This window comes from Tenacibaculum sp. TB-53 (genome assembly GCF_059716285.2).
Genome location: NZ_CM202790.1, coordinates 2,308,598 through 2,366,268, shown reverse-complemented (window position 1 = coordinate 2,366,268; position 57,671 = coordinate 2,308,598). Strand labels below are relative to the sequence as shown.

At 31.8% G+C, this 57,671-nt stretch carries 59 protein-coding genes and 1 tRNA gene (1 of these 60 cut by a window edge); 27 read left to right on the top strand and 33 right to left on the bottom strand.

Translation table 11 applies throughout. From position 1 onward, the window contains the following. From AC3VJB_RS10900 to AC3VJB_RS10890, 3 genes are all read left to right on the top strand, one after another. Positions 1–876, top strand: partial view of a 2-oxoglutarate dehydrogenase E1 component gene (locus AC3VJB_RS10900; RefSeq protein WP_047789900.1) — the final stretch only. Its footprint begins 1,851 nt before the window's first position; 876 of the gene's 2,727 nt are visible here — the last part of the coding sequence; its start codon lies off the left edge, out of view; its stop codon occupies positions 874–876. Between the two features lie 117 nt (positions 877–993). After that, entirely contained in the window at positions 994–2,202 is a 1,209-nt protein-coding gene (gene odhB, locus AC3VJB_RS10895; RefSeq protein WP_206337263.1) for a 2-oxoglutarate dehydrogenase complex dihydrolipoyllysine-residue succinyltransferase, read from the top strand. 203 nt (positions 2,203–2,405) lie between these two features. Further along, the gene (locus AC3VJB_RS10890) at positions 2,406–2,777 is read left to right on the top strand and encodes a VOC family protein (RefSeq protein WP_047789902.1); all 372 of its coding nucleotides are present in this window, start codon (positions 2,406–2,408) and stop codon (positions 2,775–2,777) included. A 42-nt stretch (positions 2,778–2,819) separates the two neighbouring features. On the opposite strand, the gene AC3VJB_RS10885 is transcribed toward AC3VJB_RS10890, so the two are convergent. Then, on the bottom strand, positions 2,820–3,539 hold the full coding sequence (locus tag AC3VJB_RS10885) for a DUF547 domain-containing protein (RefSeq protein ID WP_173358892.1): 720 nt from the start codon (positions 3,537–3,539) through the stop codon (positions 2,820–2,822). Between the two features lie 563 nt (positions 3,540–4,102). On the opposite strand from AC3VJB_RS10885, the gene AC3VJB_RS10880 reads away from it, so the two are divergent. Together AC3VJB_RS10880 and AC3VJB_RS10875 are read left to right on the top strand one after the other, a co-directional pair. Then, a complete protein-coding gene (locus AC3VJB_RS10880; RefSeq protein WP_497667136.1) occupies positions 4,103–4,849 on the top strand; it encodes an alpha/beta hydrolase in 747 nt (248 codons plus the stop codon). 7 nt (positions 4,850–4,856) lie between these two features. Next, a complete protein-coding gene (locus AC3VJB_RS10875; RefSeq protein WP_437823402.1) occupies positions 4,857–5,459 on the top strand; it encodes a hypothetical protein in 603 nt (200 codons plus the stop codon). Between the two features lie 3 nt (positions 5,460–5,462). Here the strand turns inward: AC3VJB_RS10875 and AC3VJB_RS10870 are convergent, their stop codons facing one another. From AC3VJB_RS10870 to AC3VJB_RS10830, 9 genes are all read right to left on the bottom strand, one after another. Then, positions 5,463–6,128, bottom strand: coding sequence for a LytTR family DNA-binding domain-containing protein (locus AC3VJB_RS10870; RefSeq protein WP_159432114.1), 666 nt, complete (start codon positions 6,126–6,128; stop codon positions 5,463–5,465). Positions 6,129–6,387: 259 nt separating this feature from the next. Next, the gene (gene sufD, locus AC3VJB_RS10865) at positions 6,388–7,701 is read right to left on the bottom strand and encodes a Fe-S cluster assembly protein SufD (protein ID WP_159493467.1); all 1,314 of its coding nucleotides are present in this window, start codon (positions 7,699–7,701) and stop codon (positions 6,388–6,390) included. A gap of 96 nt (positions 7,702–7,797) precedes the next feature. After that, a complete protein-coding gene (gene sufC, locus AC3VJB_RS10860; protein WP_047789907.1) occupies positions 7,798–8,550 on the bottom strand; it encodes a Fe-S cluster assembly ATPase SufC in 753 nt (250 codons plus the stop codon). Between the two features lie 91 nt (positions 8,551–8,641). Further along, entirely contained in the window at positions 8,642–10,090 is a 1,449-nt protein-coding gene (gene sufB, locus AC3VJB_RS10855) for a Fe-S cluster assembly protein SufB (RefSeq protein ID WP_073182171.1), read from the bottom strand. 33 nt (positions 10,091–10,123) lie between these two features. Beyond that, positions 10,124–10,453: a HesB/IscA family protein gene (locus AC3VJB_RS10850; protein WP_047789909.1), complete on the bottom strand. Its 330-nt coding sequence runs from the start codon at positions 10,451–10,453 to the stop codon at positions 10,124–10,126. 136 nt (positions 10,454–10,589) lie between these two features. Then, a complete protein-coding gene (locus AC3VJB_RS10845; protein WP_167712887.1) occupies positions 10,590–11,657 on the bottom strand; it encodes a cytochrome-c peroxidase in 1,068 nt (355 codons plus the stop codon). Between the two features lie 2 nt (positions 11,658–11,659). Beyond that, positions 11,660–12,418, bottom strand: a complete 759-nt coding sequence (locus tag AC3VJB_RS10840) for an MbnP family protein (protein WP_073182169.1) — start codon at positions 12,416–12,418, stop codon at positions 11,660–11,662. A gap of 3 nt (positions 12,419–12,421) precedes the next feature. Beyond that, complete coding sequence (locus AC3VJB_RS10835) at positions 12,422–13,747, bottom strand: hypothetical protein (RefSeq protein WP_437823396.1); 1,326 nt, start codon at positions 13,745–13,747, stop codon at positions 12,422–12,424. Beyond that, on the bottom strand, positions 13,748–14,956 hold the full coding sequence (locus AC3VJB_RS10830) for a choice-of-anchor B family protein (protein ID WP_437823394.1): 1,209 nt from the start codon (positions 14,954–14,956) through the stop codon (positions 13,748–13,750). It lies immediately after the preceding gene. A gap of 139 nt (positions 14,957–15,095) precedes the next feature. On the opposite strand from AC3VJB_RS10830, the gene thiL reads away from it, so the two are divergent. The 9 genes from thiL to AC3VJB_RS10785 all read left to right on the top strand — a co-directional run bounded on the left by thiL (position 15,096) and on the right by AC3VJB_RS10785 (position 22,935). Next, positions 15,096–16,145 (top strand): thiamine-phosphate kinase, encoded by a 1,050-nt coding sequence (thiL, locus tag AC3VJB_RS10825; RefSeq protein ID WP_159493470.1) that lies wholly within the window; start codon positions 15,096–15,098, stop codon positions 16,143–16,145. Positions 16,146–16,302: 157 nt separating this feature from the next. After that, positions 16,303–16,773, top strand: a complete 471-nt coding sequence (gene lysM, locus AC3VJB_RS10820; RefSeq protein ID WP_047789914.1) for a peptidoglycan-binding protein LysM — start codon at positions 16,303–16,305, stop codon at positions 16,771–16,773. 152 nt (positions 16,774–16,925) lie between these two features. Then, positions 16,926–17,825: a DMT family transporter gene (locus tag AC3VJB_RS10815; protein ID WP_159493472.1), complete on the top strand. Its 900-nt coding sequence runs from the start codon at positions 16,926–16,928 to the stop codon at positions 17,823–17,825. 31 nt (positions 17,826–17,856) lie between these two features. Next, complete coding sequence (locus AC3VJB_RS10810) at positions 17,857–18,723, top strand: YicC/YloC family endoribonuclease (RefSeq protein WP_437823391.1); 867 nt, start codon at positions 17,857–17,859, stop codon at positions 18,721–18,723. Between the two features lie 2 nt (positions 18,724–18,725). Further along, on the top strand, positions 18,726–19,328 hold the full coding sequence (gene gmk, locus AC3VJB_RS10805; protein WP_047789917.1) for a guanylate kinase: 603 nt from the start codon (positions 18,726–18,728) through the stop codon (positions 19,326–19,328). Positions 19,329–19,352: 24 nt separating this feature from the next. Further along, complete coding sequence (gene nadD, locus AC3VJB_RS10800) at positions 19,353–19,937, top strand: nicotinate (nicotinamide) nucleotide adenylyltransferase (RefSeq protein WP_159614340.1); 585 nt, start codon at positions 19,353–19,355, stop codon at positions 19,935–19,937. Positions 19,938–19,985: 48 nt separating this feature from the next. Further along, complete coding sequence (locus AC3VJB_RS10795) at positions 19,986–20,849, top strand: M23 family metallopeptidase (protein WP_047789919.1); 864 nt, start codon at positions 19,986–19,988, stop codon at positions 20,847–20,849. A 13-nt stretch (positions 20,850–20,862) separates the two neighbouring features. Then, the gene (locus AC3VJB_RS10790; protein WP_497667135.1) at positions 20,863–22,359 is read left to right on the top strand and encodes a GH3 auxin-responsive promoter family protein; all 1,497 of its coding nucleotides are present in this window, start codon (positions 20,863–20,865) and stop codon (positions 22,357–22,359) included. A gap of 9 nt (positions 22,360–22,368) precedes the next feature. Then, on the top strand, positions 22,369–22,935 hold the full coding sequence (locus tag AC3VJB_RS10785) for an MOSC domain-containing protein (RefSeq protein ID WP_497667134.1): 567 nt from the start codon (positions 22,369–22,371) through the stop codon (positions 22,933–22,935). Here AC3VJB_RS10785 and AC3VJB_RS10780 read toward each other — a convergent pair. The 6 genes from AC3VJB_RS10780 to AC3VJB_RS10755 form a co-directional block, all read right to left on the bottom strand. Then, a complete protein-coding gene (locus AC3VJB_RS10780; RefSeq protein ID WP_497667133.1) occupies positions 22,925–23,680 on the bottom strand; it encodes an HD domain-containing protein in 756 nt (251 codons plus the stop codon). The two genes, AC3VJB_RS10785 and AC3VJB_RS10780, sit on opposite strands and share 11 nt — an antisense overlap. 70 nt (positions 23,681–23,750) lie before the next feature. Beyond that, a complete protein-coding gene (locus tag AC3VJB_RS10775; RefSeq protein WP_349264648.1) occupies positions 23,751–24,341 on the bottom strand; it encodes a TetR/AcrR family transcriptional regulator in 591 nt (196 codons plus the stop codon). A gap of 207 nt (positions 24,342–24,548) precedes the next feature. Then, entirely contained in the window at positions 24,549–26,120 is a 1,572-nt protein-coding gene (locus AC3VJB_RS10770; RefSeq protein WP_159493478.1) for a S41 family peptidase, read from the bottom strand. Then, positions 26,107–26,538, bottom strand: coding sequence for a deoxycytidylate deaminase (locus AC3VJB_RS10765; protein ID WP_047789925.1), 432 nt, complete (start codon positions 26,536–26,538; stop codon positions 26,107–26,109). The genes AC3VJB_RS10770 and AC3VJB_RS10765 overlap by 14 nt, the downstream gene beginning before the upstream one ends. A 65-nt stretch (positions 26,539–26,603) precedes the next feature. Continuing rightward, positions 26,604–27,185, bottom strand: a complete 582-nt coding sequence (locus tag AC3VJB_RS10760) for a HupE/UreJ family protein (protein ID WP_047789926.1) — start codon at positions 27,183–27,185, stop codon at positions 26,604–26,606. A 9-nt stretch (positions 27,186–27,194) separates the two neighbouring features. Beyond that, positions 27,195–27,656, bottom strand: a complete 462-nt coding sequence (locus AC3VJB_RS10755; RefSeq protein WP_047789927.1) for an Lrp/AsnC ligand binding domain-containing protein — start codon at positions 27,654–27,656, stop codon at positions 27,195–27,197. Positions 27,657–27,717: 61 nt separating this feature from the next. On the opposite strand from AC3VJB_RS10755, the gene AC3VJB_RS10750 reads away from it, so the two are divergent. Both AC3VJB_RS10750 and AC3VJB_RS10745 read left to right on the top strand, forming a co-directional pair. Next, positions 27,718–28,974 carry a Y-family DNA polymerase gene (locus AC3VJB_RS10750; RefSeq protein WP_437823381.1) on the top strand — a complete coding sequence of 419 codons (1,257 nt, stop codon included), beginning with the start codon at positions 27,718–27,720 and terminating at the stop codon, positions 28,972–28,974. A gap of 25 nt (positions 28,975–28,999) precedes the next feature. Next, entirely contained in the window at positions 29,000–29,458 is a 459-nt protein-coding gene (locus AC3VJB_RS10745) for a LexA family protein (RefSeq protein WP_437823379.1), read from the top strand. Between the two features lie 66 nt (positions 29,459–29,524). On the opposite strand, the gene AC3VJB_RS10740 is transcribed toward AC3VJB_RS10745, so the two are convergent. After that, positions 29,525–29,935 (bottom strand): BrxA/BrxB family bacilliredoxin, encoded by a 411-nt coding sequence (locus AC3VJB_RS10740; protein ID WP_073182156.1) that lies wholly within the window; start codon positions 29,933–29,935, stop codon positions 29,525–29,527. Between the two features lie 117 nt (positions 29,936–30,052). Here AC3VJB_RS10740 and AC3VJB_RS10735 point away from each other — a divergent pair, with 117 nt between their 5' ends. The 9 genes from AC3VJB_RS10735 (at position 30,053) to AC3VJB_RS10695 (ending at position 42,061) form a co-directional block, all read left to right on the top strand. After that, positions 30,053–30,814 (top strand): TerB family tellurite resistance protein, encoded by a 762-nt coding sequence (locus AC3VJB_RS10735; protein ID WP_073182153.1) that lies wholly within the window; start codon positions 30,053–30,055, stop codon positions 30,812–30,814. 52 nt (positions 30,815–30,866) lie between these two features. Further along, complete coding sequence (locus tag AC3VJB_RS10730; protein WP_239178143.1) at positions 30,867–32,780, top strand: OmpA family protein; 1,914 nt, start codon at positions 30,867–30,869, stop codon at positions 32,778–32,780. 118 nt (positions 32,781–32,898) lie between these two features. Beyond that, entirely contained in the window at positions 32,899–36,306 is a 3,408-nt protein-coding gene (gene ileS, locus AC3VJB_RS10725) for an isoleucine--tRNA ligase (protein WP_497667132.1), read from the top strand. A 4-nt stretch (positions 36,307–36,310) separates the two neighbouring features. Then, positions 36,311–36,688 (top strand): TraR/DksA family transcriptional regulator, encoded by a 378-nt coding sequence (locus tag AC3VJB_RS10720; protein ID WP_047790047.1) that lies wholly within the window; start codon positions 36,311–36,313, stop codon positions 36,686–36,688. A 47-nt stretch (positions 36,689–36,735) separates the two neighbouring features. Continuing rightward, a complete protein-coding gene (locus AC3VJB_RS10715; RefSeq protein ID WP_520980975.1) occupies positions 36,736–37,383 on the top strand; it encodes a hypothetical protein in 648 nt (215 codons plus the stop codon). Positions 37,384–37,458: 75 nt separating this feature from the next. Beyond that, positions 37,459–39,354, top strand: a complete 1,896-nt coding sequence (locus AC3VJB_RS10710; protein ID WP_239178140.1) for a M61 family metallopeptidase — start codon at positions 37,459–37,461, stop codon at positions 39,352–39,354. A gap of 124 nt (positions 39,355–39,478) precedes the next feature. Next, complete coding sequence (locus AC3VJB_RS10705) at positions 39,479–40,069, top strand: lipoprotein signal peptidase (RefSeq protein ID WP_047789939.1); 591 nt, start codon at positions 39,479–39,481, stop codon at positions 40,067–40,069. Between the two features lie 44 nt (positions 40,070–40,113). After that, on the top strand, positions 40,114–40,716 hold the full coding sequence (locus AC3VJB_RS10700; protein WP_159493485.1) for a DUF4230 domain-containing protein: 603 nt from the start codon (positions 40,114–40,116) through the stop codon (positions 40,714–40,716). Between the two features lie 40 nt (positions 40,717–40,756). Then, the gene (locus AC3VJB_RS10695; RefSeq protein WP_281980034.1) at positions 40,757–42,061 is read left to right on the top strand and encodes a hypothetical protein; all 1,305 of its coding nucleotides are present in this window, start codon (positions 40,757–40,759) and stop codon (positions 42,059–42,061) included. Positions 42,062–42,100: 39 nt separating this feature from the next. On the opposite strand, the gene AC3VJB_RS10690 is transcribed toward AC3VJB_RS10695, so the two are convergent. The 9 genes from AC3VJB_RS10690 to pdxA form a co-directional block, all read right to left on the bottom strand. After that, positions 42,101–42,514, bottom strand: a complete 414-nt coding sequence (locus tag AC3VJB_RS10690) for a DUF6691 family protein (protein ID WP_167712919.1) — start codon at positions 42,512–42,514, stop codon at positions 42,101–42,103. Between the two features lies 1 nt (position 42,515). Further along, positions 42,516–43,076 (bottom strand): YeeE/YedE family protein, encoded by a 561-nt coding sequence (locus AC3VJB_RS10685; RefSeq protein WP_349264642.1) that lies wholly within the window; start codon positions 43,074–43,076, stop codon positions 42,516–42,518. Then, positions 43,076–44,314 carry a 3-deoxy-D-manno-octulosonic acid transferase gene (locus AC3VJB_RS10680; protein WP_497667131.1) on the bottom strand — a complete coding sequence of 413 codons (1,239 nt, stop codon included), beginning with the start codon at positions 44,312–44,314 and terminating at the stop codon, positions 43,076–43,078. Before AC3VJB_RS10680 ends, AC3VJB_RS10685 begins: the two co-directional genes overlap by 1 nt. A 69-nt stretch (positions 44,315–44,383) precedes the next feature. Then, the gene (gene accC, locus AC3VJB_RS10675) at positions 44,384–45,724 is read right to left on the bottom strand and encodes an acetyl-CoA carboxylase biotin carboxylase subunit (RefSeq protein ID WP_497667130.1); all 1,341 of its coding nucleotides are present in this window, start codon (positions 45,722–45,724) and stop codon (positions 44,384–44,386) included. An 87-nt stretch (positions 45,725–45,811) separates the two neighbouring features. Next, entirely contained in the window at positions 45,812–46,294 is a 483-nt protein-coding gene (gene accB / locus AC3VJB_RS10670; RefSeq protein WP_330489351.1) for an acetyl-CoA carboxylase biotin carboxyl carrier protein, read from the bottom strand. Positions 46,295–46,317: 23 nt separating this feature from the next. Continuing rightward, a complete protein-coding gene (locus AC3VJB_RS10665; protein WP_330489350.1) occupies positions 46,318–47,313 on the bottom strand; it encodes a beta-ketoacyl-ACP synthase III in 996 nt (331 codons plus the stop codon). Between the two features lie 150 nt (positions 47,314–47,463). After that, positions 47,464–47,658 carry a 50S ribosomal protein L32 gene (rpmF, locus tag AC3VJB_RS10660; protein WP_047789948.1) on the bottom strand — a complete coding sequence of 65 codons (195 nt, stop codon included), beginning with the start codon at positions 47,656–47,658 and terminating at the stop codon, positions 47,464–47,466. A gap of 8 nt (positions 47,659–47,666) precedes the next feature. Beyond that, positions 47,667–48,203 carry a YceD family protein gene (locus AC3VJB_RS10655; protein WP_497667129.1) on the bottom strand — a complete coding sequence of 179 codons (537 nt, stop codon included), beginning with the start codon at positions 48,201–48,203 and terminating at the stop codon, positions 47,667–47,669. 74 nt (positions 48,204–48,277) lie between these two features. Next, positions 48,278–49,312, bottom strand: coding sequence for a 4-hydroxythreonine-4-phosphate dehydrogenase PdxA (gene pdxA, locus AC3VJB_RS10650; protein WP_497667128.1), 1,035 nt, complete (start codon positions 49,310–49,312; stop codon positions 48,278–48,280). Positions 49,313–49,375: 63 nt separating this feature from the next. Between pdxA and AC3VJB_RS10645 the strand changes: the two genes are divergently transcribed. Together AC3VJB_RS10645 and AC3VJB_RS10640 are read left to right on the top strand one after the other, a co-directional pair. Continuing rightward, the gene (locus tag AC3VJB_RS10645) at positions 49,376–49,966 is read left to right on the top strand and encodes a riboflavin synthase (RefSeq protein ID WP_047789951.1); all 591 of its coding nucleotides are present in this window, start codon (positions 49,376–49,378) and stop codon (positions 49,964–49,966) included. A 29-nt stretch (positions 49,967–49,995) separates the two neighbouring features. Beyond that, a complete protein-coding gene (locus tag AC3VJB_RS10640) occupies positions 49,996–51,540 on the top strand; it encodes a patatin-like phospholipase family protein (protein WP_497667127.1) in 1,545 nt (514 codons plus the stop codon). Positions 51,541–51,560: 20 nt separating this feature from the next. Here AC3VJB_RS10640 and AC3VJB_RS10635 read toward each other — a convergent pair whose 3' ends face one another. The 7 genes from AC3VJB_RS10635 to AC3VJB_RS10605 all read right to left on the bottom strand — a co-directional run bounded on the left by AC3VJB_RS10635 (position 51,561) and on the right by AC3VJB_RS10605 (position 57,607). Next, positions 51,561–51,884, bottom strand: coding sequence for a hypothetical protein (locus AC3VJB_RS10635; RefSeq protein ID WP_073182128.1), 324 nt, complete (start codon positions 51,882–51,884; stop codon positions 51,561–51,563). Positions 51,885–51,890: 6 nt separating this feature from the next. Next, entirely contained in the window at positions 51,891–52,352 is a 462-nt protein-coding gene (locus AC3VJB_RS10630) for a hypothetical protein (protein ID WP_047789954.1), read from the bottom strand. A 155-nt stretch (positions 52,353–52,507) separates the two neighbouring features. Further along, a complete protein-coding gene (locus tag AC3VJB_RS10625; protein ID WP_053056727.1) occupies positions 52,508–53,377 on the bottom strand; it encodes a universal stress protein in 870 nt (289 codons plus the stop codon). A gap of 3 nt (positions 53,378–53,380) precedes the next feature. Continuing rightward, a complete protein-coding gene (locus AC3VJB_RS10620) occupies positions 53,381–54,997 on the bottom strand; it encodes a BCCT family transporter (RefSeq protein WP_239178130.1) in 1,617 nt (538 codons plus the stop codon). A 19-nt stretch (positions 54,998–55,016) separates the two neighbouring features. Beyond that, positions 55,017–56,174: a hypothetical protein gene (locus AC3VJB_RS10615; RefSeq protein ID WP_497667126.1), complete on the bottom strand. Its 1,158-nt coding sequence runs from the start codon at positions 56,172–56,174 to the stop codon at positions 55,017–55,019. Between the two features lie 334 nt (positions 56,175–56,508). Continuing rightward, positions 56,509–56,582 (bottom strand) — tRNA-Ile (locus tag AC3VJB_RS10610). Positions 56,583–56,635: 53 nt separating this feature from the next. After that, positions 56,636–57,607 (bottom strand): polyprenyl synthetase family protein, encoded by a 972-nt coding sequence (locus tag AC3VJB_RS10605; RefSeq protein WP_497667125.1) that lies wholly within the window; start codon positions 57,605–57,607, stop codon positions 56,636–56,638. Positions 57,608–57,671: the final 64 nt, after the last annotated feature.

Here is a 57,671-nt window from a genome sequence, read left to right as displayed (position 1 = left end):
GAAACCTTAGAGCGTGTAAATTTATTAAACACAAACCCTAAGAATAAAGGAGAGATGACTATTTACAACTCTCACTTATCAGAATATGGAGTGTTAGGTTTTGATTATGGATATGCAATGGCAGCTCCAAATACCCTAACCATTTGGGAAGCTCAGTTTGGTGATTTTGCCAACGGAGCACAAATTATGTTCGACCAGTATATTTCTTCAGCAGAAGATAAATGGAAGTTACAAAACGGATTGGTAATGTTATTGCCTCACGGGTATGAAGGTCAAGGACCAGAGCATTCATCAGGTAGAATTGAACGTTTCTTACAATCGTCATCAACTGATAACTGGACAATAGCAAACTGTTCTACACCAGCAAATATGTATCATATTTTGCGTCGTCAGATGAAGCGTGATTTTAGAAAACCATTAATTGTTTTCACACCAAAAAGTTTATTACGTTTACCTAAAGCAGTAAACCCTATTGAAGATTTAGCAAACGGAACTTTCCAAGAAGTGATTGATGATACTATCGATACATCAAAAGTTAAGAAAATGGTGTTCTGTACAGGTAAATTTTATTATGACTTATTAGCAGAACGTGAAAAGTTAGAAAGAGAAGATGTAGCTTTAGTTCGTATAGAGCAATTGTTCCCATTACATAATGATAAAATTAAAGAAGTAATGGACAAGTATCCAAATGTAGAACGTTATGTTTGGGCGCAAGAAGAACCTAAAAATATGGGAGCTTGGAGTTATATGTTAGAACGTTTTGAATTAGCTAGGTTAGAATGTGCCTCGGAAGAGTACCGTTCGGCGCCAGCAGCAGGTTCAAGTGCACGTTTTAAAAGACGTCATCAAGCTATTATAGATAAGGTTTTTGATTAAAAAATAAATGCGTTAGGGATAGAAGCAAACTACCGTGTAGTGCGAAAAGCCCGACCCGATAGGGAAACGCCCAAATAAAAGAAATAAAATAATTCAGATATATAAAATTTAGAACTGATGGTTTTAGAAATGAAAGTTCCTTCTCCGGGGGAATCAATTACAGAAGTAGAAATCGCAACTTGGTTAGTTGAAGATGGTGATTACGTTGAGAAAGATCAACCAATTGCCGAAGTAGATTCTGACAAAGCAACGTTAGAATTACCTGCGGAAGAAAGCGGAATAATCACTTTAAAAGCTGAAGAGGGTGATGCAGTAGCAGTAGGAGCAGTAGTTTGTCATATTGATATGGATGCTGCAAAGCCAGATGAAGCTGGAGCACCAAAAGCAGCTGCACCAAAAACTGAGGAGAAAAAAGAAGCACCTAAGGCTGAACCAGCAAAAGAAACATATGCAACTGGTACAGCATCTCCAGCAGCTAAGAAAGTATTAGCTGAAAAAGGGATGAATCCATCTGATGTTAAAGGAACTGGTAAAGACGGTCGTGTAACAAAAGAAGATGCTGTAAAAGCAGTGCCTTCAATGGGAACTCCAGGAATGGGATCTCGTGGTACAGAGCGTAAAAAGTTATCAATGTTACGTCGTAAAGTAGCGCAACGTTTAGTTTCTGTAAAGAACGAAACAGCGATGTTAACTACTTTTAATGAGGTTAATATGCAACCAATTTTCGACTTACGTAACGAATATAAAGAAGCGTTTAAAGCAAAACACGGTGTAGGTTTAGGATTTATGTCATTCTTTACTTTAGCAGTAGTAAGAGCTTTAAAAATGTATCCAGATGTAAATTCTATGATTGATGGAGATTACAAAGTAAGTCACGATTTCCAAGATATTTCTATTGCAGTATCAGGTCCTAAAGGATTAATGGTGCCAGTAATAAGAAACGCTGAAAATTTAACGTTTAGAGGAGTTGAGAGCGAAGTAAAGCGTTTAGCATTACGTGCACGTGACGGACAAATTACAGTTGATGAAATGACAGGAGGTACGTTTACTATCACGAATGGTGGTGTATTTGGTTCTATGTTATCTACACCAATTATCAACCCTCCACAAAGTGGGATTTTAGGAATGCATAATATTGTAAATCGCCCAATGGCAGTTAATGGCGAAGTAGTGATTCAACCAATTATGTATGTAGCATTATCATACGATCACAGAATTATTGATGGTCGTGAGTCTGTTGGATTCTTAGTAGCTGTAAAAGAAGCGTTAGAAAATCCTGTAGAGCTATTAATGAATAATAACCCTACCAAAGCTTTAGAAATGTAGTATAAAGTTTATACAGATAAATAAAAAAATCCCACACAACTTGTGTGGGATTTTTTTATTTATTTTTAAAAGGATGAATTGAATAAAATGATTATCTTATACACTCTTCTTACTGTCATAAATTGTTATTAAACAGACTAAAAATTTATTTGTAAAAAGGGAGTATTATATTTTTTGAAGAAAAAAATTAAAGCTATAAAATTATGAAACTAGGAGCCTTTTCAATTAGTTTATCAGTGAAAAATATTAATAAGTCGAAAGAATTTTATGAAACGTTGGGATTCACTGTTTTTGCAGGTCAAATAGAAAGCAATTATTTGATTATGAAAAATGGTAATTCGTTAATTGGGTTGTTTCAAGGTATGTTTGAAAATAATATTCTTACTTTTAATCCAGGTTGGGATGAAAATGCCAATGAGTTAGATGACTTTGACGATGTAAGAACCATTCAACAACATTTAAAAGAAAATCACATCAAATTGAAAAGTGAGGCAGATGAAGAGACTTCGGGCCCTTCTAGCATCGTTTTCTTTGATCCTGATGGAAACATGATTTTAATAGACCAGCATGTTTAAAAGATGAAAAACAAGATGTGTCTTTCATCCTTTAAACGTAATCTATTTGTTGTTTAAGCTCCAATCGTAGTCCAAATATAGCACTTCGGCATTATCATTAGCTTTAATGTGAGAGTACTTATTTATATAATCTACTAAAGTATTACGAGAGGTAAAGTCTTCTTGGTACCATTGAAATATTTTTGAAACTTCAACTTTAGTTAACGTAATCTTATTTTTTGTGGAGTCGTTTATAAAAGCTTTCATTAAGTTTTCCAACGCTTCTTCTATATTCTCTTTAGTAAAAGCAAAATTTACAAATCGAGGTCCAGATTTAGATGCTGCATTTAAGGCAACATGAATTCTAGGGTCATCATGCCATCTACGAAGTATTTTATGCTCAATATAATCTAGGGAGTATAGTTTTTTACCAACAGAAGCAAAAGGAATCTTCCAAGCATTTCTTCCTTTACGTTTAATATCGGTAATTTTTTTTAAAGGATAACTATCTAAAATTAATTTGATTGTATAAGCATTGTAAGCATTAATCCAAAAAGCTTTTGCTTTATTTTGCGACCATCTATTACTAGGTATGGTGTTATCCAAATGCTTTATATATATATCTAAAACCGCCCGATTCTTTCTTAGTCCCTTATAATCCACATTGCCTTGAGAGTCAACATAGGTTTTTAATAAAGCATCATATACATCAGTTTGTGCTTGTGTTTGAATACTCACAAAAATTAGTATGAAGGTAAAAGTGAGAGTAATTGTTTTTCGCATTTTTTTAAATTTTAAGTAAATAAATTAGTTTACAATACTTTTGACGTAGATAAATTTAATTCATTACACAAATATTTTATTGAAGCAAAAAAGACCTTTTGGAGAGGTTTTAAAAAAGAGAAATTGTTATTATTATTTTTTACAATAAAGTGAGCTTAAATAAATAACAATAATCATCATATAAAAAGTAGTGTTGTTTTGCGCTTTGGTTAAGTTTATGTCACTCATAAAAACTTGTGTTTTCGATTGTACAAGAGTGTAAGTTTTCTATACAACATCAGCGATTAGTAATACTTATTTAATAGGCTTCATCAAAATAAAGAAAAATTTTTAATCAGGTTTAAAAAAGTAAGGTTTAAAAGAAAAATCACTATATAAACTATACTATAAAGAGTCCATTTGTCACAAATAAGGAACATTTCATACCATATATCTTTTTACAATATTTAAAGGAAATTGAGAGAGATATTTTTGATGCGGATTAATAAAAAACATAAAAAATGATTACGCATTCTTACACAAAAAGCCCTTTTGTATTTTTAAGTTTTATACTCTTTTTCTTTATGAGTTGCACTGAAGAAGATTTACCCTCTAACATTAAGCAGCAAAAATTCACTCTAAAATCGAACTCAACAAATTTTAAGTATGCTATTAAAATAGGGAGCATTGAAGAAGTTGATGTAACTAAAGATTATCACGTGATTTATTTATTAGATGGTGACGACTATTATAATGAATGTATGCAAATGTTAAGCTTAGAAAAAAAAGAAAATACCGTTATAGTGAGCATAGGTTATGCGGGCGATAATGAAAGAGGTACAGATTATTCTTACCCATATGACAGAGATTTTGATGGAGATTCAGGAGGAGCAAACAAGTTTATTAGCTTTTTAAATTCTGAGTTAATCCCTGTGATTGAAGAAGATTATCAAATAAAGAGTTTAACAAAAACAATTTATGGGCATTCACTTGGAGGTTATTTTGCTTTATATGTTATGCTGCAAGAAGAACAAGAAAACCCTTTTGATAATGCAATTGTGGTAAGCCCTAATTTAATGTGGTATAACTCATTTATTTTCGATTTAGAAGAAAAAGCTAAGAAGTTGAGTTTGTTAGATGGCAAATCTTTTTACATGGCTATGGGAGACCTTGAAGGAGTTGGTATGAACGCATCATTTAAAGCAATGGTTAAGCGACTAAAATTGAATAACTATAATGATTTTAATTTCAGTTATGAAAGATTAGAAAATATTTCTCACAGAAATAGTCCAATCATAGGATTTAAAAATGGATTAAAAATTATTCAATAAGAAAAAAATGAAGAAAATTTTATACATAGTATTGTTAAGTAGTTTTTTTATGAATGCTCAAGAACATGATACTACAAGAAAGTGGAAATTAGAATTGGGCTATACGACTGATATAATTAATACAAGTTTTGGAAAGCATTATGGTTTTGTTTTTAAAGCGAAAAGGAAATTGTTGGAAAGTAAGAAGATTACCTTAATGGTAGGAGCAGCCTATCAAAACAGTTTTATTAATGAAGACGAAAATATGTTTACAGGTTTTGTTGATGGCTACACAAGAGACTTATCTGTTGTTGGTTTGGTAGATTTTAGTTTTTATCCTTTTAATAAAAGAAGATTTTACATGTCAATTCAACCTTTTCTTGGCTATACTAACTTAAAATCAAAAGGAAGTTTATATATAGATCACTTAGGTGTATATGAAAAGTATAAAAACTCACATTCTTACTTTAATTACGGAATGATAAATTCTCTAGGTTATACTTTTAATAGAATAACTATAACCTTTGATGTTTGGAGTTCACTAAAAGGAATTCTTGATAGCGGAAGGTTTAGACCAGGTGATTTTGATTCAAGATTGTTTTTTGGAATGGGAGTAGGATATACATTATAAATTCTATTTATAAAACTTGTCAAACTTCTCTTTAAATAATTTAAATTTATTTCTAGATACAGGAACCTCATGGGAAACATTAGGAAATGAAATTTTATAGTTCCTCGCATTTCCTGAGGTTCTTCTAATATTTTTAATATTAATTATATAAGAACGATGTGTGCTTAAAATAAAGGGGTAATCAGATAAATTATTAAGTAATTTTTGAATAGATATTCTGTATGGTTTAATGTCTACAGAGTTAAGAGTCTTAGTGTATATGTCTACATAATTCCCTTCGGATTTAGCGAATAAAAAAGTAGCCAAATCAAGAATTAATGTCTCATTTATATTATTCGTTTTTATAGATAAAACAATCTCTTTGTTTTTTTGTTTTAATTCTTTCTCGAGCTCTTTATTGTACGCTTTAACACTTCTTAAATTTTCTTTTAAAATAACCACATAGTTTATCCAAATAATAATGAGTATAGGTGTAGTACCGATTAAAATAACATAAGAGAAAGTATTAATAAAACTTAAAAAAAAATTACTATTAACACTATTTTTGATAGGGTACAGAAAACTATTTTGAAAAAGAGCTATTGAAATAAGAATACCAAGAGTAAAGAAAAATTCTCTTAAAGTATTCCAATTTTCTTTAATTTCAGAAGTAAAAAAAATGGTGGGCACCAATTCAGTAAAAAATAAGATGCTCAAAAAAGTAACTATACTAGCCGTTAAACATGGAAAAAAATTGTTTGTAACAGTATTTTGAGAAAAGTAATAGTTAACTAAGAATATTAAAATACTTAGTATACAAGCAATAATAAGGTTTCTTTTGGTATGAAATAAATATGGGTAAGGGGTTGATAAGCTTTTTAAAAACTTATATTTCATAACATTTAAAGAATTAAAAAGGCATTATTAAATATAATGCCTTTTGTTTGTTTTATAGTTCAAAACCAATATTAACCCCTAATTTGTTGGCAATTAATTTGGTAATTCTTTTTTTAACCTCTGGTATTTTAACACTCTCTAAAACAGTATTTGCAAAGGCGTACATAAGTAAAGCTTTTGCTTCTTTCTTTGGAATACCTCTTTGCTGCATATAAAATAAAGCTTGATCGTCTAATTGACCTATGGTACAACCATGAGAGCATTTTACATCATCAGCAAAAATTTCTAATTGAGGTTTAGCATTTATAGTTGCTTTATCACTTATTAAAACATTGTTGTTTTGTTGGTAAGCATTTGTTTTTTGAGCTTCTTTTTCAACAATAACTTTACCATTAAACACACCAGTAGAACGATCGGTATAAATACCTTTATAGTCTTGGTGACTTTCACAGTTAGGCTCTATATGGTTTACCAAAGTATGATGGTCAACGTGTTGTTTCCCCTCAATAATGGTAATTCCTTTTAAAATAGAGTTAATATATTCTCCTTTTTGGTAGAAGTTTAAGTTGTTTCTAGTAATATTGCCACCAAAAGAAAAAGTATGTACAGAGCATGTACTTTCTTTCTGTTGCTCGATATATGTATTATCAACTAAAGAAGCATCATTATTGTCATTCTGAATCTTGTAATAATCTACTGTAGCATGTGTGTCTGTATAAATCTCAGTTACAACATTTGTTAACACAGCATTATTATTAAGGTTTTGGTGACGCTCTATTATTTGAACATGTGCATTTTGCTCTACAATAATTAAATTACGAGGCTGTAACATGGTTGCATGTTCTTTACCTGTAGTAAAATTAATTATCTGAATAGGTTTTTCAACTTCAACATTCTTTGGGATGTGAATGAATGCACCTTCTGTAGCAAAAGCTGTATTTAAAGACGTTAAATTGTCTTGTTTAGCAATTTTGTTAAAATATTTTTCAATAATAGGCTTATACTTTTCTTTAGAAAAAGCAGCAGATAATAAACAAATATCTTTTCCATCATGAGTAGTAGTTGATAAAAAAGAACTGTATTTACCATCCACAAAAACTATTTTATAGCTATCTATTTCATGAATGAAGTATTTTTTTACATCAGCAAACTCTACAGAAGCATCTCTATCAGGAAAAATACTATAATCTTCTTTTAAAACTGAATTTAAAGAAGTGTATTTCCAAGCTTCTAATTTTTTTGTAGGAAAGCCTAATTTTTCAAAATTTTGTAGTGCTTTTGTTCTTATTTCATGTAAATCTGAATTAATATTTACATTGTCTTCAAAAGCTACGTATGATGATAATATTTTTTCTCTCAACTCCATTGTTTTTAGTTGTAAAGTTTATAAAGTATAAAAGTTTGTAAAACTGAAAAGTGGCTTATCTTATGAGCAAATTTTCGCTTTTTACTTTTCAACTTTTTAACTATTTACCTCTGCTTTAATCCAATCGTATCCTTTTTCTTCAAGCTCTAAAGCAAGAGAAGCATCTCCAGTTTTAACAATTTTTCCATCATGTAAAACGTGTACATAATCAGGAACGATATATTCTAATAAACGTTGATAGTGGGTAATAACTACTACAGCGTTATCTTTAGATTTTAACTTATTAACTCCATTAGCCACAATACGTAAAGCATCAATATCTAAACCAGAATCAGTTTCATCTAAAATAGCTAATTTAGGTTCTAACATAGCCATTTGGAAAATCTCATTACGTTTTTTCTCACCTCCTGAAAATCCTTCGTTTAAAGAACGAGATAAGAATTTACGATCGATTTCTAATAATTCTGATTTCTCACGAATCTTTTTAAGCATATCTTTAGCAGGCATTTCTTCTAAACCTTGGGCTTTTCGAGATTCGTTAATGGCTGTTTTAATAAAGTTTGTAACAGTAACACCAGGTATTTCTACAGGGTATTGGAATGATAAGAATACACCAGCATGGGCTCTTTCTTCAGGAGCTAATTCGCTAATATCTTCTCCTTCTAATTCAATAGAACCAGAAGTTACTTCGTAAGTTTCATTACCGGCAATTACAGATGATAAGGTACTTTTACCTGCACCGTTTGGTCCCATAATTGCATGAACCTCTCCTGCTTTTACTTCTAAGTTAATTCCTTTAAGAATATCTTTGTCTTCTACCTGTGCGTGTAAGTTTTCTATTTTTAACATTGTTCTTATACTATTGGCTTTAAGCTGTTGACTATAAGCGTACGTTTAATTTTTAATAATTGTTGTGTTTATAATTAACACATTAGGTTAATTATCCTACAGAACCTTCTAACGAAATTTCTAATAATTTTTGAGCTTCTACAGCAAATTCCATTGGAAGCTTATTTAATACTTCTTTACTAAACCCATTAACAATTAATGCAATAGCTTTTTCAGTATCAATACCACGTTGATTACAGTAAAATAATTGATCTTCACCAATTTTACTAGTAGTAGCTTCGTGTTCTATTTGAGCCGATTTATTTTTAGCTTCGATATAAGGAAAAGTATGAGCACCACACTCATTACCCATTAATAAAGAATCACATTGAGAGAAGTTACGTGCATTTTCTGCTCTTGAATTTATTTGAACTAAACCACGATAACTGTTTTGTGACTTACCTGCTGAAATTCCTTTTGATATAATAGTTGATTTGGTATTCTTTCCTAAGTGAATCATCTTAGTACCCGTATCGGCTTGTTGATGATTGTTTGTTACAGCAATTGAATAAAATTCACCTACAGAATTATTTCCTTTTAAAATACAACTTGGGTACTTCCATGTAATTGCTGATCCTGTTTCAACTTGCGTCCAAGAAATTTTAGCATTGGTTTCGCACAAACCTCTTTTGGTAACAAAGTTATATACTCCTCCTTTACCTTCTGAGTCTCCAGGAAACCAGTTTTGAACTGTTGAATATTTTATTTCAGCATCGTCTAAAGCAATAAGCTCAACAACTGCTGCGTGTAATTGATTTTCATCACGTTGTGGAGCAGTACATCCTTCTAAGTAAGAAACGTAACTACTTTCATCAGCAACTACTAACGTACGCTCAAACTGTCCTGTTCCTCCTTCGTTAATACGGAAGTAAGTAGATAATTCCATTGGACAACGAACTCCTTTTGGAATATAACAAAAAGATCCATCTGAAAATACAGCCGAGTTTAACGCAGCGTAAAAGTTGTCAGTTGGTGGTACAACAGAACCAATATATTTTCGTACTAATTCTGGATGCTCTTGAATAGCTTCAGATATTGGCATGAAAATAATTCCTTTTTCAGCTAAGGTTTCTTTAAAAGTAGTAGCAACAGAAACAGAATCCATTACAATATCAACAGCTACATTTGCTAACCTTTTTTGTTCTTCTAAAGAAATTCCTAATTTTTCAAAAGTTGCTAATAAATCAGGGTCTACCTCATCTAAACTATTTAATTTAGGTTTTTGTTTAGGAGCTGAGTAGTAAGAAATATCTTGAAAACTTGGTTTTTTGTAGGTAACATTAGCCCACTCTGGTTCTTCCATTTGTTCCCAAATTCTAAAAGCTTCTAAACGCCATTCAGTCATCCATTCTGGCTCATTTTTCTTTTTAGAAATGGCACGAACGATATCTTCGTTTATTCCATTAGGAAACTTTTCACTTTCAATATCAGTATAAAAACCATATTCGTACTCTTTGGTTTTTAATTCTTCTCTTAAATCGTCCTCGGTGTATTTACTCATCAGTTTTTTGTATTCTTTTTGTGATGTATAGGTTTATAAAGAGAAACTCTCTCCGCAACCACAAGTTCTGTTAGCATTAGGATTGTTAAATACGAATCCTTTACCGTTTAAACCTCCAGAATATTCTAAAGTTGTTCCAACTAGGTATAAAAAACTCTTTTTATCAACAATAATTTTTACATCGTTGTCTTCAAAAACCTTGTCGTTTTCCTGTTGGGTTTTGTCAAAAGTTAAGTCGTATGATAATCCTGAACAACCGCCACTTTTTACCCCAACACGAACAAAGTCAGTTGTAGTGTCAAATCCGTCATCAGTCATTAGTTCAATGACTTTCTTTTTTGCTGTGTCTGAAACTTTTATCATCGTTTTAAATAGATTAAATCTAAGTGACTGCAAAGATAATGACAAAATATGATTTATATCATTTTTTGAAATGAATATAGTTATTAAGCAATAAAAATTGTTTATACTTTAAATCTACAGGTTGATTGTTAGAAGATTATTGTTTGAAATCAGTATTGTTTACAAAATCATCATCAGAAAGGGTTAGCAAAAAAGCTTTTAAGTCAGCTTTATCTTTATCTGAGAGTTGTACTCCTCCTTGATTGGCTTTCTTCATTAAGGGATCTATTGTAGAAGATAATTTTAAACCTTCAGAATAATGGTTTATAACTTCTTCTAAAGTAGTAAACCGTCCATCGTGCATGTAAGGAGCGGTAAATTTTAAATTTCGTAGAGAGGGACTTCTAAACTTTCCGTTATCATTAGGGTCACCTGTAACGGTGCCTAATCCTAAATCGGTAAAATTTTCATCTAAACCGTTGTTGTGGAATTTGTTATCTGTCCATAAAGGGTTGTTGTCGCTTCCATGACAATGAAAACAGTCTCCTCTAGTTTCGTCCATAAACACATTAAAGCCATTTTGTTCTTCAGGAGTTAACTCTACTTTACCTAAAAGGTGTTGGTCAAATTTTGAATTTCCAGAAATTAGAGTTCTTTCAAACTGAGCGATTGCCTTGGTAACTAATGTTGAGTCTATTTTTGATGCTCCAAAAGCTCGTTGAAAAAGGGTCGGGTATTCAGCGTGTTCTTGTAGTTTTTTAGTTACATTTTTCCAATCACTGTGCATTTCAATTGGATTACGAACAGGAGAGAATACTTGACGTTCAATACTGAGTTCTTTTCCGTCCCACATAAAACGTTCATCAAAATTCCAAGCTAAATTAAATAGCGGCATTGAGTTTCGCGTTCCGAATTTACCATCGACTCCTTCACTAAAACGAGTGTCATCGGTAAAAGCGTTTTTTGGGTCGTGACAACTAGCGCAAGATTGTGTGTTGTCTTTTGATAAAATAGGGTCAAAAAACAATTTTTTACCCAAAGCTATTCCTTCTTTTGTTAGAGGATTGTTAGCTGGAATAACAGGAGCTATTAATTTTTGTTGAAATAATTTAGGGATTTCTAAACTAGTAGGAACAGGAGTATATATACTTTCTTCTTCTCCTTTAGAAGAACAACTAAGTAAAAGAAACAGTAGAAAAGAAAGATATATACTTTTTAGCATCATTATTATTGAGAAATATTTCCTAAACTAAATACACCACTTTTCCCATTTTCAGAAATTTCTTTCTGAGCTTCAAAATCCATCATTAAGTCAACACTTTTTTTGGTTAAATCCCAGTCATTAGGACTTTTAAACCATCCAGCTACATTCATTTTAATTTCTATTGTAGCATTATTTTTTAAGAGGATAGAGCCAGTTTCAATTCCAAAAGAAGTATCTAAAATAGAATCTTTTTCTTTGTCATAAGCTCTTACAGCATGAAAATTATATGGGTTTTCTACCCCTAAGGTGTCTTTGTATTTACCGTCTAATTGCATAAAGTGGTATCCTCCTCCCATCATATCTGGTACATTCCAATCAGCAGAGTTTAAATCTGGATATGTTCCACTTAAATTGTTGCTATTATTAAAACCGAAGGTAAAAAGTAGTTTATAGCTTCCTTCTGATATTTTTTTAGAAAGAGCGTAGGTTAAACTGTCTGGTTTACTTAGGTCAATTAGTTTGTAACTGTCAAATTTAGTTGTATCTCCTGCACCATTAACAAGGCTAATACGTGAGATTAAATAGCGTAATCTGCTTATAGAGAGTTTACTTCCTTTTTTATTAGTGAATTCAGTGCTTTCTAAGTCAGATTTTTCAATTAAAGTACCATCCCAATTTTGACTAAATTTTAGTTTTACTGAAACTTCTTTGATAGGTTCATCATTATCTGAGCTACAAGAAAATAGTAATAGACTAAGGGAAAAAGTTAAAAAGTATTTCATTTATTATTTTAGTTTGATAATTAGTAGGTCTGAAAACCCCTTGTTTGTTGTTATATCTTGGTTATTGCTGCTACTATCGCCTACAGCTATAATACTACCATTTGTTAATTCTACAGCATCGTAACAAAAATCTATTTCTGTTCCTCCAACGGTTTTTTGCCATAATAGATTTCCATCTGTATCAATTTTCATAATCAATGCGTCATTTTGACCTTTATTGATGAAATTGTTGTCAGCGCTTCTTGAACTTCCAGAGATTAAAAAATCTCCGTTCAATGTTTTTTTAATCGATCTGCCAACATCAAAACTCGAACCGCCATAGTTCTTTTGCCAAAGCAATGCTCCTTGACTTGTTATTTTTACACCCCATAAATCGGCACCACCATTATTTTGAGAAATGTCTTGATTAGAGCTACGTGTATCTCCTACTATAATGAAGTTTCCATCATTGGTTTTTGTTATTGCTCTAGCTTCATCAATTTCTGTACCACCAAAAGATTTTTCCCAAAGTAAATTTCCACTTTTATTAATCTTAACAACCCAAAAGTCATAAGAGCCCTTGTTGTTTTTTATATCTACATCATTACTGTCTGAAGAACCAATTAATAAATAGCCGTCAGCTGCTTCTGCTACGTCGTAACAAGTATCAGTATTTGTGCCTCCAAAGTATTTTCTCCATTCAATATCTCCGTTAATATTGAGTTTAACTCCCCAATAGTCTCCACCGGCATGTTTGGCTGCTTGTTTTGAATTACCTAAGCCTCCAGATGCTGTAACATCTAGAATACTTCCAACAAAATAACCTCCGTCAGAAGTCTGAATAATTGAAAAACCTTGGTCAGCTCCAGAAAAACCAGTAGTTTTTTTCCATACTATTGTGCCGTTGTTGTCTAGTTTTAATACCCAAACGTCATCAAACCCTTCGTTTGTATTTACATCTCCATCATCACTTTTTCCGTAACCTACAATAGCAAAACCATTATCTTTTGTTTTAATAATTTTAGATGCTTTGTCATCTTTTGAACCGCCATAGGTTTTTTGCCATATAAGGTTATCATTGGAGTCAAACTTTAAAATCCAAAAGTCGTATTGAATTATATTTTTAGTGGTTTCTATATCTCCATCAATACTTTGAGTATAACCAGCTATAATATAGCCTCCATCAGTAGTGCTAATTACACTTCTACCGCTTTCATTTATAGAACCGCCCAAAGTTTGAACCAAACTAACTTTAGGGATTTTGGTTGTAGAATTAAGTTGTATACCATCATCTTTATTACAGCTGTAAATAATTAATAAGAAAATTAATAATGGGAGTTTTTTAAGCATTTATTGTTTTTTAAGGATAAATAAACCTCTATTAATGTCGCTTACCACAATTTTTCCGCTTTTAAAGTAGGGGTATACGCTCCAAACACCATTAAAATCAGCATTATCATTTTCAGGGTGTGTATCAAAGAAATTTGTTTCGGTAATAGTTTTACTCTCTATATTTGAAATGTCAATAAAACGTACACCAGCATTATAGTTTGCTAAATAAAAAGTACTTCCTTTAATATATCCATTATGATCAATTGCCGAAGTAGGTCCTGTGTATATAAAGTGTTGTTTAGGGTTCTCTAAATCAGAAAAATCAAAAACAATAGTCCTTGTATTGTGACCGAAATTTTGTTCATCTAACTCGTCTCCTAAAATAAAATATTTTTGATTTTCAGTAAACCAACCTTGATGTGTATAACCAACGTTTGCATATGAAACTTTAGAAATGTTTACAGGGTTTGCTTTATCAGTAATGTCAACAATTACGACCTCATTTTCATTACTTCCTATTAGTATTTCTTTACCTATGTAATTTGTGTCTGGTCCATTGTAGGTTACCACTTGTGCATCATGACTATAATTGTCCATTCCCCATCCACCTTCATTTATTGGATTTAGAGGATTTTGTATATTGATAAATAAAGGACCTCCTCTATATGTTCCAGATCTATTTGTACCCACAGGGTATGCGTATCCTGAATTTTCATTAATAACAATGTTGTGTGCGCTACCAAAACCAGTAAAATGCTTGTCAGCTACAAACGTTTTTGGAGGGTTTGTAATATTTCTAAGTTTTGTTAAGTCAAATACTTGCATACCATGATTTGTAGCCTCACTAACAATAAAAGCATGGTTGTTATACACCTTCACATCCCACCAACTTTTACTCGTGGTTGCAGTTGGAAGTTTGCCTAAATAAATAGGGTTTTCTGTATCGGTAATATCAACAAAAGTAGTTCCATTATCTACACACATAATAGCGTATTCTTTGTTGGTTGTTGGATCTGTCCATCCCCAACAGTCACTTCCGCTAACAGCATCAAATGTGCTTAGAGGTATGTTTAATAGTAAATCATAGCCATCACAAGAATAAATTCCTGCTTTTCCATTAGAGCACGTAGTTTTATTGGTTTTTATTGGAGTTTCGCTAGAAGAGGATGTGCAAGAAGCTAAAAACAGCATTCCAACTAAAACGAATAAGGTTTTAAAGTTTTCCATAAATTGGGGTTTAAAATCACTAAATTAAGTAATTAACTATTTATATAACATATAAAAACAGCAAAACCCTATTTTTATTTTGTATAGATTAGCTTAAGCAGAATACTTCTTTTTGTTTGTTAGTCGTTATCTTTGCAGCATGTTAGAAGATAAAAATCAAGAAAGAACTTCGTTAGCTGAGCTAGGAGAGTTTGGGTTAATAAACCATTTAACAAAACATTTTAAAATGTATCATTCTTCAACTGTGAAAGGGGTTGGAGATGATGCAGCTGTGATTAATACATCGGATAAAGAAACTGTAATTACAACTGATTTATTGGTTGAAGGAGTGCATTTTGACTTGAGTTACATGCCTTTAAAGCATTTAGGGTACAAAGCGGTAATGGTTAATTTATCAGATGTTTACGCAATGAATGCTAATGCGGAACAAATAACCGTATCTATCGCTGTATCTAATCGTTTTCCGTTAGAAGCTATTGAGGAATTATATGCAGGAATACAACTAGCATGCGATACATATAAGGTAGACTTAGTGGGAGGAGATACTACATCTTCAACAAGAGGAATATTAATTTCTGTTACAGCTATTGGTGCTGCTAATAAAGAGAAAATTGTTTATAGAAATGGGGCTAAACCTACTGACTTAATTGTAGTTTCGGGAGATTTAGGAGGAGCATATTTAGGCTTACAAGTATTAGAACGTGAAAAACAAGTGTTTCAAGTGAATCCTCAAAATCAGCCAGATTTGGATAAGTATACTTATATAATCGAACGTCAATTAAAACCAGAAGCACGTAAAGACATTCCTAAGTTATTAGAAGAATTAGAGGTAAAGCCAACTTCGATGATTGATATTTCTGATGGATTATCTTCTGAAATTATGCATATCTGTACGCAAAGTAAAACAGGATGTAAAATATATGAAGATAAATTACCATTAGACCCACAGGTTATTTCTACTTCTGAAGAATTTAATATGGATAGTACGATGATAGCTTTAAGTGGAGGAGAAGATTATGAGTTGTTATTTACGGTTTCTATTGCTGATTATGATAAAATAAAAGGAAATCCTAATTTAACAGTTATAGGTCATATTACTGAAGAAAATGAAGGGATAAACTTAGTAACACGTGCAAACCAAGAAATTGAATTAAAAGCACAAGGTTGGAATTCTTTTAATAAAGAGTAGAGGAGAACAAGATATAATAGGTTAAGCATCCATGTTTGGGTGCTTTTTTAGTTTTAAAGAGGCTTTTTTTTAATTATTTTGGAATACGAGTTTTGGTATAAAAATTGTATCTTAGTCAGACAGTAAAAAGAATATTAACAAAAAATCAAAAAAGAGAATGGGAATTTTTTCATTTATTAAAAATGCCGGGGCAAAAGTATTCGGTATCGGGAAAACAACTGAAGAAGAAGCTACAGAGAAAGCTGCAAAATTAGTAGATGCAGTAAATAAATTAGAGCTTTCTGTTGAAAACTTAGCTGTTAATGTGGAAGATGATAAGGCCACAGTAACAGGAGAAGCAGCAGATTTAGCTACTAAAGAAAAAGTAGTTTTAGTAGTGGGTAATACGGAGGGGATTGCTTCTGTAGAAGACAATATGACCGTTAAAGAAGTTGAAGTTATCGAAGAAGCTGCTATGGCACAATTTCACACTGTAGTAAGTGGAGACTCATTAAGTAAAATTGCAAAAGAATTTTATGGAGATGCTATGAAGTATCCAGTAATTTTCGAAGCAAATAAACCAATGTTAACACACCCTGATAAAATTTATCCAGGACAAGTATTAAGAATACCACCTTTAGTGGACTAATCAAAAGTTAATCAGCCAAAGGAAAAGCACTGCATTTGCAGTGCTTTTTTAGTTTAAGTAAAAATGATATTTAAAGATTGGTATGAGGTAAAATAGTAGTAAAAAAGAATAAAATTATCATCATATTTGCACCTGTTTTTAAAACCATAAAAATGAATCAAAGAGCGTTAGCACTTACAGCAGCTTCAATCGCAACACTTATTTACGGGGTTACATTTACAGTAGCTAAAGAAGTGATGGAGGGATATATTCAACCATTTGGTTTTATATTGCTTCGTGTTGGTGGGGCTACTATGATTTTTTGGCTGTTAGGACTTTTTGTAAAAGCACCATCTATTGAGAAAGCAGATTATAAAAAAGTAGCGATGGCAGCTTTTTTTGGCATTGCTTTCAATATGCTTACGTTTTTTAAAGGGTTAAGTTATACCACACCAATCAATGCATCAGTTATGATGGTAACTACTCCTATTTTAGTATTAATTTTTGCTAGTATTCTTTTAAAAGAGAAATTAGTTTTAAGAAAAATAGCAGGAGTTATAGTTGGTATGGTAGGAGCCATAATTTTAATAGCTTACGGGAATCCACTTAAAGGAGATGCAACTAATATGGTGCTAGGAAACTTTTTAGTATTCATTAATGCAGCATCGTATGGTATGTATTTGGTGGTTGTAAAAAAACTAATAGCAAAATACAACCCTATTGTTTTTGTTAAGTGGTTATATCTTTTTGGATTGACAATGGTACTACCTTTTGGTTTTTCTGAACTGTTAGAGGTACAGTGGCAAACAATGCCTGTTTCAATTTTCTTAAAAGTAGGTTTTGTAGTATTATTCACTACTTGTATTACTTACTTGTTTAACTTATTTGCATTATCAAAATTAAAACCAACCACAGTAAGTGTTTTTATGTATTTACAACCTGTGGTAGCAGCTATTTACGCATTGATTGTAGGTAGTGATCATTTAGATTTGGTTAAAATAGGAGCTGCATTATTAATCTTTTTAGGAGTATTTTTGGTAACCAAACGTCCAACAGAAACTCCCAATAAATAAACGTATCTTTGCGGATTATTAAACCGAAGTTATGATACAGTCAATGACGGGTTACGGTAAATCCGTACTACATTTACCCTCTAAAAAAGTAACAATCGAAATTAAATCTTTAAACAGTAAAAACTTAGATTTAAATACTAGAATTCCTTCATATTACAGAGAAAAAGAACTCAATGTTCGAAAAAAACTAGCAAGTAACTTGGTAAGAGGTAAAGTGGATTTTTCTATTTATGTGGAAATGACTGCAGATGAAACTTCAACTACGGTGAATACAGGTGTGGTACGAGAGTACATGCAGCAATTAAGAAATGTAACTCAAGTAGGAACTTCAGATGATGTTGAGTTAATGAAAATGGCTGTTAGAATGCCAGATGCTTTAAAAACAGAGCGTGAAGAGTTAGATGAAGAAGAGTGGAAGCAAATAGATACTCATATTGACGAAGCTTTAAAAGAAATTATTCAATATAGAACTGACGAAGCAAAATCGTTAGAAGAAGATTTTAAAACAAGAATACTAAATATTCAATCTGCTTTAGAAGAAGTTAAAAAGTTAGATGGTGATAGAATAGAGTATGTTAAAGAACGCTTACAAAAAGCATTAACAGATTTAAAAGTTGAGGTTGATGAAAATCGTTTTGAACAAGAGCTGATTTATTATTTAGAAAAGTTAGATATTAACGAAGAAAAAGTACGTTTAGCTAATCACTTAGAGTATTTTTTACAGCAATTAGCAACAGAAGATTCCAATGGAAAAAAATTAGGATTTATCGTACAAGAAATCGGAAGAGAAATCAACACAACAGGATCAAAAGCTAATTTTGCACCAATGCAAAAATTAGTCATCCAAATGAAAGACGAGTTAGAAAAAATAAAAGAACAAATTTTAAACGTTTTATAAAAATGTCGAAAGAGTTTAAAGGGAAATTATTTGTGTTTTCAGCACCATCAGGTTCAGGTAAAACTACTATTGTACGTCATTTGTTGGCAAAAGAACGTTTTAATTTGGAGTTTTCAATCTCAGCTACTTCAAGAGCTCCAAGAGGAGAAGAAGTTGATGGAAAAGATTATTATTTTATCTCTGCAAAAGAATTCAAGCAAAAAATAAAAAATGACGAGTTTTTAGAGTGGGAAGAAGTGTATCGTGATAACTTTTATGGAACGTTAAAAACAGAAGTTGAACGAATTTGGGCGCAAGGAAAACATGTAATTTTTGATATTGATGTTGTTGGAGGTTTACGTATTAAGAAGAAATTTCCAGAAGAAACCTTAGCTGTGTTTGTAAAGCCACCAAGTGTTGATGAGCTAAAAATTCGTTTAAAGAAAAGAAGTACCGAAAGCGAAGACAAGATTAACATGCGTATTGCTAAAGCTTCGGTAGAATTAGCAACAGCACCACAGTTTGATAAAATCATTAAAAACTACGACTTACCTGTAGCATTACAAGAAGCGGAAGATTTAGTAGATGATTTTTTAGGAATAAAAAAGAAAGTGAAAAACGGATAAAGAATAAGTCTAGTATCTATAAATATGAAAAACATCGGATTATACTTCGGAACTTTTAATCCAATTCATATAGGGCATTTAATTATAGCCAATCATATGGTTGAGTATTCTGATTTAGATGAAATTTGGATGGTGGTTACGCCTCATAACCCTTTTAAAAAGAAAAGCTCACTGTTAGATAACCATCATCGTTTAGATATGGTATATTTGGCTACAGAAGAATATGAGAAGATTCAACCATCAGATATAGAGTTTAGGCTTCCTCAACCAAATTATACTATAAATACCTTAGCACATATTTCTGAAAAACACCCTAGTTATAACTTTAGCCTAATTATGGGAGAAGACAACCTAAAAAGTTTGCATAAATGGAAAAACTATGAGGCAATTTTAGAAGATTATAATATTTATGTTTACCCTAGGGTTTCTGAAGGAATTGTTGAAAGCCAGTTTAAAAATCACAAAAAAATTCATAGAGTTGAAGCTCCAATAATAGAAATTTCTTCAACCATGATTCGCAAAGCCATAAAAGAAGAAAAAAACTGTAAACCTTTGTTGTCTCAAAAGGTTTGGAAGTATATTGATGAGATGAATTTTTATAAAAAATAGTTTCGCCGTTTTTTCGTTGTATATTTGAAATCCAAACAAGTATAAAACGTGGCAAAAAATAAAAAAAAACGAAAACTTAAACAGAAACTTACCGATAAGTATCGTCTAGTAATAATTAATGAAGATACGTTTCAAGAACGATTTTCTTTAAAGCTATCACGATTAAATGTTTTTGTATTTGGAGGAGTGTTTTCTATACTTCTTATAGTACTCACCACTTTGTTAATTGCTTTTACGGGTATACGTGAATATATACCAGGGTATTCATCAACAGCCTTAAAAAGAAAAGCTACCAGATTAACATATGAAGCAGATTCTTTAAAAACTAGATTGTCAGTTATTGAAAGTTACACTAAAGCTTTAAAGCCAGTTTTAACAGGTCAAATTGAGCCTGAAAAGATAGACTCTATAACAAAAGAAATGAAAACAATAGCTTTTGATGAAAGTAAATTACAAGCATCAAAGGAGGATTCTTTATTTAGAGAAAAAGTAGAGAGCAAAGACTTATTTCCTTTGCATAACGGAGGGGCAAATAGAGTTAAAAATGTATTCTTTTCACCTTTAACAGGAAACATATCACAACCATTCGACGTTAATGACAAACATTATGCGATCGATATTGTAGCTAAAACTGGCACGCCTGTAAAAGCCGTAGCAGACGGTACAGTTATTTTAGCAGAATGGACAGCAGAAACAGGGTATGTAATAACGATACAACATTCTAACGAATTTATATCAGTATATAAACATAACGGAACTTTGTTAAAACAACAAGGAGACGTCGTAAAGTCTGGAGAAGCAATAGCAAGTGTAGGTTCCACAGGAGAATTAACTACCGGACCTCATTTACATTTTGAGTTGTGGAATAACGGATTTCCTGTTAACCCAACAAACTATATAGATTTTCAGTAAATAGAAAAAGAACATGAGTATAAAATCAATATTAGCAATTCCATTTGCAAAAATTGTCCGTAAACAAGTATATAAATGGGCAAACAACCCACATAAAACACAAGAAAAAGTTTTTCAATATTTGGTTACAGAAGGATGTAAAACAGCATTTGGAAAAGATCATGATTTTGTATCAATCAACAATTACGAAGACTTTAAAAAAAGAGTGCCTATTAACGACTATGAAGGTTTACGTAGTTATGTAGATAGAGTTGTAGCAGGAGAAGAGAATGTTTTGTGGAAAGGAAAGCCCTTATATTTTGCCAAAACTTCAGGAACTACTTCAGGAGCCAAATATATTCCTATAAGTAAAGAATCTATGCCCACACATATTAAAGCAGCTCGAAATGCTTTGTTGTTTTATATCACAGAAACAAACGATGCTAGCTTTGTTGATGGGAAGATGATTTTTTTACAGGGAAGTCCAGTTTTAGAAGATAAAAACGGCGTGAAATTAGGGCGATTAAGTGGAATAGCAGCGCATTATGTTCCAAATTATCTCTTAAAAAATCGTTTACCAAGTTGGGAAACCAACTGTATTGAAGATTGGGATACCAAAGTAGATAAAGTAGTTGAAGAAACCTTGCCAGAAAACATGACGGTAATTAGCGGAATTCCATCATGGGTACAAATGTATTTTGAACGACTGATTGAGAAAACTGGAAAGACAGTTTCTGAAATTTTTCCAAACTTCAATTTCTTTGTGTATGGAGGTGTGAATTTTGAACCATACAAGAACAAGTTTGAAGCGTTAATTGGGAGAAAAATAGACTATGTAGAATTGTATCCAGCATCTGAGGGGTTTATTGCATATCAAGATTCACAAACCGAAAAAGGAATGTTGTTGCAGTTAAACTCAGGAATGTTTTATGAATTTATTCCAGCAAATGAATTTTTTGATGAGAATCCAACAAGAATATCATTAAAAGACGTTCAATTAGGGGTGAATTATGTTATTATTTTAAACACCTCGGCGGGTTTATGGGGGTATAATATTGGCGATACTGTAGAATTTACTTCTTTAAAACCCTACAGAATAAAAGTAACAGGACGTATAAAACACTTTATTTCTGCTTTTGGTGAGCATGTAATAGGGAAAGAGGTAGAAAAAGCGTTGAATGATGCTATAAAAGGAACTGATGTGAATGTAAGCGAGTTTACAGTAGCTCCGCAAGTAAATCCTGAAAGTGGATTACCATATCACGAGTGGTTTATAGAGTTTGAAAACGAACCTGAAAACTTAGATGAACTAGCATCTAAAATAGATACATCGATGCAAGAGCAGAATGTATATTATTTCGATTTAATTGAAGGTAAAATTTTACGTCCTCTTATTATTAGAAAAGTGAAAAAAGGAGGTTTCCATGAATATATGAAATCCATAGGAAAGTTTGGAGGTCAGAATAAGATTCCACAATTATCAGACAACCGAAAAATTGCGGATGTATTGCAGAATTTTTTAATTGAATAAAAAAGTAAAATGAAAATTGTAGCCACTAACATTGGAGAAAGAAAAGAAATCGATTGGAAAGGAAAAACTGTTACTACAGGTATTTTTAAGTTTCCTGTTGAGAAACCTATCTTTTTAGATGTTGAAAAAGTAAAAGATGATGCTATTTGTGATAGAGAACATCATGGAGGAATAGATCAAGCAGTTTATGCCTATTCAGAGAAGCATTATGCATATTGGAAAGAGTTATACCCAAGTTTAGATTGGAAACATGGAATGTTTGGTGAAAATCTGACTGTTTCAGATTTAGAGGAAAGTCAATTGCACGTGGGAGATACTTTTAAAGTAGGAGAGGTTATTATTGAAGTAACTAAACCACGTCAACCATGCATGAAGCTAGGAGTGCGTTTTAATGATATGAAAATCGTAAAACAATTTTGGCAACAAAACATACCAGGAGTTTATTTTAAAATATTGCAAACAGGTTATTTAAAGTCAGGTGATAAGTTTAAGCAAATAAAAAGCTGCCCTCAAAATCCAACCATCGTAGAGGTATATAAGACTAAGAGGGAAGCTAAGTTTACCTCTAAAAAATAAATTTTTTAGAATCTAAAATATTTTTTGAAGCCATAGAGGCAAATCCCATTTTATATAAAATATCGGCTCTAGTATTTTCTTTATGGTTTAATGTTTCCATAGTTTCAATAATATCTTCCTTAAAACCATTTCTATGATATGTTTTATGAACTTCTTTAATAAAAGAAGTTGGAACTTGAAAATAGTGTGAACCAATTACATCCATAGCTGCACCTCTTGAAAGTAGGTAAGCTTCGTTACCAAACTTCTTTTTGTCGACAGTAGGGTATAAGTGCATATCAATAGCAGTTTTAATAGTGGAAGCTTTATCTTCACTATCGTTTTTCGTTGTAAATTCATTTGCGAAAGAGCCTCCATAATTGGCAAAACATTGTTTACTGCACACATGGTTGTGGGTATCTGTTAAACCAATATCATGTAGTATTGAGGAAACAAATAGTAACTCTTCATCATAATGTAGTTTTTCTGAAAGAGCAATACCAGCAGACCAAAAGAAGGTTCTGTAAGAATGGTAAAGTAATATAGGGTTACATAACTCATTTGCTTCTTCTAAAGCTAGTTTAGATAGCTTAGAGTCAGGAATTTTTATAGTATCAAGATCAAACTTTATTTTAGATTTAATACCGATTTTATATAATGTTTTAGTGAAACTCTCTTTTAATTTTGAGGTAATTAAAAGCTTTTTAAACTGTTGGATTTCTTTTCTGTTGAGTACAGATGGACTATAATTATTATGTATTTGCATTGCTTGTTTTTTAGAACAAAGCAAAGATAAAACAAAAACATACTAACTGGTATGTTTTTTAGACTTAAGATTATTTTAAAGTAGTTAAGTAAAGTTTTAATTGATTTAAATGATGGGTATAAGTATCTGTCTTGTTGCTTAATTTTCCTAAAGCTCTAGCTCCCCAATAGCTAGCTATAATAAAATTAGCAACTTCTTCAGCATTAATACTTGAGTTAAAAGTATTATTTTGCTGTTCTTTGGTAATAGAAGTGGCAATAGCATTTGTCCATAATGACTTTGCTTCATCAAGAGCTTCTTTAAAATCATTGTCTAAAGGCGACATTTCTTGAATTAAGTTAGCTAGAGGACAACCATATTCTATGGTTAAAAAAGAATTTTGTAAAAGTAATTTTTCAATCATTGTATATAAAGAATCATGTAAACTGGTAGAAGAAGAAAGAAAACTTACAGAAAAATCAATGGTTTTGGATTGTATTACCTCTTTAATAACAGCAATTCCCATTTGCTTTTTATTTTTAAAATGATAATAAAAAGCACCTTTTGTTACTTTAGTAGTCGCTATAATTTCATCAATACTTGTAGATTGATATCCTTTCTTATAAATAAGTTCAAAAGCTTGTTGTAAAATAGTTGCTCTGGTGTTCGCGGATTTCTTCATTTGTTGTAGCTTGCTCTTTATTAATTTACATACAGCACAAATTTACTATTATGTATATAACAAAGTAGTGTAAAGACTACAATTTAGGTTAAAAAGAAGTTTTAGTTAGGAGCATTCCATCCGTGTATGAAGTTCTCAGTAATAAAACTGAAGAATTTAAAAGTCAACACTATTACAAAAAGCGCTATGATTACTTTAAATATTTTCTTATTCATTTTGCTTTTGTTCTAACTCAAATACTTTTTGCAGCATTTTATCATCTCGCTGATCTACTTTGTATAAACCTTCGTCACTAAAAAGTTCACGAGCTATCAATACTTTTAAGTTATTGCGAAGTTGATTTTTTGTTCTTTCAGGAAGTCTAAAATCTTTGAGTTCTGCTAAGAATTTATTAGAAATCTTATTGTCTTTATCAAAATCATTAATAAAATCCTCAACGGTTAATGAAGCGAGTTTTTTACGATTATCATCTACATATGAAAAAGCGAAATCATTTAAAGGACGAAAGAAAATTGTAGGAATATAAGCTGAGGTATCTACCGCTACAAAATAATCAGGAATAATTCCACCGCCACCATATACTACTTTACCTTTAGGAGTCGTATACTTCAAACTATCAATAGTTTTAATACTGTCTTTGGTAAACAACTCCCCATTTTCTAGTCGATGTTCAAAATCATGACTATATTCTTCAGAATCTGCGTCCTTTTTATAAGGCTTTTGAATAGAACGCCCTGTTGGAGTATAATACCTAGCCGTAGTTAATCGAACCGCAGAACCATCTCCTAAGTCCATTTCTTGCTGTACTAGCCCTTTTCCAAAAGAACGACGTCCAATAATAATACCTTTGTCATTATCTTGCAAGGCACCAGCTACAATTTCAGAAGCAGAAGCGGAGTTTTCATCAATTAGTACATATAACCCACCGTGCTCAAAATCACCTTTATCAGTAGCGAAAGATTTTACAATATCACCTTTGTTATTTTTTGTAAATACAATCAGTTTTTCATCTTCTAAGAATTCGTCAACAATATCATTAGCAATATCAATAAAACCACCACCATTTCCGCGAAGATCTAAGACCAAATCAGTCATTCCTTTTGTAAGTAATTTGTTTAAAGAAGATTTAAACTCAATATAGGTGTTACGTGCAAAACGATCTAGTTTTATATAGCCAATACTATCGTTTAACATGTAAGCAATATCAACACTTTTAATATTTACTTTACCACGATTAATAGTAATGTTAAAAATACTATCATTGGTCTTTCTATAAATTTGCAAATCAACTTTAGTGTTTGGCTTTCCTTTTAAAGCTTTCATTATTTGGGAAGTTTGCAGTTTTTTCCCATAGAGTGTATCCTTGTCTGCAAGTAAAATTCTATCACCTGCTTTAATTCCTGCTTCAATACTTGGTCCTCCTTTAATAGGTTCTATAACGGTAATAGTATCACCAATCATACGAAATTGAACACCTATTCCTACAAAATTACCTTGCATGTTTTCGGTAACCAATTGTAAGTTTTCTTTAGGAATGTATACTGAATGAGGATCTAATTTACCTAACATCTCTGCAATGGCTCCATCTAATAAATCATCTGTGTTAACAGCATCAACATAATCACTTTGAATGTAGTCAATTAAACGCTTTATTTTTCGTTCACTTGATGAGCTTTTTCCAATAAGATTTCTTGATTTTCCGTTGCTAAAAAAGGTCCCAATAAGAATACCGAAAATAACTGCAATAGATAAATATATAGGTAAATTATTCTTGTTCATAAGGTAAATAAGTCAGTTCAACACCCGCTTTCTCTAAAAAATCTAATCCTGATCGGTCTTTGTATGCTTGCGCATATACTACACGTTTTATTCCTGCTTGATGTATTAATTTACTGCATTGTTGGCAAGGAGAAAGTGTAATATATAAAGTAGCACCTTTGCATGATTGTGTAGAAGAAGCTACTTTTAAAATAGCATTGGCTTCGGCATGCAACACATACCATTTGGTGTACCCTTCTTCGTCTTCACAATAATTTTCAAAACCAGAAGGAGTACCATTATAACCATCAGAAATAATCATTCGATCTTTAACAATTAAGGCGCCTACTTTTTTACGAATACAGTGTGAAAGTTGTCCCCATTCATTTGCCATTTTTAAATAGGCAATGTCATATTTTAATTGTTTTTTCTTCAAAATTTTCAGTACGATTTTTCTTAGATAAGCTAAGGTAGTTAGATTTGTGTTAGTTAGGCGTTAATTTTTTACCAAAAAACACGGTCAAACATCATTTGTAAAGCAAAACCAATTACGATTGATGACATGATTAAAATCCAATCACGACGATTTACACTAAAGATTGATTGCACTAGTGCTCCAATTAGTAAAATACCTAATACAATAATAATTTGTGCTACTTCTACACCTAAGGCAAATTCTAATAAAGGTAAAAATTTATCAGAAGTTTTTCCAATCATAATTTTAAAATAGTTAGAAAAACCAAGTCCGTGAATTAACCCGAAAAACAAAGCAAAAAATAAATTTTGGTTTTCTTTTCCTACCGATGCTTTTTTTGCGGTTAATACATTCATTAATCCCGTAATAAAAATAGTTAACGGAATTAAAAACTCAATTAAATCTGCTCGTACATTTAAAATTCCGTATGCTGAAAGCGCTAGAGTTATTGAGTGTCCAATAGTAAACAAGGTGATTAACCACAAAACTTTTGTCCACTGTTTAAATTGATACACAACAGCTAATACAATTAAGAATAAAATATGGTCATAGGCTTTAAAGTCTAATACATGAAACAAGCCCATTTTAAAGTAGAAGATAAAATCGTTCATTAGGGGTTTTTAAATTTTTATTTGTCGATCTATTTGTTGGTCTAAAGATATAAAAGTTTCGGTTCTTGAAACTCCTTTTATGGTTTGAATATCCTTATTTAACAAATGCATTAAGTCTTCGTTGTTTTTACACAGTATTTTAATGAAAATAGCATAGTTACCTGTAGTGTAATGACTTTCTACGATCTCAGGAATTTCTTTTAAACGTTTAATTGCAGAAGAGTATAAGCTAGAAGAATCTAAAAATACACCAACAAAAGCGGTAGTGGTATAGCCTAATGCTTTTGGATTTAATATCATTTTGTAACCATCAATTAAATCCGATTCGTCTAACTTTCGTAATCGTTGATGAATGGCAGCGCCAGATATACCTACTTCTCGGGCAATGCTTAAAATAGGTGTACGAGCATCTTTTACAAGACGTTTGATAATTATTTTATCAATTCCGTCAATTTTTAATTTTCTAACCATGAAACAAAAATAAGGAAAGTTAGTTAGAGTTCATTTTTCAATATTCTGTACCTTTACAACTATGTATGCGTTGGTAGATTGTAATAACTTTTATGCTTCCTGCGAACGGGTTTTTAATCCGAATTTGCAAGGAAAACCTGTGGCTATTTTAAGTAATAACGATGGGTGTGTTATTTCAATGAGTGACGAAGCAAAAGACTTGCAACTTCCATTTGGAGCTCCAATTTTTAAGTGGGATCAGTTTTGTAAAAACAATAATATCTCAGTGCTATCGTCAAATTATCCGTTGTATGGTGATATGAGCGCTAGAGTGATGAAAATTTTAGAACAATTTTCTCCAGATGTGGAAGTATACTCTATTGATGAAGCTTTTTTACAATTCAAAGGTTTTGATAAATATGATTTTAATTCTTACGGAACCGAAATCAGAAGTAGAATTTTACAATGGACAGGCATTCCAACCTGTGTAGGAATTGCACCAACAAAAGCGTTGAGTAAAGTTGCTAATAAAATTGCACGAAAATTCTTGAAAGAAACAGGTGGGGTGTATGTGATTGATTCCGAGGATAAAAGGGTTAAAGCATTAAAGTGGACTCCTATAGAAAGTATTTGGGGAATTGGGAGAGGTATACAGAAGAGACTACTTGCTAAAGGATGTAAAAAGGCGTACGATTTTACACAGTTAAATGATGATTGGGTGTTGAAAAACCTTTCAATAACAGGTTGGAAGTTGAAAAAAGATTTAGAAGGAGAGTCTAAAATACAGCTAGATGAGCCTACTAACAAAAAAGCAATAGCAACAACCCGAAGTTTTGAATATACATTTTCGGACTTAGATAATATTAAAGAAAGAATCTCAACGTTTGCTGTAAGTTGTGCAGAAAAATTACGTAAGCAAAACTCAAGTTGCCATATGGTAATTGTACTATTGCGCAGTGATTATCATAAAAAAGAGACTGAACAACATCGAGCAAGTAAAACGGTTGTGTTTCCGTATCCAACAAGTTCCACACTAACAATAAGTAAAAGTGCAGTACAAGCTGTAACTACTATTTTTAAGGAGGGAATAAAGTATAAAAGAGCAGGAGTAATTGTAACAGGGTTGGTGCCTTCAGATAATTATCAAATAGATATGTTTGCAAGCGAAAATCCGAAGCATGCCTCTTTAATGAGCGCAATTGATAAAATTAATCAGACTTATAAAGCAGATAAGATTAAATTAGCTAATCAAGATTTACAACGTACTTGGAAGATGCGTCAAGAGCGATTATCACCAAAATATACTACAAATATTAACGATATTATTAAAGTAAAATAAGCTTAGTTAAATAACAAATAATAAGATGTTACGAAAATTAAAACCAGTAAAAGCATCAGAAGCATTGACTTTTTTCTTACCAAAAGAGTTAAATGAAAGCGAGGGAACTATCTTTATGGATACAGGTATTTCTGCGGGCTTTCCTTCTCCTGCTGATGATTTCAGGGAAACGCGTATTTCATTAGATGAAGAACTTATTAGAAATAAAGAAGCTACCTTTTTTGCAAGAGTAAGTGGTCAGTCAATGATTGGTGCAGGTTTAGATGATAATGATTTACTGGTAATTGATAGAAGTATTCCGCCAACAAATAATAAGATAGCGGTTTGCTTTTTAGATGGAGAGTTTACGGTAAAACGATTAAAAGTTGAAGGAAATGAGGTGTGGTTACAACCTGAAAATCCAGATTATCCAATTATAAAAATTACCGAAGAAAATAATTTTATCATTTGGGGAGTTGTAACCAATGTAATTAAGAAAGTATAAAAAAATCCAGTAAAATTACTGGATTTTTTAGTTGTTTTTTGTTTTGAAACCTTTTGTTTAAAAAGATTAACAAAATTCGTCATAAGCAGCTGCTAAATTTTGAGCAATAGCTTGTGCAGAGCGCCCCTCGATATGATGACGTTCTAACATGTGCACTAAATTACCATCTTTAAATAAAGCAATTGCAGGAGATGATGGAGGGAAAGGAATCATATATTCTCTTGCCTTTGCTGTAGATTCTTTCTCTACACCTGCAAAAACTGTAGTTAAGTTCGTAGGAGTTTTATCTGCTCCTAAAGAAGCAATAGCACCAGGTCTTGCAGTACCTGCAGCACATCCACAAACAGAGTTTACCATTACTAATGTAGTTCCTTCTTTGGCTAAAGCATTGTCAACATCTTCAGCAGTATATAAAGCTTCAAAACCAGCGTCAATTAATTGATCACGCATTGGTTTTACTAATTCTTCTGGATACATATTTTTGAATTAAAATTTAAGGCAAAGATACTTCTTTTAGTGCCAACAATCAACCCGAAATAAGTATGGTAGATAGATTGGTAATGTTTTATCTTTGTGGCCTCTAAAAAACAAACAATGGGAAAATTTGCAAAATGGCTTGGAGCAGGAGCCGGTTTTACATTAGGAGGTCCAATAGGAGCTATTATAGGGTTTGCTGTAGGAAGTCTTATTGATGGAATTTCTGTAGAAGATTTTGTACAAGAACAGCAAGAATATCAAAAAAAGACAGGGGGACAACCAAGAAGGGGAAGAGCTACATCAGGAGATTTTGAAATAAGCTTGTTAATATTAGCTTCGGTAGTTATTAAATCTGACGGAAAAATAGATAGGCGTGAACTGGACTATGTTCGTATGTATTTTGTGAAAATGTATGGTAAAGAACGAGCAAATCATGCGTTTAAATTATTCAACGGTATTATTAAGAAACAAGTATCTACGCGACAAGTTTGTTTACAAATACGTCAGTATATGTCACATGCTACACGATTACAGTTACTACATTTTTTATTCGGAATAGCAAAAGCAGACGGACAAGTAACTAGTGTAGAGGAAGAAGAGATTAGAAAGATAGCAAGTTACTTGTATATTAACGAATATGATTATTCTTCAATAAAGGCAATGTTTTATGACGAATCTGATAGTGCTTATAAAATGCTTGAAATAACAAAAGAATCCACTAACGATGAGGTAAAGAAAGCATATCGAAGAATGGCAAAAAAATACCATCCAGATAAACTTCAAAATTTAGGAGAAGAACATAAAAAAGGAGCTAAAGAAAAATTCCAAAAAATACAAGCAGCTTATGAACAGATAAAAAAAGAGCGAGGAATAAGCTAAAATAAAAAAAGATAATTATTTTAGTGTTATTTAACTACAAAAGATAAGAGACATGGGGAAACAGTTAGTAGTAATATTTATTTTTCTTAGTGGAATTTGCTTAGGGCAAAGAAAATACACAGCCGACAAATATTTTGAAGTTTTTGCTTATAAAAAGGCAGCAGAACTATATGAGAAAATTTATGATAAAGGAAATAATTCGTACGAAATTGTTAGTCGTTTAGGAGACTCTCATTATTATAACTCAGAGTTTTTAGAAGCAGAGAAATGGTATAAAATTTTAATGGAAAACTATGAGAGTATTACAGAGCCAGAATATTTTTTTAGATATGCACAATCTTTAAAAAGTAATGGAAAAATTAAAGAATCTGATAAATGGCTTTTAAAGTTTAGTGAAATTAAAGAGAATGACTCAAGAGGGCAAGCTTTAGAGAAAAATGAAGGTTATTTTAATAAATATAGTAATGGAAAAAAGAAAACATTTATAAATATAACCAATCTCTCAGTCAATACTCAGTATTCTGATTTTGGTGGGTTTACCTATGATAATAAACTTTATTTTGCCTCTACAAAACCTGTTGGAGAAAATGACAAACTATATAAATGGAACAATCAACCGCATTTAAATATCTACAAAGCAAATGAAGTTTATAATGAAGAAAAACAATTAATAGATTTAGAAAAAGAAGAAATAATTTCATCATTAAGTTCACAATATCACGAATCCAATGCTGTAATTACTTCAGATGGTAAAACAATGTACTTTACCAGAACAAATTTCAATGGAAAGAAATTAGAAGGAGGAGATAATCAAATAGCATATCTTAAAATATATAAAGCAGAGTTTGAAAATGGAGAGTGGAGAAATATAAAGGAACTTCCATTTAATAATGATAATTATTCTGCGGGACATCCAACTTTAAGCGCAGATGAGAAAACATTGTATTTTATTTCAGATATGCCAAATGGTTTTGGGAAAACAGATATATACAAGGTTGCACTTTTAGAAAATAGCACTTACGGAGAACCAGTAAATTTGGGAAAAGAAATAAATACTGAAGGAAGAGAAATGTTTCCTTTCGTCGCTAAAGATAATACCTTGTATTTTGCTTCAGACGGACATCTAGGTTTAGGTGCCCTTGATATTTTTGAATCAAAAAATAATTCAGGTACTTATCAAAAACCAAATAATTTAGGTGCTCCAATAAATGGATCGTATGACGATTTTGCTTTTGTGATAGACGATGAAAAGAACAAAGGTTTCTTCTCTTCTAATAGAAAAGGAGGAAAAGGAGACGATGACATTTATAGCTTTATTTTATATAACTGTAAAGAAGATATAACAGGTGTAGTATCAGAAGAAAAAAGCAATAAACCAATATTAGGAGCAACAGTTAAATTAATTGATTCTAATGGTAAGGTTCAAGCACAACAAGTAACGGGAAAAAATGGAGACTATAGGTTTGTTGAAGTTGATTGTGAGAAAAAATTTACAGTTATAGCAGAAAAAGAAGATTATAAAGCTTACCCAAAACAATTACAAACTCTTGATGTAAATAAACAGCTTGTTACAGTAAATTTATCGTTAAAACCATTGATTATAGAAGATCAAATTGTGATTAGTCCTATTTATTTTGATTTTGATAAACATACAATAAGAAAAGATGCAGAATATGAGTTAGAACATATTGTTTCGGTAATGAAAAATCACCCAGAAATGATAATTAGAATAGAATCACACACAGATAGTAGAGGATCGAAAGAATACAATAAAAAGCTATCTGATAAAAGAGCAAAATCAACAAAAGCTTACATTGTTTCTAGAGGGATTTCTTCAGAAAGAATAGAAAAAGCAGTAGGTTATGGGGAAGAAAAACTATTAAATAATTGTGACGATACAACAAGCTGCTCTACAAAAGAGCATCAAAAAAATAGAAGATCTTATTTTTATATAGTTAAAAAATAACAATTATAACCTATAAAGTATCAAAAACACCTCAATTTTGAGGTGTTTTTTTATATCTCAAATTCAACAATTACAAGAAAATACGTAATTTCGCACATTCAATTAATAAACCGACAAAATGAGTAAGAAGTTTACTGAATACAAAGGATTGGATTTACCAAAAGTAGCTGAAGAAATATTAAACTATTGGGAAGAAAACAACATCTTTGAAAAAAGTATTACTACACGTGAAGGAAACGAACCATTTGTGTTTTTTGAAGGGCCACCTTCAGCAAACGGTTTGCCAGGAATTCACCACGTAATGGCACGTGCCATTAAAGATATTTTTTGTCGTTATAAAACCCAAAAAGGATACCAAGTTAAGCGTAAAGCAGGTTGGGATACACACGGTTTACCTGTAGAATTAGGGGTTGAAAAAGAATTAGGAATCACCAAAGAAGATATTGGAACAAAAATTACGGTTGAAGAATACAATGAAGCTTGTAAAAAAGCTGTAATGCGTTACACTGATATTTGGAATGACTTAACTCAAAAAATGGGGTATTGGGTAGATATGGAAGATCCATATATTACTTATAAACCAAAATATATGGAGTCGGTTTGGTGGTTGTTAAAGCAAATTTATGATAAAGATTTACTGTACAAAGGATATACTATTCAACCGTATTCACCAAAAGCAGGAACAGGATTAAGCTCGCATGAGTTAAATCAACCAGGAACGTATCAAGATGTTACAGATACTACAGTAGTAGCTCAGTTTAAAACAATCAAAGAAACGTTACCAGAGTTTTTACAAGTTGAAGGAGATGTACATTTTTTAGCTTGGACAACAACTCCATGGACACTCCCATCAAATACAGCATTAACGGTTGGCCCAAAGATTGAGTATGTTTTAGTAAAAACATTCAATCAATACACCTTTGAACCAATTCAAGTGGTATTAGCTAAAAACTTAGTATCAAAACAATTTGTAGGGAAGAAGTTTAATGAAGTTGAAGATGTAGCTGAATTGGCAAACTATGCTGAAGGAGACAAGCAAATTCCTTACACAGTTGTAAAAGAATTTGTAGGAAAGGACCTAGTAGGTATCAAATATGAACAGTTATTACCATTTACTTTACCATATCAAAATCCAGAAAATGCTTTTAGGGTAATTTCAGGAGATTTTGTTACTACCGAAGATGGTACTGGTATCGTACACACAGCACCTACCTTTGGAGCTGATGATGCGTTAGTTGCAAAACAAGCAACTCCAGAAGTTCCGCCAATGTTGGTGCTAGACGAAAATGAGAACCCAGTTCCGTTAGTAGACTTACAAGGTAGATTCCGTCCAGAAATGGGAGAATTTGCAGGTAAATATGTGAAGAACGAGTACTATGCTGATGGAGAAGCTCCTGAAAGATCAGTAGATGTTGAGTTAGCGATTCAATTAAAAGAAGAAAATAAAGCCTTTAAGGTTGAAAAATATGTGCACAGTTATCCGAATTGTTGGCGTACCGATAAACCAATTTTATACTATCCATTAGATTCTTGGTTTATCAAGGTAACCGATGTAAAGGATAAGATGTTCGATTTAAATGAAACGATAAACTGGAAACCAAAATCAACAGGAGAAGGACGTTTTGGTAACTGGTTAAAAAATGCGAATGACTGGAACTTATCACGTTCTCGTTTTTGGGGAATTCCATTACCTATTTGGCGAACAGAAGACGGAACAGAACAAATCTGTATTGGTTCTGTAGCTGAATTAAAAGAAGAAATCCAAAAGTCAGTGGATGCAGGAGTAATGTCTGAAGATATTTTTGCTGATTTTGAAGTTGGAAATATGTCAGAAGAGAACTACGATAAAATCGATTTACATAAAAATGTAGTCGATAAAATCACGTTAGTTTCGGCATCAGGAAAACCAATGAAGCGCGAAAGTGATTTAATTGATGTTTGGTTCGATTCTGGTTCTATGCCTTATGCACAATGGCATTATCCGTTTGAAAATAAAGAATTAATAGATAATAAAGAAAGTTACCCAGCGAATTTTATTGCAGAAGGAGTAGATCAAACTCGTGGATGGTTTTATACCTTACATGCAATAGGAACAATGGTGTTTGACTCTGTAGCCTATAAAAATGTAGTATCTAACGGATTGGTGTTAGATAAGAACGGGCAAAAAATGTCAAAGCGTTTAGGAAATGCGGTAGATCCGTTTACAACATTGTCAGAGTTCGGTCCAGATGCTACGCGTTGGTATATGATTTCGAATGCGAACCCATGGGATAACTTAAAATTTGATATTGCAGGAATAGAAGAGGTAAAACGTAAATTCTTCGGAACTTTATATAACACCTATTCATTCTTCTCTTTATATGCAAATATTGACAACTTTACGTATAGTGAAGCTGAAATAGCTATTAATGAACGACCAGAGATTGATCGTTGGATTTTATCTGAATTAAATACCTTAGTTCAAAAAGTAGATAAATTCTATGCTGAATATGAGCCTACTAAGGCAACCAGAGCTATTTCTGATTTTGTGCAAGATCACCTAAGTAACTGGTATGTACGTTTATGTAGAAGACGTTTCTGGAAAGGAGAGTATGCACAAGATAAAATCTCTGCATACCAAACGTTATACACCTGTATGTTAACGGTAGCTAAATTAGGATCTCCAGTAGCTCCTTTCTTTATGGATCGTTTATATAAAGATTTAGTGAATGCTACAGGAAAAGAAAGTTTTGAAAGTGTACATATAGCAGAGTTTCCAAAATACAATGCTGATCTAGTTGATAAGTCGTTAGAGCGTAAAATGGAAAATGCACAAACAATTTCGTCATTAGTTCTATCTCTAAGGGCTAAAGAGAAAATTAAAGTGCGCCAGCCGTTACAAAAAATAATGATTCCTGTATTAGATGCAGTTCAGAAGGAAGAAATTTTAGCAGTTGCAGACTTAATCAAGTCAGAAGTAAACGTTAAAGAGATCGAATTATTGGACGATGCTTCAGGAATTTTAGTAAAACAAATCAAACCAAATTTTAAAGCATTAGGGCCTAAATTTGGTAAGGAAATGAAGTTGATAGCTAATAAGATACAAGGATTTACACAAGAAGATATCATTAAAATAGAAAAAGAAGGTGAAATTTCTGTGGAAATTAACGATAAAATGATTACTTTAGGAACCGCTGATGTGGAGATTTCATCGAAAGATATCGAAGGGTGGTTGGTAGCCAACGCAGAAGGGTTAACTGTAGCTTTAGATGTTACAATAAACGACGAATTACGCAAAGAAGGTGTGGCAAGAGAATTAGTTAATAGAATTCAAAACGCACGAAAAGACACAGGTTTAGAAGTAACCGATAAAATAAAATTAACCATTTTGCAGGCTGATGATTTAAAAGAATCGGTATTGGCAAATGAAAACTACATTAAAGCAGAAACATTAACAAACGAATTAGTTTTTGTTGATGTTTTAAGTAATGGTACAGAAATTGAGTTTGATACCATTAAAAGTAGAATGTTAATTGAAAAAATATAGCATTATGGATGATGTTAAAATAAGATATTCAGACAGTGATTTACAAGAGTTTAAGGAAATCATTCAAAAGAAAATTGAAAAAGCAGAAGAAGATTTAAGGTTGCTACAAGCATCATATAAAAACGGTTCAGATAACGGAACCGATGATACGTCGCCAACATTTAAATCTTTTGAAGAAGGATCTGATACAATGGCTAAAGAGGCAAACATGCAGTTAGCTATTCGTCAAGAAAAGTTTATTCGCGATTTAAAAAATGCCTTAGTTCGTATTGAAAATAAAACCTATGGTATTTGTAGAGTTACTGGTAAGCTAATTCAAAAAGAACGTTTAAAGTTAGTACCACATGCTACTTTAAGTATCGAAGCAAAACGAAAACAATAACTTTTAAAGTTAAAATAAATAGAGCCTCTTTTAGAGGCTTTTTTTGTATGAAAAAATATCTATTGTTATTACTTATACTAAGTATCCAGTTTCTTTACTGTCAAGAAAAAATAATACAGAAAAGAAAAATGTTATTAAACGAACTCGAAGTGGTTACTTACGGTTTGGATGATATTGTAATTGAAAATTCAAAAGATGGACAACTCGAAGTAGTTTTATTAGATGAAAATCCACATACACACAATATCCTATTCAAAAAAGAAGGAGAAGTCTTTACAATAGCATTTGAATTAAATATTCCAACATTAAAAAACGAAGTCTTTCGAAAATATATAACGAGGAGGCTAGAAAGAGCCAGAGCAGTTATAAAAGTTCCCAAAAACAAACATATAAGCATTCATGGAAAAACTATCGGAATAACTTCAAAAAGTTATAAAGGAGATGTAAATATTTATATAGAAAGAGGAAATATAAAGTTAAATACAGTTAAAGGAAACTCAAATATAGATCTTTTCCAAGGCAATGTTTTTGCTAATATTGATAAACAAACAGGTTTGGGTTTAAAAACTAACAACGGAACAATCATTATAAATGGAAAAAGAAAAATATCTCCATTTTCTAAAGGAGTGACACCTGTTTCTAAAATACTTACTATAAATTCTATTCATGCGAATATTAATATTGAATTAAAGTAATTAACAAAAAATTATAAAAATTAGACGTAACAAAAGAAGTTTCATTTTGTCTAATGGTTAATTAAAAACTAAGAAATGAATAAAAGCATACTAACCACAGCAACCATTGCAGCATTATTATTAACAAGCTGTAATTCTACTAAAAAAACAACAAACGATTTAGCTGTTCAAACCCCCATTGTCACGACTTTAGATTTAACAAAAGTTGACAATGATAAAGTACCAGTAACTGTTAATCCAGGCAGGTTTACAATTGAAAAAGTAACATATAGATTGCCAAGAGTTGTCCAAGGAACCTATTCTGTGAGTGATTTTGGTAAATATGTAGACAGCTTTAAGGCTTTAGATTATGAAGGAAATGAACTAGAGGTAACAAAAGTTGATACGAATACTTGGGAAATTACCAATGCTGAAAAATTAGATAAAGTAACGTATTTAGTAAACGATACTTTTGATATGGAAGTTTCAGGGGGAATTGGAGGAGAAACCCCATTTTCACCCGCAGGAACAAATATAGAGTCTACAAATTATGTGCTTAACCTTCACGGATTTGTGGGGTATTTTGATTCTTTAAAAAACAATCAATATAAGTTAGATGTTGTTTCGCCTACCAATTTTAAAAGAACTTCCGCTTTACAAGAAGTTGGAACAAAAACAAGTGAAGACGGCTCAACTTTAACGTCGAGCTATTTTGCTCCACGTTATTTTGATATTACAGATAACCCTATGTTTTATGGAGAATTAGATGTAGAAGAGTTCAAGGTTGGTGATATTAAAATTGTATTAAGTGTATATTCTCCAAACAAAAAACACTCAGCTGAAAAAATTAAAGCTGTAATGGAAAAAATGATGCAAGCGCAAAAAGCATATTTAGGAAGCATTAATAGTACGGCACGTTATGATATTTATTTATACTTATCTGACGGAACTGAAAAAGCACCTAAAGGATTTGGAGCTTTAGAACATCATACATCAACAGTAGTAGTATTACCAGAAGCAATGCCAGATGAAGCGTTGGCAAAAAGTATGATTGATGTTGTGTCTCATGAGTTTTTTCATATTGTAACTCCGTTAAGTGTACATTCAGAAGATGTACATTACTTTGATTACAACCAACCAACATTCTCTAAGCATTTATGGATGTATGAAGGAATTACAGAATACTTTGCTACATTATTTCAAGTAAACCAAGGTTTGGTAACAGAAGATGAATTTTACAGTAAAATTATGGGTAAAATTAAAACTGCATCTTCTATGAATGATGCTATGAGTTTTACTAAAATGAGTGAAAATGTATTAGACGAGCCTTATGCTTCTCAGTATTACAATGTGTATCAAAAAGGAGCTTTAATAGGTATGTGTATTGATATTTTAATGCGTGAAGAAAGTAATGGAAATAGAGGTGTGTTATCATTAATGAAAGAGTTGTCATTAAAATATGGGAAAAACAAACCATTTGAAGATGATAAGTTAATTGGAGAAATTACTGAAATGACCTATCCATCAATAGGAGCGTTTTTAAACACACACGTAGTAGGAGGTACACCAATTAATTATAATGAGTTTTTTGCTAAAGCAGGATTAGTGTTAGATGAATCAAAAGTGAAAACAAATTATATCCAAAATGATGGAGCTATGATTGTTAGACCAGATAAAGCGACACAAACTATCCGATTTACAGAAGCTGTAAAAGACAACAGCTTTTGGGCTGAAAATGGAGCACAACCTAATGATGCAATCAAAGAAGTTGATGGAGTGGCTGTGACAAAGGAAAGTGCAAATCAAATTTTTACGAAAATGTTTATGTGGCAACCAGGAAACGAAGTTGAAGTAAAATTAGAAAGAGATGGTAAAGAGGTGGTTATTAAAACAACTTTAACTCAATCATATACAAAAGGAACTAGTTTAAAAGATGATCCTAATGCAACACAAAAGCAAAAAGAACTAAGAAAAGCTTGGTTAAAAGGATAGTTTCTTTTTATTAATATAAATTAAGACCAGTATGACTAAAAGTCTATTGGTCTTTTTCTTTCTATAAATCAGAAGAAAAACATAAAAATAGTTTTCTTATTTTTGTTTCCATTAAATAAAAAAAATGTCTAAAAAACACATCGCAATACTTACCGTAATTCTGGCAATTTTAATTGATCAAATTAGTAAAATTTACATCAAAACACATTTTCAGCTAGGAGAAGAAGTAGTTGTTTTTAATGATTGGTTTAGAATTCATTTTACCGAGAATAATGGTATGGCATGGGGCTTTGAATTTGGAGGGAAAACAGGGAAGTTATTTTTAACTTTATTTAGAGTTGTTGCAGTTACAGGTATTGTGTATTGGTTATGGCAAACAATAAAACGAAAGGCACATACCGCTGTTATTGTCGCTATTGCATTAATTTTAGCAGGAGCAGTAGGCAATATCATCGATTCTGTTTTTTATGGTGTAATTTTCGACTCTTCTTACCATAATGTTGCTACACTTTTTTCAGATAATCCTTACGGAGAATTATTTCATGGAAAAGTAGTAGATATGTTATACTTTCCTATTTACGAAGGAGAAAACTTTACCTTTTTTAATGCTATTTTTAATGGTGCAGATTCTTGGATAACGATTGGAGTAGCTTTACTATTTTTATTTAATAAGCAAGCATTTCCTAAAGAAGAAGAAACAAAACAAGCTTCATAAAAGTACTTTAGATACTTTTCCTATATTTATAGAAAAAGAAAACGATGCGTTTATTAAAATATCTTGCTGTTTTTGTACTAGGATTTTTAATTGCAAAATTCTGGTATGAGAAGGAGGAAGAAAAGTACGAGCAAGAAGAAATTCAGGTGGTTTTAAACGGAATCCAAAACCTAAGTAAATTAGTAGTATCAGAAGGTAATTTCTCTGAAATGTACAGTTTTACGGATGCTAAAAAATACTTTTATGGATATCTTACATTTGAAAAAAAAGCAATGCTTTCTGTGAATGCAAAGGTTGAGGTTGGTTACGACTTATCGAAATTAGAAATTCAAATAGATAGTGTTGATAAACAAATTATTATTAAAAAAATTCCTGAGGAAGAAATTCTAATTTCCCCTGATATTAAGTATTTTGATTTGCAGCAAAGTCAGTTTAATACTTTTTCTAAGCAAGAACTAAACAAACTCAACACTAAAGCTATTGAAAAGATTAAATCAACAATAACGGTTTCTCGACTACAAAAAGATGCTAAAACACGTTTATTTGAAGAATTATCTAAGATTTACCAACTTTCTAAAATTTATAATTGGAAAGTGGTGGATAATACTAACTCAGAGATGTTTGAATCGTTGTTGTTAAAAGATTAATTTTTTTAAAAGTATATTTGATGTAGTTTAAAAATAAGTTATGAGAAAAATATATGGAATTGCTATGCTATTTTTGGTATTAATGGCATGTAAAAAAGAAGAAAAAGAAAAGCTAATTTATACCCAAGATGTAGACAATTATTGGAAAGCGTACGATAAGATAACTTCTACCAAAGATTCAGTTTTACAATCAAAATATTTAAAAGAGGAATTTTTAGATAAAGCTTCTATTGGGCAAAAAACAATGTTTAAAGTTAGAAACTGCACTCCTCAAGAGTACATAGAAAACATTAATGATTATCCCAAATTTTGGAACTCTATTAAGGAAAATACTATAAAAAGTAAAGGTTTAAGTTCAGAGATAGACAATGGACTACAAAAATTAAAGCAAATTTATCCAGACTTAAAACCGGCTAAAGTGTACTTTACTGTTGGAGCATTTAGAACTGGAGGAACAGCAGTAGATAGTTTAGTGATTTTTGGTGTAGATATGCAAATGTTGGATGAAAACATTAATACTTCTGAGTTAAAAAAAAGCCTAGATAATGTAAAAAAATTTCAAAAAACAAATCCAATCAATAATGTAAAATTTACAGGAGTTCATGAGTTTGTTCATACACAACAAAAACCTTTTTCAACAGAGAGTTTATTAGTAGCAAGCCTATATGAAGGAGTAGCAGAGTTTGTTGCTGAAAAAGCTTTGGGAGAAAAGTCTAGTATGGAAGGTATAGAATACGGTAAGAAAAACACTCAAGCTATTAAAGATCAATTTGAAATAGAAATGTTCAACAAAGCTTATTCTTATTGGTTGTGGAGTTCGATGTCAAATAAATTTAATCAGAGAGATTTAGGATATTTCATTGGATATAAAATTGCTGAAAAATACTATGAAGATTTTGATAAAGATAAAAATTTAGCAATAAAAAATCTTATAGAGTTAGATTATGGTAATAATGAAACCATCATTGAATTTGTAGATTCAGTTAAGTTTTTTGATAAACCAATTTCTGAAATAAGAAAAGAAAATGAAATGCATAGACCTTATGTGGTTTCTATAAAAGAATTTAAGAATAATGATACAGATGTAGACCCAGCTATAAAAACACTAACTATTGAGTTTTCTGAACCCATGAATCATTTTAGTAATTTTAAATTTGGTCCTTTGGGAAAGGAAAATGTAATACAGTTTACTGGTTTCAAGGGGTGGTCAAAAGATAAAACTAAATTAGTTTATGAAGTCTCATTAAAGTCAAACTTAAGGCAACAGTTGTTAGTTAGTGATGTATTTCAATCTAATAAAGGATATCCATTACAACCATACCTTATAGATATAACGACGAAGTAACAAAAAAACCTTGGACTAAATTATCCAAGGTTTTTTATATTAATTAGGTAACTTCTTACCCAATAAACCATAAATAAAAGCTCCTATAAGAGCTCCTAAGAGTACAATAATCATTGGGATTATTCCTTGTCCAATCAAAACAAAAATAGGAGCAGGACAAGCGCCTGCTAGTGCCCAACCTAACCCAAATATAGTGCCGCCAACTAAAGTTCTAATAAATCCTTTTTTCTTTTCTCTAATGTTAATTTGGTTCCCTAAATAATCTTTAATTTTTCCGATTTTAAAGAAATACATAAGTATTGCAGAAATAGCTACGGCAGAACCAATAATACCATACATGTGAAAAGATTGGAATTTAAACATTTCATAAATTCGATACCAAGAAACAGCTTCTGATTTAGATAAAATAATTCCGAAAACTATACCAATAACTAAAAATTTTATATTCTTCATCTTAACCAAATATTAAAGGGAATAGAGCCCAAGTCATTATTAAACCACCAATAAAAAAACCAATTACTGCAATTAAAGAAGGTAATTGAAAACTACTTAGTCCTGTAATGGCATGTCCTGAGGTACATCCTCCTGCATAACGAGTTCCAAATCCAATTAAAATTCCAGCAATTAATAAAATTGTAAAACCTTTTAAGGTTAACATGTTTTCAATGCTGAAAATTTCATTAGGTACATAGGTTTCTCCTGCATTTTGAAAACCTAAATTAGCTAATTCATTTACAGTTGTTGGGTTTAAATCAATTTTTGGTGTAGCAGAGAGGTAGTTAATGGCTATATATCCTCCAATTATTAAACCAATTAAAAAAACAATAGCCCAATCACGTTCTTTCCAATCTTTCTTAAAATAATCAGATACTTTACCTGCTCCAACCATGGTACACATGGTTTCTAAATTAGTTGATACTCCAAAATTTTTACCGAAATAAAAGAATAAAAATAGTATAAAGGCGATAAGTGGCCCAGATACATACCACGACCATGGTTGTAATATAAAATCCATTATAATGTGTTTTTTAAATAAGTGACAATGTTTTTTGTTGCTCCCACATTTTTTAAAATATAATTGTGGTTAACTTTCCCCATTTGCTCTCTTAGTTTTTTGTCTGATTGCAATGAAGCAAAATTACTGGAAAATTCATTAGTATTTGTAACGGTCTTTGCACCTCCTATTTCTAGTAAATCAATTGCTTCTTGAAACTTACTGTATTTATTACCACCAAAAATAACAGGAACACCATATGTTGCTGGTTCCAAAATATTATGTAAACCAGTAGCGAGTCCACCACCTACATAGGCAGCATCAGCGTATGAATATATTTTGGTAAGTAAGCCAATAGTGTCAATTATAAAAACTTGATATCCTGATAACTCTTTGTTTAGGTTTTCAGAGTAAAGAACAGTTTTTTTATTGATTGAGTTTTGTAACTCTTTAATCTGTTTTTTATTGATGTTATGTGGAGCAATAATAAACTTTTCATCATCAGTTGCGTGATTATTTAAATAATCTACAATAAGTTCTTCATCTTCTTTCCAAGTACTTCCCGCAACAACAGTGTAATTATTATTTTTAAACTCAGAAATAAAATCTAACGAGTTATCTTGTTGTAAAATATCGTATACACGGTCAAATCGCGTATCACCAGCAATGGTTACGTTATTAAAATTAATAGAATTTAATAAGTCTTTAGAAGCTTTGTTTTGTACAAAAAAGTGATTAAAAACAGTTAGTTTTTCACGCATAAAACCTCCATACCATTTAAAAAAGGATTGTTTTTTTCTAAAAATTCCTGAAATTAAAATCGTAGGAACATTATGTTTTTTTAATTCTGAAAGAAGATTAGGCCAAAACTCATACTTTATCATAATAGCCATATCTGGATGTACTTTTTTGATGAATTTTCTAACGTTCGATTTTGTGTCTAATGGTAAATAGCAAATAACATCAGCTAATGGATAGTTTTTTCTGATTTCATAACCAGAGGGGGAGAAAAAAGTAACAACTATTTTGTAACCTGTATAAAGCTGTTTTAACTCTTCAATAATAGGTCTTCCTTGTTCAAATTCCCCTAAAGAAGCAGCATGAAACCAAATTACTTTATCAGTTTTGGAAATACTGTTTAGTCTTGAAAATGTTTCTTTTCTCCCTTCATAAAATAACTTTATTTTTTTGTTGAATAAAGCTATTAATGGGAGTAATATAGATACTACAGAAAGAAGTAAATTGTATAAAAAATTCATTATGCGAATTTATGAAATAAAAAAATCAGTGAAGTTACTCACTGATTTTTTATTCTATGTTGAAATATGTTATGATTCCATTTCAAAATCTTCCATGAACTTAGTGGTATAGTTACCTGCTACGTAATCTGGATGATCCATTAATTGTCTGTGGAAAGGAATTGTTGTTTTTACACCTTCAATAACATACTCATCTAATGCGCGTTTCATCTTGTTAATCGCTTCTTCACGAGTTTGTGCAGTAACAATTAACTTAGAAATCATTGAGTCATAGTTTGGTGGAATCATGTACCCAGCATACACGTGAGTATCGATACGAACACCATGACCACCTGGAGCGTGATATGAAGTTATTTTTCCTGGAGCAGGTCTAAATCCGTTATAAGGATCTTCTGCATTAATTCTACATTCAATTGAGTGTAATTGTGGCTTGTAGTTTTTACCTGAAATTGGCACACCAGCCGCAACTAAGATTTGTTCACGAATTAAATCATAGTCTACAACTTCTTCAGTAATTGGATGCTCTACCTGAATACGAGTATTCATTTCCATAAAGTAGAAGTTACGGTGTTTGTCTACTAAGAACTCAACTGTACCAGCACCTTCATACTTAATATATTCAGCAGCCTTTACAGCAGCAGCTCCCATAGCATCACGTAATTCTTCTGTCATGAATGGAGAAGGAGTTTCCTCAGTTAATTTTTGGTGACGACGTTGAACTGAACAATCTCTTTCAGATAAGTGACAAGCTTTACCATAAGCATCACCTACTACTTGGATTTCAATATGGCGAGGTTCTTCAATTAACTTCTCCATATACATATCGTCGTTTCCAAAAGCAGCTTTAGATTCTTGTCTTGCAGAATCCCAAGCATCTTTTAAATCTTCGGCTTTCCAAACAGCACGCATACCTTTACCTCCACCACCAGCAGATGCTTTTAACATTACAGGGTATCCTGTTTCTACAGCGACTTTTTCACATTCTTCAAATGTGGTAATTACACCGTCACTACCTGGTACACACGGTACTCCAGCAGCTTTCATGGTAGCTTTAGCATTCGCTTTGTCTCCCATTTTATCAATCATCTCAGGAGAAGCTCCGATAAACTTAATTTCGTGCTCTTCACATAATCTTGAGAATTTAGCGTTTTCAGCTAAGAATCCATATCCTGGGTGAATTCCATCAGCGTTTGTAATCTCTGCAGCTGCTATGATACGATCCATTTTTAAATAAGATTCGCTACTTGGTGCAGGTCCAATACATACTGCTTCATCAGCAAAACGTACGTGTAAACTTTCAGCATCTGCTTTTGAATAAACAGCTACTGTTTTAATCCCCATCTCTTTACAGGTTCTAATTACACGTAGCGCGATTTCGCCTCTATTGGCAATTAATATCTTTTTAAACATGTCTTTTAGTTTATGAGTTTATTAGGTTTAGTTGTTTAAGAGTTTAGCTACGCTAAACTTCTAAACTTAAAACTTCTAAACCAAAAATTATGATGGGTCTACTAAAAATAATGGTTGATCAAATTCTACAGGAGAAGAATCATCCACTAATACTTTAACAATTTTACCAGATACTTCTGATTCAATTTCGTTAAATAACTTCATTGCTTCAATGATACAAACAGTATCTCCAACTTTTACTTCTGTTCCTACTTCAGCAAAGTTTGGCTTGTCTGGAGAAGGTTTTCTGTAGAAAGTACCAATGATAGGTGATTTTATAGTTACGTATTTTGAGTCGTCTGTAGCTTCAGCTGCTACTGGGGCTGCGGCTGGAGAAGCTGGTTGTGCAACTGGGGCAGGAGCTATCATTTGTGGAGCCGCTGCTGGAGCAGGAGCTTGTATGATAGTAGTTTCAGGAGTGTCACTTCCAGTTTTAATGGTGATTTTGATATCTTCCATTTCTAGCTTTACTTCACTTGCACCTGACTTAGCTACAAACTTTATAAGACTTTGAATTTCTTTAATGTCCATTTTCCTAAATTTTAGTTGTTTAGTTATGAGTTATAGGCCCATTTTAAGTAGATAGCTCCCCATGTGAAGCCTCCACCAAATGCGGCAAAAATTAAATTATCTCCTTTTTTCAACTCTTTTTCATAGTCTGCAAGTAACAAAGGTAAAGTAGCAGAAGTTGTGTTTCCGTACTTATGAATGTTCATCATCACTTTATCATCTTCTAAGCCAACTCTATTGGCAGTAGCTTCAATGATTCTTTTATTTGCCTGGTGTGGAACTAACCACTGAATATCATCTTTTGTTAAATTGTTTCTGGTTAACATTTTCTCAGAAACATCTGCCATGTTCGAAACAGCAAATTTAAACACAGTTCTTCCTTCTTGATGAACGAAGTGTTGTTTGTTTTTAACGGTGTCTTCTGATGCTGGTAAAATTGATCCACCTGCATCAATTTTTAAGAATTCACGACCAATTCCGTCGCTTCTTAAATATTCATCTTGTAACCCTAAACCGTCGTTATTAGGTTCAAATAAAACAGCGCCAGCCCCATCACCAAAGATGATGCAAGTAGCTCTATCACTATAATCAATAATTGATGACATTTTATCGGCACCAATTAACAAAACTTTTTTGTATCTACCGCTTTCAATATAGCTTGAAGCAGTAGACATCCCGTATAAAAAACTTGAACAAGCTGCTTGCAAATCATAAGAAAAAGCGTTCACGGCTCCTATTTTAGAAGCTGTATAAGCTGCCGTTGAAGCTACAGGCATATCTGGAGTAGCTGTTGCTACAATAACCATGTCGATATCTTCAGGGTTTGTATTTGATTTTTGAAGTAAATCTTCTGCTGCTTTTATTGCCATGAAAGAAGTTCCAAGGCCTTCACCTTTTAAAATTCTTCTTTCTTTAATTCCTGTTCTGCTAGTAATCCACTCGTCATTGGTGTCTACCATTGTTTCTAGCTCCTTATTAGTTAGCGCATGTTCTGGAATATATTTTCCTACCGCTGTTATAGCTGCAGTTATTTTAGTCATAGTTGTTTGTTTTGTAGTAAAACGAGTTTTCAAAGTAATGAAAATTATTTCACTTTTTTGTAGAAAAAAACATCAAAAAGAGGATTTTTTGATGTAAAAACATAAAAAAACCCTCAAAGTAGAGGGTTTTTTAATTTTTTAAACTAGTTTTTAAGCCTCAGCAGCAGCACTTTCTAATACTACTTGCCCTCTGTAATACAATTTTCCTTCATGCCAGTGAGCTCTGTGGTATAAATGAGCTTCTCCAGTTGTAGGATCAACAGCTATTTGAGGTACAGAAGCTTTATAGTGAGTTCTTCTTTTATCTCTTCTAGTTTTAGATATTTTTCTCTTTGGATGTGCCATTTTATGTCTTATTTATCTGTTAGTAAATCCTTTAATTTATCCCATCTAGGGTCTGTTGATTCTTCCTCAACAGGTTTTTCTTCGTTTATTCTTAATTCTTCTAATTTTCTTAAAGCATCTGATTGCATAGTACCATCAATAACATTTGGATGTACTCTTTTGCTCGGTACTGATAACACTATTAACTCATATATATATTGAGACACATTTACTTGATAAGCTTCATGCGGAAGTATCAAAATTTCATCGTGTTCATCATTAAACTCAGGTCCAAACTTAACAACCAAATTTAAAGTACCATTAACAGGTAAATCAAATAACTCATTAGTAATATCACAAGGAACATTCACTGTTCCACTGATGTTAAAAGCAAGTTCTAATAACGTGCTTTTTTTAACAAATGTAATATCAGCTTTTATGTTTGAATTGTTAAACTCGTCAAACTGAAATGCTTCAAAGAACGTTTTGTCAATTTGATATTCAAACAAATGACTTCCTTCTTTTAAACCTACAAAAGGTATGTTGAATTGTTTTAAGTCTTTCATCTACAACTATCAATTTGAGCGTGCAAAGATATAAAAAATGTTTTTACTTTTATGTTTTGAGTAAAAAAAATGAACTATTTTGCTTTTAATGCGTTTTTTGTAAGCTCTTGATACTCTTTTCGGTTCTTAAATATTTGTAATGAGGTAAATAAGGCTTCTTTAAAAGATGTGGGATTAGCATTATTTTTACCAGCAATATCAAATCCAGTTCCATGGTCTGGAGAGGTTCTTACCTTGCTCAAACCAGCAGTGAAATTTACACCATTTCCAAACGATAAAGCTTTGAATGGAGCCAAACCTTGGTCGTGATACATGGCTAAAACTCCGTCAAATTGTTTATAGGTTTTTGAACCAAAGAAACCGTCGGCTGCATACGGGCCAAAAACTAATTTACCAGTTTCTTTAATTTCAGTAATAGTAGGGCGAATAATTTCGTCATCTTCAGTACCAATAATTCCATTGTCACCACAATGTGGATTTAGCCCTAATACAGCAATTTTAGGTTTGTTAATATTAAAATCTTGTTTTAAAGAGTTGTACATGATTTCAACTTTAGATTTTATAAGCTCAGGAGTAATGGTTTCAGCAACTTTAGAAACAGGAATATGACCAGTTATTAAACCAATACGTAATTCATTTGTCATTAAAATCATTAAACTTCTTCCATCAAAGTTTTCTTCTAGATATTCTGTATGCCCTGGGAACTTAAATTCTTCAGATTGAATATTTTCTTTGTTAATAGGAGCTGTAACAATAAGATCTATTTGATTCTTTTTTAAAGCCCCAACAGCTGCTTGTAATGATTTTAAGGCAAATTTACCACCTTCTTCAGTAGTTTTACCTAAGTCTACCTTAACCTCTTCTTTCCAACTGTTTAATAAATTAACTTTACCATGAACAAGTTTATCTAAAGAAGTAATTCCATGAATACTGGTGTTAAGTCTTAACGTTTTTTTATGATATGAAATCAATTTGTTTGAAGCAAATAAAACTGGAGTGCAAAAATCAAGCATTCGTTTGTCTTCAAATGTCTTTAAAATAATTTCGATACCAATTCCATTGATGTCCCCAACCGAAATTCCGACAATAATTTTGTTTGCTTTATCCATAGTTTACTTTCGTAGGTAAAGTTGTATTTTTGATGCTAACAAAAGTAACTAAATTTTTATAGAATGTTTACCGGAATAATAGAAACTCTTGGAATTGTAAAAGGGATTGAGCGTGAAAAAGAGAATTTACACCTTACAATAAGAAGTACAATAACCAATGAATTAAAAATAGATCAGAGTGTAGCACATAATGGTGTTTGCTTAACAGTTGTTGCAATTGATAAGGATGAGTATACAGTTACAGCTATAAAAGAAACACTAGACAAAACGAATATAGGTGATTTGCAGGTAGGGGATGAGATAAACCTTGAAAGAGCAATGAAGTTAGGGGCTCGATTAGATGGGCACATAGTACAGGGACATGTAGATGGAACAGGGGTTTGTAAAAATATAGAAGATGCTGAAGGGAGTACAGTTTTTACTTTTTCATATGATTTTGATGGCTCTAATGTTACGATTGAAAAAGGTTCGATTACTATAAACGGAGTAAGTTTAACGGTGGTAAACTCTAAAAAGGATGAGTTTAGTGTGGCTATTATTCCATACACTTACGAGCATACAACCTTTAAAAACTTTAAAATAGGTACCAAAGTGAATTTAGAATTTGATGTGATTGGGAAATATGTAGCTAGATTACATGCTTTAAGAGGATAAGATAAAATTATAAAAATTGCATGAAAACCATGGAACTATTTAAGTCTATTGCCTTATGTTTTTCTGGAGGAGGATATAGAGCTGCTTGTTTTTCATTAGGAACATTGTCTTTATTAGAAAAAGTAGGTTTACTAGAAAATGTAAAAGCAATTTCTACCGTTTCTGGAGGAACAATTACCGGGGTTAAGTATGCACAATCTCAAATTGAAGGAAAAGAGTTTCAAACTTTTTTTGATGAGTATTATGCGTGGTTAGCAAAGGATGAGTTAACAAGTAATGCACTTAGTCACTTGAGATGGCCTTTAATTTGGAATCAGCCCGAAAATAAGCATAAGCGAAAAAATCCGATTAATGCTTTTGCTATAGAGTATAATAAGCTAACAAATAATGCAACTTTGGGAGAGGTTCAAGATGCAATTAGCGAAGGAAAAACGCATTTAGAAAGGGTGATTTTTAATGCTACAGATTTTGATAGTACACATCAGTTTAGGTTTCAAAATATAAAAGGAAATCAAAAAAGGTTTGGAAATGGAAAAGCACATAGCAAATATAAAGGAGTTATTAATGATATAAAATTAGGAGATGTAATAGCTGCTTCTACAGCATTTCCGGGAGGATTTGAGCCTATAGGTTTTCCGTACGATTTTACTCCGAAGCATAATGATTTAGAGGAAATAGGATTGATGGATGGAGGTATTGTAGATAATCAAGGTGCTTCTGTTTTTGTGTCTGAAGCGCAAAATCAATGTGAAGGAAAACCTGAACTTCATGACTTATATTTTTTGTGTGATGTTTCATCACCATATCCAGGAGAGGGTTTTAAATTTGCTTCTGATTCTTGGTTTAGTAAGTATGTGTCCTATGTGTCTAGCGCTTTTACCTTATTGTTTATGTTGATAGTTACCGTGTTTTTTGGAGTACAAAAGATGATGGTTTGGTACACAGTGAGTGTTGTAATATTAGCTTTTTTGGTGTTTATTCACTTTCTGTTTTTTTCATTATCTAAATTAATGCAAAATGAAACAGGTGTAGATCAAAGGTTATATTTACCGCCAAGAAGAGTTGGTTTTTATATACTTAACAGAGCAAAATCGTTGGTTCGCATGGCAAGTGTAGTTTTTCTTAAAAATGATAGGAGGCAACATGCAAATGCGATTTATAGTACTTTTCCAAATAAAATAATTACATCTACAGTGTATGAGCTACGATGTAAAGATGCTTCAGGAAATCAAACAACCCGACCAGAGAACGAGAGAGGTTGGGAGGAAATAATGAAATATACAGGAGGTATAAGCGAAGCAATTATTAAAAATTCAAATAAAAGCGCATCGTTTGGCACAACTCTATGGTTCACGAAAAAAGATAAGGCAAATGGTATGTTAAATAGTGTTATTGCATGTGGAGAGTATACTGCTTGTTATAATTTGTTATCATATCTAATTATTCAATATGGTGACAGAGCTACTGAAATGCTAATTTTTAAAAAATTATTATCTCTTTGGAAGAAATTTCAAGAAAACCCCCATTTTTTAGTAGAGGAGCGTCAAGAAAAATTAAAAACGATGAAAGGGTAAATATTCATCGTTTTCTAGTTTTAAAAAATTAAAGTTTTTATTGTGCTTACGATAGTATTAAGAACTTTATTTTTAAAATGACCTAAGCTTATTTTTGAAATACCTGCGGCTTGTAAAGCTTTCATTTGGAATAAGTCTTTCTGGCTTTTTACAAGCCATTCAAAATCTTCTACGGTAAGTTTTCCTTGTGCTAATAAAGACGTCCATCTTTCTAGTTTGTCTTTTGAATCATTCAAGAATAGTTCAATGTCTTTTTTAGATTCTTGTGAAAATTCACTAAACTTATCACTAAATAAAGAGATTAGTGATTTTTTTAATTCTTGTAATATTTTTTCGAAATCCATAGCGTATTAATTGTTTGAAAGAAGTTGTAGTAATTTGTTTTTTGTAGCAGGTTCTTTTTTACTTTCGTATTCAAGTAACAGATTAAATGCCTCAGTTATTTGCCCTTTAGCTTCCGTGATAAAAAAAGGAGAAAGCTTATTTTTTTCTTTCCATCGTTTTAAAAAACCAGCAAGTAAGTTTTTGTCTTGGTCAGCTAATAACAACCACATTTTATAGGTTATCTCGTTGTTGGGCTTGTATTTCTCGTATTCAACAATTTTAGCAATCTCATTTTGTAGTTTTTCAATTTCTTTACTGTTTTCTTCGTAAGGATTTTCAGCTTTGTCTATAAGTTGAGTAGCATCTATTTTTATTTCAATAGTTTTTTGAAATGAGTATTGATCGTATGGAGCTGTTTTAAGAATACTACAAGAAGAAAGAAAAGCAGTAATGAGGATTAAAATAAAGAAGAGTTTGTTAGTTTTCATAGTTAAGTTAATTTTTACCGAATAAATTTAATAATTTCTAAAAAAAGAATTAGAGATAAAACCCTGAAAATTTCATAGGGTTTTAATGGTAGATGTTTTAAAAATAAATTTGAATAGTATTATAAAAAAGGGAGTTGAATTTTCAACTCCCTTTTTTATGAGGCAATATAGTGTTTTACAACCCATAAAGGAATATGTAAATCTTGTGTAAATAACTCTTCTGTTACACTTCCTACTAAAAGAGAAGTGAAGTTATTATGCCCTTTATCTGCTACAAATAAAATATCAGTTTTGTCTTTTTCTGCAATAGCTCTTATTTTTTCAGGAATACTGTCATCACCAGCAGAAGCTTTTATTGTTTCTACGTTTGAAGCTTTTGTTTTATTAAGTAGTTTCTCAAATTGCAAGCTAACGTGTTTTTCCACTTTTTCGCGAGCTTTATCTATTTTAATGTAAGGAAAAAATAACTGAGGGATTTTAAAAACATTTAATACTTTTAATGTAGGTTGCTCTTTCTTTTTGTTAATGGAAGAAGCGGTGTTGAAAGCTTTAAGAGAGGCCGAAGAAAAATCGGTTGCAATCATTAGGTTTTCTGGATTTAGGTTGGCTTCTTTAGGAATAGAAAGAATATTGCATTTTGCCATTCGTAATAGTTTTCCTGAAACCGATCCAGATCCTTTGTAAGTGTTTTTATTACCTAAAATAATTAAATCAGCATGATATTTATTAGCAACATAGCTAATTAAGCTCTCTGTATAAGCATCGTCAGAAACTAATAACTCATAATTACAATCGGCATCAAAATGTTTGTTGATGCTGTTGTCTAACTCCTCTTCAATAATATCTTCAATACTAATGTTTTCTAACTGTTCAGAAAATAAGTTGCTTATTTCATACTTTTTTACATTATGAATAAAATATACATTCTCTGTTTCATGGTTTTTTGCAAGCATGCTACAATACTTAATAAGTGTAACATCTAGTTCGGAAAGGTCTAAGGCAACTAGTATATTTTTAATTTTCATAATTTAAGATTTTTGTTTTTTCGAATCTATTAATCTTTTCACAGTTTCCTGGTATTCTTCCTTTTCTTTTTGGTTTAGACGTTTGAGATGTTCTTTATAATCTTCTTTTAATCCTTTAAAAAGAGAATAGCACATTAATAACAAAAGTAAGGTAAAAGGAAGTCCGGTTGCAATAGATGCTGTTTGAAGAGCTTTTAAGCCACCTCCTAATAATAAAACGGCAGCCACAGCACCTTCTGCAAGTGCCCAAAATATTCGTTGACCTACTGGGGCGTCAATTTTTCCTCCAGAAGTTAAACTATCTACCACTAAAGAACCAGAATCTGATGAGGTAACAAAGAAACTAGCAATAAGTACAATAGCGATAATATTTAGTGCCATGGAAAAAGGGAAATCTTCTAAGAAGACAAAAAGAGCGGTAGCAACATTGTCATTTACACCGTCTGCAATAGTTGTATCTCCACCTAAAATCTCATGTAACGAGGTTGCTCCAAAAGCCGTAATCCAAAATAAGGTAATCAATGTAGGAACAATCAATACTCCAAGAATAAACTCTCTAATAGTCCTTCCTTTAGAAACACGGGCAATAAACATACCTACGAAAGGAGACCAAGCAATCCACCATCCCCAATAAAAAATAGTCCATGAGTTTTGCCATTCTGTTCCAGTATAAGCTTCAGCCCATGTGGAAAGGCTAATTAAATCATTTGCATAACTACCTGTATTTTGTACAAATGACTTTAAAATGAAAATGGTAGGCCCTAGAATTACTACGGCAAGTAATAAAAGTACTGCAATGCGCATATTCATTTCACTTAAAAATTTAACACCTTTGTCAACTCCTGAGATTACAGAAATGGTAGCAATTAATGTAATTCCAACTATTAACCATATTTGTAGCGAAATTCCTGAATCTAAACCAAAAACATGCTCTAAACCAGCGGCAACTTGTTTAACACCTAGGCCAAGAGAGGTTGCCAAACCAAAAACAGTAGCTAAAACAGCAAAAATGTCTATAATATCACCAATTCTACCATGAATTCTATCTCCTAAAAATGGGTAGAAAACAGAGCGGATTGTTAAAGGAAGTCCTCTGGAATACGTAAAATAAGCTAAAGATAACCCCACTAAAGCGTAAATACCCCAAGCATGTAATCCCCAATGTAAAAAAGTAACATTCATGGCTTCTTTGGCAGCAGCAGCTGTATTAGGGTCAGCTAAAGGAGGAGAAGAAAAATGATAAACAGGTTCAGCAATACTCCAAAAGAGTAATCCAATACCCATACCAGCACTAAAGAGCATTGAGAACCAAGAGGTGGTTGAGAACTCTGGTTTAGCTTTTGCTCCACCAATACGTAAGCTTCCGTATTTACTAAAAGCTAAGTAAAGCATAAACGCAACAAAAATATTTACCGCCAAGATAAATAGCCAACCAGTTTTGTTAGCTATAAAATTTTGTGTTATATCAAAATATGATTGAGCTCTTTCTTTAAAAAGCAAAGTTAAAGCTACACTAAGTATAATTACAATTGAAGATGTGAAGAATACAGGTCCGTTAACATTGAGTCCAAAAATTGATTTCCGTTCGTCACTTCTAATTATTTTTTTTGCTTTCTTCATGTGTTAATGTTTTGTTCTATTAAAAATAATATCCAATATTTATGTTAAATCTCATGTCCCAATTAGCATTAGGAGTTCCGTTGGCTAAAGCATTTGTCCATACAGGTCCTAACCAAGGATGATCTTTTCCTGCTGCAAAGTCTATATAAGTATAAACATTACCAGCTGTTACCAAGAACCCAAAAACATTCATAATACTGTCTTCAAAATTCTCAGCTGTTTTATCCATATAACCAAAGTCATTATAAACTTGTATGCTAGAAATAGGTTTCCATTTTAAAGGGAAGGTATATGCAGCGCCTAAAGTATATGTTGTTGCTTCTGTTGCAGTAAGGTAAGGAGCTCCATAAGCAGTTAAGGCTATAAGATCTTTATAAGTAGTATTCTTTGTGTTGTATTTGTATTTAGATACTTGCGCTTTAGCATCAAAGTTTTTCACGTTTAATTGATAGTGTAAGGCAAAGGCATGATGGCTAGAGGTGTCTTCGGTGTCTAGATTATAGAGACCACCATATTGTGCAGAAAAACCTATTTTGTGTTGTGTGTTTTTATTTCCGAAGTGATAATTTACTTTTCCATTTAATTGGTTTGTTTCTTTATACCTTAAGTCTAAGGAGCCATCCCCATTAATGTCTATAGAAGCAACATCGTATGAGTATCGACTATCGGAAACATCAGAGTTACTTCCAAAATTAAGTTCTTCAGCATTTTTGAAAAAAGCTAAAGCATATTCCCATTTTTTGCCTTTGTGTGTGAATTTTAAACCCATATCATGATCGTCTTCTAAACCAAGGTAATAGTTAATACCAAAAAACCAGCTATGAGAATTGTATTGAGTAATACCAAAAGGTACTTGCGTTAATCCTAATTGAATGTTGTCTTTTTCATTAAAATCATACCCTAGCCAACCTTGTTTAAGCATACCTCCTCCAAAACTTTGAGAATAAAAACGGTACTCAGCATTAAGTTTTATTCCTTTGTATTTTGCTTTAGCGTTAATTCTGAAGACGTCGAAACCGAAATCGCCTCCACGTTTTTTTTGACCATCTTTCCAAGAAGATAGGTTATAGTTAAATCGTAGTGCTCCGCCAATTTTAACCTCAGGCTTTTCTTGTGAAAACATAACTGTAACAAAAGAAAAAGCAACCAAGATTAGGCTTTTTTTTGTGAAATTCATTATTAATATTGATAAATGTAAAGGAAGTGTACTTGTAAAAGTACATGCTCAAGTGAAAGGAGAAGAGAGTTCTCTTTTAGCTTAAAAGAATGATGGTTGTCTTGAAGGGGGAATGAATTTGTCTGATTGATTCCTAAAAACTAAAAAGTTAAAACTGAATACTCGTTTGTTCTTTTTGTCTTTGAGTTTTTTTATCATAAGGCCGCAAAGGTACTGATTAAAAAGGGGAGGTAAAAGAAAAATTTTATAAAAAGCACTTGCAAATGATGTGTAAGTGCTTGTTTATGTGTTTTGTGTAAACAAAAAAAGCTTCACAAAAGTGAAGCTTTAAAGGTGGTCCCACATGGGCTCGAACCATGGACCCCCTGATTATGAGTCAGGTGCTCTAACCAACTGAGCTATAGGACCTGTTAAATTTGGATTGCAAAAATAAAACTTTTTTTAAATAAACACCTATTTTTTTACACTTTTCTGCTCATTAAATTTTTTCCAAAAGTACGTAACCCTTCTTTATGTTGATCAGAAATGTTAAGGTGATTTAAGTTTTCGAAAGACTTATCTGTGTAGTACTCAATAAGTTTGTGTGTTTCTTCTGGGATGTTGTTTTTCCTAAAAATAGATGAAACAATAGCTACTTTTTCAGTGTTATTTTTTTGCTTTCTATTGTAAAGATCTAGTAAATTTTCTTTGTCAGAACTATTTGCAACTTCTAAAGCTTTTAAATAAAGATATGTTTTCTTATTTTCGATAATATCTCCTCCTACTTGTTTTCCAAAAGAATCTGGATCACCAAAGGTGTCTAAATAATCGTCTTGTAGTTGAAAAGCGATTCCTAAATTTAAACCGTAATTGTATAAATGTTGAGCTTGTTCTTCGTCAGCTTTAGCAACAATAGCGCCCATTTTTAAAGCAGCAGCAACTAAAACAGATGTTTTTAATGTAATCATTTCAATGTACTCATTAATGGTTACATCATTTCTAGTTTCAAAGTCAACGTCTAATTGCTGACCGTCACAAACCTCTAAAGCAGTTTTGCTAAATAATTGTGCAAGCTTTTGAAAAACTTCAGGCTCATAATTTTCAAAATATTGGTATGCCAAAATAAGCATAGCATCACCAGATAAAATACCTGTATTTATATTCCATTTTTCGTGTACAGTTTCCTTTCCTCTTCTTAAAGGAGCATCATCCATTATGTCATCATGTACTAAAGTGAAGTTATGAAAAACTTCAACAGCAAATGCAGCAGGTAGAGCTTTTTGATAGTTATTAGAAAAAATATCAGCAGCAATTAAAGTTAAGACTGGGCGAATTCTTTTTCCTCCTAATCTTAAGATGTAATCTATTGGTTGATAAAGATTTTTAGGCTCTTTTGTAAACTTCTGAGATTCTAAAAAAGTTATAAAGTCTGATTGATATGATAATATGTCCAAATCTGAAAATTTTTGTAAAAATAAGGTAAAGATAAATTTTAACTATAACCTACATGTTAAAAAA

Coding starts and splice junctions, on each gene's coding strand:
- odhB (WP_206337263.1), top strand. CDS start 994: ATGGTTTTAGAAATGAAAGTTCCTTCTCCGGGGGAATCAATTACAGAA.
- AC3VJB_RS10890 (WP_047789902.1), top strand. CDS start 2,406: ATGAAACTAGGAGCCTTTTCAATTAGTTTATCAGTGAAAAATATTAAT.
- AC3VJB_RS10885 (WP_173358892.1), bottom strand. CDS start 3,539: ATGCGAAAAACAATTACTCTCACTTTTACCTTCATACTAATTTTTGTG.
- AC3VJB_RS10880 (WP_497667136.1), top strand. CDS start 4,103: ATGAGTTGCACTGAAGAAGATTTACCCTCTAACATTAAGCAGCAAAAA.
- AC3VJB_RS10875 (WP_437823402.1), top strand. CDS start 4,857: ATGAAGAAAATTTTATACATAGTATTGTTAAGTAGTTTTTTTATGAAT.
- sufD (WP_159493467.1), bottom strand. CDS start 7,701: ATGGAGTTGAGAGAAAAAATATTATCATCATACGTAGCTTTTGAAGAC.
- sufC (WP_047789907.1), bottom strand. CDS start 8,550: ATGTTAAAAATAGAAAACTTACACGCACAGGTAGAAGACAAAGATATT.
- sufB (WP_073182171.1), bottom strand. CDS start 10,090: ATGAGTAAATACACCGAGGACGATTTAAGAGAAGAATTAAAAACCAAA.
- AC3VJB_RS10850 (WP_047789909.1), bottom strand. CDS start 10,453: ATGATAAAAGTTTCAGACACAGCAAAAAAGAAAGTCATTGAACTAATG.
- AC3VJB_RS10845 (WP_167712887.1), bottom strand. CDS start 11,657: ATGATGCTAAAAAGTATATATCTTTCTTTTCTACTGTTTCTTTTACTT.
- AC3VJB_RS10840 (WP_073182169.1), bottom strand. CDS start 12,418: ATGAAATACTTTTTAACTTTTTCCCTTAGTCTATTACTATTTTCTTGT.
- AC3VJB_RS10835 (WP_437823396.1), bottom strand. CDS start 13,747: ATGCTTAAAAAACTCCCATTATTAATTTTCTTATTAATTATTTACAGC.
- AC3VJB_RS10830 (WP_437823394.1), bottom strand. CDS start 14,956: ATGGAAAACTTTAAAACCTTATTCGTTTTAGTTGGAATGCTGTTTTTA.
- thiL (WP_159493470.1), top strand. CDS start 15,096: ATGTTAGAAGATAAAAATCAAGAAAGAACTTCGTTAGCTGAGCTAGGA.
- lysM (WP_047789914.1), top strand. CDS start 16,303: ATGGGAATTTTTTCATTTATTAAAAATGCCGGGGCAAAAGTATTCGGT.
- AC3VJB_RS10815 (WP_159493472.1), top strand. CDS start 16,926: ATGAATCAAAGAGCGTTAGCACTTACAGCAGCTTCAATCGCAACACTT.
- AC3VJB_RS10810 (WP_437823391.1), top strand. CDS start 17,857: ATGATACAGTCAATGACGGGTTACGGTAAATCCGTACTACATTTACCC.
- gmk (WP_047789917.1), top strand. CDS start 18,726: ATGTCGAAAGAGTTTAAAGGGAAATTATTTGTGTTTTCAGCACCATCA.
- nadD (WP_159614340.1), top strand. CDS start 19,353: ATGAAAAACATCGGATTATACTTCGGAACTTTTAATCCAATTCATATA.
- AC3VJB_RS10790 (WP_497667135.1), top strand. CDS start 20,863: ATGAGTATAAAATCAATATTAGCAATTCCATTTGCAAAAATTGTCCGT.
- AC3VJB_RS10785 (WP_497667134.1), top strand. CDS start 22,369: ATGAAAATTGTAGCCACTAACATTGGAGAAAGAAAAGAAATCGATTGG.
- AC3VJB_RS10780 (WP_497667133.1), bottom strand. CDS start 23,680: ATGCAAATACATAATAATTATAGTCCATCTGTACTCAACAGAAAAGAA.
- AC3VJB_RS10775 (WP_349264648.1), bottom strand. CDS start 24,341: ATGAAGAAATCCGCGAACACCAGAGCAACTATTTTACAACAAGCTTTT.
- AC3VJB_RS10770 (WP_159493478.1), bottom strand. CDS start 26,120: ATGAACAAGAATAATTTACCTATATATTTATCTATTGCAGTTATTTTC.
- AC3VJB_RS10760 (WP_047789926.1), bottom strand. CDS start 27,185: ATGAACGATTTTATCTTCTACTTTAAAATGGGCTTGTTTCATGTATTA.
- AC3VJB_RS10755 (WP_047789927.1), bottom strand. CDS start 27,656: ATGGTTAGAAAATTAAAAATTGACGGAATTGATAAAATAATTATCAAA.
- AC3VJB_RS10750 (WP_437823381.1), top strand. CDS start 27,718: ATGTATGCGTTGGTAGATTGTAATAACTTTTATGCTTCCTGCGAACGG.
- AC3VJB_RS10745 (WP_437823379.1), top strand. CDS start 29,000: ATGTTACGAAAATTAAAACCAGTAAAAGCATCAGAAGCATTGACTTTT.
- AC3VJB_RS10740 (WP_073182156.1), bottom strand. CDS start 29,935: ATGTATCCAGAAGAATTAGTAAAACCAATGCGTGATCAATTAATTGAC.
- AC3VJB_RS10735 (WP_073182153.1), top strand. CDS start 30,053: ATGGGAAAATTTGCAAAATGGCTTGGAGCAGGAGCCGGTTTTACATTA.
- AC3VJB_RS10730 (WP_239178143.1), top strand. CDS start 30,867: ATGGGGAAACAGTTAGTAGTAATATTTATTTTTCTTAGTGGAATTTGC.
- ileS (WP_497667132.1), top strand. CDS start 32,899: ATGAGTAAGAAGTTTACTGAATACAAAGGATTGGATTTACCAAAAGTA.
- AC3VJB_RS10720 (WP_047790047.1), top strand. CDS start 36,311: ATGGATGATGTTAAAATAAGATATTCAGACAGTGATTTACAAGAGTTT.
- AC3VJB_RS10715 (WP_520980975.1), top strand. CDS start 36,736: ATGAAAAAATATCTATTGTTATTACTTATACTAAGTATCCAGTTTCTT.
- AC3VJB_RS10710 (WP_239178140.1), top strand. CDS start 37,459: ATGAATAAAAGCATACTAACCACAGCAACCATTGCAGCATTATTATTA.
- AC3VJB_RS10705 (WP_047789939.1), top strand. CDS start 39,479: ATGTCTAAAAAACACATCGCAATACTTACCGTAATTCTGGCAATTTTA.
- AC3VJB_RS10700 (WP_159493485.1), top strand. CDS start 40,114: ATGCGTTTATTAAAATATCTTGCTGTTTTTGTACTAGGATTTTTAATT.
- AC3VJB_RS10695 (WP_281980034.1), top strand. CDS start 40,757: ATGAGAAAAATATATGGAATTGCTATGCTATTTTTGGTATTAATGGCA.
- AC3VJB_RS10690 (WP_167712919.1), bottom strand. CDS start 42,514: ATGAAGAATATAAAATTTTTAGTTATTGGTATAGTTTTCGGAATTATT.
- AC3VJB_RS10685 (WP_349264642.1), bottom strand. CDS start 43,076: ATGGATTTTATATTACAACCATGGTCGTGGTATGTATCTGGGCCACTT.
- AC3VJB_RS10680 (WP_497667131.1), bottom strand. CDS start 44,314: ATGAATTTTTTATACAATTTACTTCTTTCTGTAGTATCTATATTACTC.
- accC (WP_497667130.1), bottom strand. CDS start 45,724: ATGTTTAAAAAGATATTAATTGCCAATAGAGGCGAAATCGCGCTACGT.
- accB (WP_330489351.1), bottom strand. CDS start 46,294: ATGGACATTAAAGAAATTCAAAGTCTTATAAAGTTTGTAGCTAAGTCA.
- AC3VJB_RS10665 (WP_330489350.1), bottom strand. CDS start 47,313: ATGACTAAAATAACTGCAGCTATAACAGCGGTAGGAAAATATATTCCA.
- rpmF (WP_047789948.1), bottom strand. CDS start 47,658: ATGGCACATCCAAAGAGAAAAATATCTAAAACTAGAAGAGATAAAAGA.
- AC3VJB_RS10655 (WP_497667129.1), bottom strand. CDS start 48,203: ATGAAAGACTTAAAACAATTCAACATACCTTTTGTAGGTTTAAAAGAA.
- pdxA (WP_497667128.1), bottom strand. CDS start 49,312: ATGGATAAAGCAAACAAAATTATTGTCGGAATTTCGGTTGGGGACATC.
- AC3VJB_RS10645 (WP_047789951.1), top strand. CDS start 49,376: ATGTTTACCGGAATAATAGAAACTCTTGGAATTGTAAAAGGGATTGAG.
- AC3VJB_RS10640 (WP_497667127.1), top strand. CDS start 49,996: ATGGAACTATTTAAGTCTATTGCCTTATGTTTTTCTGGAGGAGGATAT.
- AC3VJB_RS10635 (WP_073182128.1), bottom strand. CDS start 51,884: ATGGATTTCGAAAAAATATTACAAGAATTAAAAAAATCACTAATCTCT.
- AC3VJB_RS10630 (WP_047789954.1), bottom strand. CDS start 52,352: ATGAAAACTAACAAACTCTTCTTTATTTTAATCCTCATTACTGCTTTT.
- AC3VJB_RS10625 (WP_053056727.1), bottom strand. CDS start 53,377: ATGAAAATTAAAAATATACTAGTTGCCTTAGACCTTTCCGAACTAGAT.
- AC3VJB_RS10620 (WP_239178130.1), bottom strand. CDS start 54,997: ATGAAGAAAGCAAAAAAAATAATTAGAAGTGACGAACGGAAATCAATT.
- AC3VJB_RS10615 (WP_497667126.1), bottom strand. CDS start 56,174: ATGAATTTCACAAAAAAAAGCCTAATCTTGGTTGCTTTTTCTTTTGTT.